The sequence below is a fragment of the Streptomyces lacrimifluminis genome, from assembly GCF_014646095.1.
GTDB lineage: Bacteria > Actinomycetota > Actinomycetes > Streptomycetales > Streptomycetaceae > Streptomyces > Streptomyces lacrimifluminis.
The window spans coordinates 57,222-112,499 of record NZ_BMMU01000011.1; the positions used below are offsets into that span (position 1 = coordinate 57,222).

A 55,278-nucleotide genomic window follows, 5' to 3' on the forward strand; every position below is an offset into this window, starting at 1 on the left:
GCAGTTCGGGGTCCGGTTGGGCGAGACCCAGCGCCCAGAAACCGCCGTCCACGGCCGGGCCGAAATACGCGTCGCAGTCGGCGAAGTCCACGGTGAGCAGCGCGGGCGTCACCTGTGGGGTGTCCATGCCGATGAGCAGCGCGGGTCCGTCGCAGCCGGCGAACGCGGCGGCCAGCCGCTCGTCGAGACCTCCGGCGCACTGCGGGACGACGTCGAAGCCGGGCGGCAGCCAGGGACCCGGAGCGCCGTCGAGCACCAGCACACGACGCCGGGCGGGGGTGGCCGCCACGGCCCGCAGAGTGTCCACGAGTGCCGCCTCGGCGAGCGCCGCCGCTTCCCGGGGCGTGAACGGCGGGGTGAGCCGGGTCTTGACCCGGCCCGGCCGCGGTTCCTTGGCGATGACGAGAAGTGTGGTCACTGAGCGGTTCCTCCTGGATGTACGGAGTGCGAGCCGGCGGCAGTCCCGTCCCGGGGCGCCGGTGGTTCGGACAGGACCCGGCCCATGTCCCGTACCGCCTGCCAGGTCCCGCGCCAGGTGCCGGTGACCTTGGAGGCACCGGTGCGCGGCAGGTACGGCACGTCGTGCTCGACGACACGCCAGCCGGAGTCGGCGGCCCGGACGACCATCTGCAACGGGTAGCCGCTGCGGCGGTCCGTGAGCGCGAGGTCGAGCAGTTGTTCGCGGCGGCCGGCGCGAAGCGGGCCGAGGTCGTGCAGGCGCAGCCCTGTGCGACGACGCAGCATCCGCGCCAGCACGAGGTTGCCCATCCGGGCGTGCGCGGGCCAGGCACCTCGGCCCTGCGGGCGGCGCCGCCCGAGCACGAGGTCTGCCGCACCCTCATGTACCTCGCGTACGAAGGGCTCGAGCAGAGAGGGGTCGAGTGAGGCGTCGCAGTCGCAGAAGCACACGATGTCCGCGGTGGCCGCGGTCAGCCCGGCATGGCAGGCGGCGCCGAAGCCGCGGCGGGTCTCGCGCACGACGGTCGCACCGAGGGCACGGGCCAGCTCAGGCGAGCCGTCCGTGGATCCGTTGTCCACCACCAGCGCGCGCCAGGTGGGAGGGATGCGCGCGAGCACCCAGGGCAGGGCCTCGGCCTCGTTCAGGCAGGGGAGGACGACGTCGACAGGCGCCGCGACCGTCGCCGCCCCCTGTTCTGACGCTGGTTTTGATTCTGATTCAGGAGAGGTCATCACGGCTTCCACCTTACGAAGACAAAAGGGAGATAGCGGACTCACGCTCCTTACGGAACGCGGACGTCGGGGCGGAGCCGGGGCACACGAGTGGGCCGAGAGCTACTCCCCACGCAGATTTGCACTCGCGAATTCCCGCATGCCCTCCGCGAACCCGACCTCGGCCTTCCAGCCCAGCTCGGCCCGCAGGCGGGACGAGTCCGCCGTGATGTGGCGTACGTCCCCCAGGCGGTACTCCCCGGTCACCACGGGCTCGGGCCCGCCGTACGCGGAGGCCAGCGCCTGGGCCATCTCCCCCACCGTGTGGGGCTCCCCACTGCCGGTGTTGTACGCGACCAGCGCCCCGGTCCGGGCCTCGGCCTCCAGCGCCGCCACGTTGGCCGTGGCCACGTCCCGCACATGTACGAAGTCCCGCCGCTGGCCACCGTCCTCGAAGACGCGCGGAGCCTCGCCCCGGGCGAGCGCGGACCGGAAGAAGGACGCGACCCCCGCGTACGGGGTGTCGCGCGGCATGCCCGGCCCGTACACGTTGTGGTAGCGCAGCGAAACCGCGGAGCCGCCCGTCGACCGGGCCCACGCCGCCGCCAGATGCTCCTGGGCCAGCTTGGTCGTCGCGTACACGTTGCGGGGGTCGGCCGGGGCGTCCTCACCGACCATTCCCGGTGTCAGACCTTCCTCGCACCACGGGCACCGGGGTTCGAACCGCCCCGCGTCCAGATCGGCCACGGTCCGGGGGCCGGGCCGTACCGCCCCGTGCGACTCGCAGGTGTACGAGCCCTCGCCGTACACGACCATCGACCCGGCCAGCACGAGGTGGCGTACCCCCGCGTCGGCCATGGCGGAGAGCAGCACGGCCGTACCGAGGTCGTTGTGCGACACGTACTCGGCCGCGTCACCGAAGTTCTTGCCGAGTCCCACCATCGCGGCCTGATGACAGACCGCGTCCACACCCGGCAGTACGGCGGCGACCGACACGGCGTCGCGCACGTCCGCGCCGTCACGCAGGTCGAACACGACCGCCTCGTGCCCCCGCGCGGTCAGTACCTCGACGACATGACTCCCGATGAACCCGGCTCCGCCGGTGACCAGTACTCGCATGACCGGAACGCTAGGAGCAGGGACGCACCGTACGGCAGCCCCACGCCCATGTCGTCACAGCTCCGTAAGACCTCGGCAGATTCGACAGCCCCGTCACCTCGCGCAACGGAAGCGGCACACCGCCGAACCGCTGTGCAGGAGACGTGCTCTTCTCCCGGGTCATGGTCCGGAGAGTGGCGACCGCTCGCCGTAGCACCGACGCACGCGCGTGACCTGCCCTTGTCCGTGCTGGCCGAAGGAAGTGGCCGTTCGGAGCGCCGGGGCGGGGAACCGGGTCGGCTGCCCAGGGCGGAGTCCCGGGGATCACGGCTCGTTCCCGCCCCTGGCGCCGTGCCGCGGCTTACCTGACGGGCAAATACCCCCAGGGGTATTTGACGGCCCCTCCCCGATCGCCGTACTCTCGGCACCAAGACACCCCCGGGGGTATTTGAGGAGGCAATCAAGTGGCTCGCGAAACAACCCAGGAGGCGTTCACCACGGCCTCAGCCGACGGTGGGTTCGTGATCGACGCATGGGAGCCGGACGAGTACGCGTCCGGGCATGTACCGGGCGCGCGGCTGATGCCGCTGCACTCCGTGTCGGCCCGATGCGGTGAACTGCCCACGGACAGGCCGGTGTTCGTGATCTGCGCCAGCGGAAACCGCAGCAGGACCGCCGCCGGCCGGATGAACTCCCGCGGCATCGACGCGTACTCCGTGTCCGGCGGCACCGGCGCCTGGGCCCGCGCGGGGGACCCGATCGAAGCCGGACACCACGAGCACGCGGCCTGAGCGACCCAGCCACAGTCTCGGCGTGGCCACCGACCACAGGCCCCACCCGCTGAAGTCCACCGCGAGCCACACCCCGGCAGCCAGGAAGGAGCACCGCCTTGGCCACCATCCCCTCGCCCTCCGACGCACCCATCGCCGGCCGACACCGCGTCGCCGTCGTCGGCGGCGGCAGCGCCGGCATCAGTGTCGCCGCCCGTCTGCGCCGCGCGGGCGTCACCGGCATCACCCTGATCGAACCGTCCGACACCCACTGGTACCAGCCACTGTGGACCCTGGTCGGCGGCGGCCAGGCACCCCTGCGCACGACCCACCGCCCCGAGGGGGCCGTCATCCCCGACGGGGTGCGGTGGATCCGCCGCCGCGCCCTGGCCGTCGACCCCGAGGCCCGCACGGTGACCCTGTCCGGCGGCGCCGAACTCACCTACGAGCACCTGGTCATGGCACCCGGTCTCCAGCTCGACTGGGACGGTGTGCCGGGCCTGGCCGAGGCCGTCGGCCACGACCGGGTGAGCAGCAACTACGCGCCCGAGTACGCCCCGCGCACCTGGGACCTGATCAAGGGGATGCGCTCCGGCACGGCCGTCTTCACCCATCCGGCGACCCCGCTGAAGTGCGGCGGCGCTCCGCAGAAGATCGCCTACCTGGCCGCCGACCACTGGCGCAGGCGGAAGGTCCTAGACGCCATCCGCGTCATCCTGGTGCTCCCCGACCCGGCGATGTTCAAGGTGCCCGCCTGGTCACAGGTCCTGGAGAAGGTGGCCGCCCGGTACGGCATCGAGGTACGACTGCGCTCGGAGATGACCGCCGTGGACGGCGGCGCCCGCGAGATCACCATCGCCGACCACACGAAGGGCACCACGGAGACCATCGGGTACGACCTCCTGCACGCCGTCCCGCCGCAGAGCGCGCCCGACTGGATCAAGGCGGGTCCGCTCGCCGATCGGGAAAGCCCCCAGGGGTTCGTCGCCGCCGACAGGCACACCCTCCAGCACCCGACGTACGGCGACGTCCTCGCACTCGGCGATGTGGCGAACCTGCCCACCTCGAAAACCGGTGCGGCCGTGCGCAAGCAGGCACCGGTCGTGGCCGGCAACCTGCTCGACGTCATGAGCGGCCGTTCACCGTCGCACCGGTACGACGGCTACACGTCCTGCCCGCTGGTGACCGCCCGCGACCGGATGCTGCTCGCCGAGTTCGACTACGACCTCGACCCCACGCCCTCGTTCCCGCTGCTCGACCCCTTCAAGGAGCGGCGCACGATGTGGCTGTTCAAGCGGTACGGGCTGCCGCCGCTGTACTGGCACGGCATGCTCACCGGCCGCCTCTGACCGGTCGGCCCGGGCATCCCCCGACCCGGGCCGACCACCCCACCCCACCCCTCGGACCGGGGTGGACCAGACCCTCCTGCATACCCCCAGGGGTATTAACCTTTCGCCCTTCCGACACGGAGGTCACCGACCATGTTCTTCGCCCAGTACTACCTCGACTGCCTCTCCCAGGCGTCGTACCTGATCGCCGACGAGACCACCGGAAAGGCCGTCGTCGTCGACCCCCGCCGTGACGTCACCGAGTACCTCACCGACGCCGCCGAACACGGTTTCACCATCGAGGCCGTCCTCAACACCCACTTCCACGCCGACTTCCTCGCCGGCCACCTGGAGCTCGCCGACCGCACCGGCGCCTGGATCGGCTACGGACAGCGCGCCGAGGCCGAGTACCCCATCCGCAAGCTGACCGACGGCGAGCGGATCAGCCTCGGCGACGTCACCCTGCAGATCCTCGAAACCCCGGGCCACACACCGGAGTCGATCAGCATCCTGGTCCACGAGCACGCCGCTGACACCGTCCCCTACGGCGTTCTCACGGGCGACGCGCTGTTCATCGGCGACGTCGGCCGGCCCGACCTGCTCGCCTCGATCGGCGTGACCGCCGACGAACTCGGACGCATGCTCTACGACACCATCCAGCACAAGCTGATGGCGCTGCCGGACGCGGTGCGGGTCTTCCCCGCCCACGGTGCCGGATCCGCCTGCGGCAAGAACCTCTCCACCCAGCGCCAGTCCACCATCGGCGAGCAGCGCGCCACCAACTACGCCTGCCGGCCCATGAGCGAGGAGAAGTTCGTCGAGCTGGTCACCGCGGGCCAGCCGTCCGTGCCCGCCTACTTCGTCTACGACGCCGTCCTCAACCGCAAGGAGCACGGCCTGTTCGACGCCACCGCCGCGCCGCGACCGCTGTCGGTCGAGGAGTTCATGGAGCGGCGCGCGGCGGGGGCCGTCGTGGTCGACGCCCGCTCGCCGCAGGACTTCGCCCCGGGGTATCTCCGCGGCTCGGTCAACGTGCCCGCGGACGGACGATTCGCCGAACAGGCGGGCATGGTCATCACTCCCGAACAGGACGTCGTCGTCATCGCGCCGCAGGACCGCGAGGAGGAGGTCGTCACCCGGCTCGCCCGGATCGGCTTCGACAAGGTCGGCGGTTACCTGCGCGAACCAGAGGGCGCCTTCCCCTCGCTGGCCGCAGAGATGGAACAGGCGAGCCGCCTGACCGCCGACGAACTGCGCCGCCTGCTGGACAGCGACGAACCCCCGCTGGTCCTGGACGTGCGCAACACCGCCGAACGTGAGGAGGGCTTCATCGAGGGCGCCCTGAACATCCCGCTGACCGAACTCTCCCGCCGCATCGGCGAGACCCCGGCCGGCCGGCCCCTCGTCGTCCACTGCGCGGGCGGCCACCGCTCCTCCATCGCCGCCAGCCTGCTGCGCCACCAGGGCCGAACCGACGTCTCCGACCTGCTCGGCGGCTACGGCGCATGGCTCGCCCTGCCCGCGTCGGCCGACGTCTGATCCCCCGTACCGGCGGCGGCCCTGGCCGCACCCATCGTCCGCCGCCGACCCCGCCGGCTCCGCCAGTGACAGCAAGGACCCCCCATGACCACCAGTGCCGACAAACCCCGACTCGACCCCGCAACCCTGCGCGACCTGACGCAGGACGGTGAAGGCCCGCGCCTGCTGGACGTGCGCACGCCCGGTGAGTTCCGCACCGCCCACATCCCAGGCTCCTACAACGTGCCCCTCGACACCCTGCGCGAGCATCGCGCCGAACTCCTCCACCACCTCGACGAGGACGTCGTACTGATCTGCCGCTCCGGCGCCCGGGCCGCCCAGGCCGAACAGTCCCTGGCCGAGGCCGGACTGCCCAACCTGCGCGTCCTCGACGGCGGGGTCATGGCGTGGGAGACCGCCTCCGGCCCGCTCACCCGTGGCCCGGAGCGCTGGGACCTGGAGCGCCAGATACGCCTGGTCGCCGGCACCCTCGTCCTGGTGAGCGGCATCGCGGGCCTGTTCCTGCCCGGACTGCACCTGATCGGCACGGCGGTCGGGGCCGGGCTGGCCGTCGCCGCGCTCACCAACACCTGCGCCATGGGCATGCTGCTGGCGAAGCTGCCCTACAACCGCGGCCCCCGCGCCGGCATCGACACCGTCGTCGCCGCCCTGCGGGACGCGTCGTGATCGCCGTCATCATCGTCGCGTCCCTGCTCATCGGGGTCAGCCTTGGCATCCTGGGCGGCGGCGGGTCCATCCTGACCGTGCCCGTCCTCATCTACCTGGCCGGAATGGAGACCAAGGAGGCCATCGCCACCTCGCTCTTCGTCGTCGGCGTCACGAGTGCCGCCGGGGTCGTCTCGCACGCCCGTGCCGGACGCGTCCGCTGGCGTACGGGGCTGCTGTTCGGTCTGGCCGGCATGACCGGCGCCTACGCGGGCGGACGGCTGGCCGAGTTCGTCCCGGGCACCGTCCTGCTGCTCACGTTCGCCCTCATGATGATCGCCACCGCCGTGGCCATGATCCGGGGACGCAGACACCGGCCGCAGAAGGCCCACCACGAACTCCCCGTGCTCCATGTCCTGCTGGAAGGCATCGTGGTGGGCCTGGTGACCGGTCTGGTCGGCGCGGGCGGCGGCTTCCTGGTCGTGCCGGCCCTGGCCCTGCTGGGCGGACTGCCGATGACCGTGGCCGTCGGCACCTCGCTGCTGGTCATCTCCATGAAGTCCTTCGCGGGCCTGGCCGGTTACCTCACCAGCGTGCACATCGACTGGGGGTTCGCCGCTCTCGTCACGGCGATCGCCGTCGTCGGCGGCCTGATCGGCGGCCTTCTGGCCGGACGCATCCCGCAGGACGCGCTGCGCAAGTCGTTCGGCTGGTTCGTCGCCGTCATGGGGGTGTTCGTCCTCGGCCGGCAGATCAGCTCCGACCTGCGCCACACCCTGCTGACCAGCCCCTGGGCGGGGGCCTCGGTGGCCACGGCGGCGGGAATCGCCTTCAGCTGGTCCATGCTCAGGCGCTCCGGACGGACACCGGAGCAGACGGGTGGCGCCTCGACGCCGTCGGAGGACGCAAGCGGACGGACCGCCCCGCGCCCCGTCCCTGCCGACACCGTGCGGAGCCATGGCACCACCGCGTCACCGCTCGACACGTAGCGACGCGCCGGGCACTCCGGGCACCCGGTCCCACTGGGCTCCTCCCTCCGGCCCTGCGGTTCCCTCGGGCAGCGGCCGGGCGCCGGTGGCTACCACGGGAACGTCGCAGGACAGCCGGATGCCGCCAGCCAGGCACACCGTCCGCTCGTTCAGGGTGAGCGGACATGGGCCACCGGTCCCCGCCCTAGTACCCACCGGGGTATGCCCCTTACTCGGCCTCCTCGTCCCCTCAGCCAACTTGGTCCGCCGCGAACCGGCCGATAAAATACCCAGCAGGGTATACCGTCACGACAGCTCGTACGAGGGCCGCAAGGCCCCCGCCGCACCCGTCGGCCTCTCGATCCGCCGCGTCGTCCGTGATCGACTGGAATCCGGCAGCAGTCGGCACCAGCGAGAAGGGCCCGGCCATGACCGCAAGCACGCAGCAGCCTCCCGGCACGAACCCGCCGTGGTCCACGGACGTGCACCGCATCGAGGTCACCCACACCGAGCACGACGCCTGCACCGTGGACATCCGCGGCCACCGCCTCCAGGTCGACCAGCCCGTCGACGCGGGCGGCACGGACACCGCGCCCACTCCCACCGAACTGTTCGCGGCCTCCCTGACCACCTGCGTCGCGTTCCGCGCGGGCCGCCACCTGCACCGCGACCACCTGCCCCGCACCGGTCCGCGGGTCCGTACGGAGTTCACCATGGCCACCGACCGCCCCGCCCGCGTCGCCTCCCTGCGCGTAGTGGTCGTCCCGCCCCCCGAACTCCCCGAACAGCGCCGGGCGGCCCTGCTGGCCGTCGCCTCGCACTGCACGGTCCACAACATCCTCGATCAGCCGCCCGAGGCCACGATCGGACTGGAGCCATGAGCACGTCCCTGGCCCCGGCCGCGTCGGCGCTGCTGGAGCGCATCCGCAACGGACTCATCGGCGACGACGAGGTACTCGACGGCCCGTACGGCCCGAATCGGATCGTCTACGCCGACTACACCGCCTCCGGCCGCTCCCTGGACTTCGTCGAGGACTTCGTCCGCGAGCAGGTGCTGCCCCGCTACGGCAACACGCACTCGGAGAGCTCCAGCACCGGTCTGCAGACGACCCGCCTGCGCGAGGACGCCCGCCGGATCATCCGTGACGCGGTCGGAGGCACCGAGAACGACCTCGTGATCTTCTGCGGCTCCGGCGCCACCGCGGCGGTGAACAAACTGGTCGGCATACTGGAGCTGCGCCGCCCCGACCAGCCGCCCGAGGCCGAGCGCCCGGTGGTCTTCCTCGGGCCGTACGAGCACCACTCCAACGAACTGCCCTGGCGTGAGTCGGTCGCCGACGTCGTCGTCATCGACGAGGACCCGGACGGCCACATCGATCTCGCCCGGCTCGAAGCGGGACTGCGGCGGTACGCCGACCGGCCGCTGCGTATCGGCAGTTTCTCCGCCGCGTCGAACGTCACCGGCATCCTCACCGACGCCGACCGCATCGCCCGGCTGCTGCACACCCACGACGCTCTCTCCTTCTGGGACTACGCTGCCGCCGCCCCGTACGTCCCGATCCGGATCGCGGAGAGCGGACCCGGTGCGGGCGACCACAAAGACGCTGTCTTCCTGTCCCCGCACAAGTTCGTCGGCGGCCCGCAGACCCCGGGCGTGCTCGTCGTGCGCCGTGATCTGGTCCGCAACCCGGTGCCCACCGCACCCGGCGGCGGCACCGTCGCGTTCGTCGACCCGCTCGGCCACCGGTACCTCGACGACCGGGTCGCCCGTGAAGAAGGCGGCACCCCGGCCATCGTCGAGTCCATCCGCGCCGGGCTGGTCTTCGCCCTCAAACAGGCCGTCGGAACCGACACCATCCAGGCCGCCGAGGAGCGCCACTGGCGGCAGGTGCTGACCGGCTGGGGCGCCGACTCGCGGATCGAGATCCTCGGCGACCACCACGCCCGCCGCCTATCCATCGTCTCGTTCCGTATCCGCTACGGCGAGCACTCCCACCTGCACCACAACTACGTCGTCGCCCTGCTCAACGACCTGCTCGGCATCCAGGCCCGCGGCGGCTGCTCGTGCGCCGGACCGTACGGCCACCGCCTGCTCGGCATCGACGCGGCCACCTCCCACGCCCTGCTCGACGAGGTCGTCCACGGCTGCGACGGCATCAAACCCGGCTGGACCCGCATCAACTTCAACTACTTCATCAGCGACACCGTCCGCGACTACCTCATCGACGCCGTCGGCCTGATCGCCGCGCACGGACACCGGCTCCTGCCCGACTACCGCTTCGACCCGCACACGGGGCGGTGGCACCATCACGCCGGTGCCGCCGGTCCTCCCCTGCGACTGACCGGCGTGCGGTTCGCCGACGACGGACGCCTCACTGTGGCGGACGCCGGCCACGACCGACTGGGAGAGGAGGCGCTGCCCGGCCAACTCGACCGCGCCCGCCAGTTGTTCGCCTCCCGCTCCGACCGTCTGGACGACGGCCCCACCGGACTCCCGGCCGACTTCGAGCGCATGCGCTGGTTCCCGCTGCCGCCCGCCTGCCTGGAACAAAGCAGGACCGGTACCGGTTGAACACCCCTCGGCGGCCCCGGGACCGGTACCGCCGATGAGGGTGACGGTGCCGACGCCCCGCCCGGTCGGCCGACTGCCGCCAGGCGGATGTTCACCGGGGACGCAAGCCTGGTCGGCACCGAGGGACCGACGTGGTGGTGTTGGTCATGGCGGGTGTGATCCTTACTCGTCGACGCCGTTCCGAACCGGGACGTACAGTACCCCTAGGGGTATTTTTGGAGGAGTGATCGTGGAACTGCAGCTTGAGGGTTCGGACCTGAAGGCCGTGCTGAACCGGCTGCGCCGGGCGCAGGGTCAGATCTCCGGTGTCATCCGGATGATCGAGGAGGGGCGTGACTGCGAGGAGGTCGTCACACAGCTCGCCGCAGCCTCCCGCGCGCTCGACCGGGCCGGTTTCGCGATCATCGCCACCGGGCTGCAGCAGTGCGTGGCCGACATCGAGTCCGGCCGCAGGAACGGCGAGGACACGGACGCCATGCGCGCCCGGCTGGAGAAACTCTTCCTGTCGCTGGCCTGAGAGCCCGCCCCGCACCGGCCGCCCCAGTACGGCAAATCGGCGGGGTCCGTACGGCGCATCGCGGCGTCGGCGGTATCGGACAGCAAGCCGCACCTTCGCCGCCCCGCCCGCACAGGACCGGTCCCCCGTCCGGCCCCCACGACGACGAGAAAGGCCGACGCCATGCGCTACGACCGGACCGTTCAGCTCGAAACCGACTTCGTCACCGCCGTCGCCCGCACCCGCGACGCCCTCGCGGAGCAGGGGTTCGGCATCCTCACCGAGATCGACGTCACCGCCACCCTCAAGGCGAAGCTCGACCACGACATGGAGGACTACGTCATCCTCGGCGCCTGCAACCCGTCCCTGGCCCACCGCGCCCTGGACACCGACCGTTCGATCGGCCTGCTCCTGCCGTGCAACGTGGTCGTCCGCCGCGACGGCGACCGCACCGCCGTGCAGGTCCTCGACCCGAACACGATGATCGCGCTCACGGAACTGGACATGCTGCGCCCGGTCGCCGAAGAGGCCACCCGGCGCCTCGACGCCGCCCTCGCCTCACTCACCACACCCGGCACGATCAGCTGACTCCCCGCCCGGGCAACGACACGGGGCCGCCGACAGATCCGGGCCCGCCGGGACCGCCGGCGCACCCTGGTACCAAGGCAGACGTCCGCTACCAAAGGCGAGGCGAACGCGCGGGAGACCTCGCGGAGCTGCTCTGGGGGCTGGGCACGGTATCCGCTGTCGTACCCGCGGTGGGGTGGGTGCTGCACGCGCTGCGCCAGGGGCGCACGGGTGCGGACCTGATCGCCGCGCTGGCGCTGGGCGGCACCCTGGCCGTGGGCGAATACCTTGCCGGGGCCCTGATCGCGCTGATGCTCGCCACCGGAGCATCCGCCACAGACCGGAAAGGTGACTCGGCAGCTGCTCATCGCGCAATCGGGATCCGCGACAAGCGGGTACCTCCTTCGCGCCGTTCACTCAACGGCCTTCCACCCCCGCCGGGGAGGGACAACGGCAGCTGATCAACGTCGCGCCGGTACCCGCCACGCCAGCGCGGTGCCGCCGCCCTCGGGCTGCCCCAGTTCGAGTCGGCCGCCCAGTTGCTCGGCGCGCTCCGCCATGTTGCGCAGCCCGCTGCGGCGGCCGTCGGCGGGGATACCCACTCCGTTGTCGGTGACCGACAGCCGTACCTCGCGCCCGTCCGTGGCCAGGAGTACGTCGGCGCGGTTGGCCCGGGCATGGCGGGCGATGTTGGTCAGGGCCTCGGAGAGCACCGCCACCACGTGGTCGGCGATGTCCTTCGGTACGTCGGTGTCCAGCAGGCCTTCCATCCGGACGCTGGGGGCGAAGCCGAGGACCGGGGCCGCCTCTCCGACGACCCGTACGGCACGGGCCCGCAGGCCGGCCTCACCCGCACCCTCGCGGCTGCGCAGGCCGAAGATCGTCGACCTGATGATCTTGATGGTCTCGTCGAGGTCGTCGACCGCGCGCACCACGCGTTCGGCGGCCTCCTCGTGCTCGATGAAGCGACCGGCGCTCTGCAGCGTCATGCCGGTGGCGAACAAGCGCTGGATGGCCAGATCGTGCAGGTCGCGCGCGATCCGGTCCCGGTCCATGAGGACCGCGACCGCCTCGGCGTCCTTGCGGCGTTCGGCCAGCTCCATCGCGACGGCGGCCTGTCCGGCGAAGGACTGCAGGGTCTCGGTCTCCGTCGCCGAGAACACCGGCTGTCCGGCCTTTCGCGCCAGCAGGACCACGCCTCGTGGACCCGCGTCGCCCGTGCCGATGGGCACGGCCACGGCGGGGCCGAGTCCGCCGAACCGCGGCGGTTCCAGGGAGATGCGGTCGTCCTGGCCGACGTCCGCACTGGCGACGGGGGCGGCGCCGGAGAACGCCAGCCCCATCAGGCTCTTGTCCATGGCCAGTACGAGACCCCGGTGTGCCTCGGCGTCCATCCCGACGGCGATCTCCACGGCGAGTGACCCGGTGTCCTCCATGGGCAGCGCGACCGCCGCCAAGGCGGATCCGGTGATCTCGCCGGCCCGCTCGGCGATCAGCGCGAGGACCTCGGTGCGCTCAGCGCCGGACATCAGGCTGTGGGTGACCTCAGCGGTCGCCCGCAGCCACCGTTCCCGCAGCCGGGACTCCTCGTACAGCCGGGCGTTGTCGATCGCGACTCCGGCTGCCACGGCGAGTGTCAGCGTGACCGAGACGTCGTCCTCGTCGAACTGGGCGCCGCCCCGCTTCTCGGTCAGGTAAAGGTTGCCGAAGACCTGGTCGCGCACCCGGATCGGGACGCCCAGGAAGGTGTTCATCGGTGGGTGGTGCGCCGGGAAGCCGTACGAGGCCGCATGGTCGGAGATCTTCGCCAGGCGCAGCGGCTCGGGATGGCGGATCAGCTCCCCCAGGATGCCGTGCCCCTCGGGGTACGGGCCGATCTGCGCGATCTGCTCCTCGTCGACCCCCACGGTGTGGAAAGCGGACAGACGCCTGCCGTCCGGGCCGATCACGCCGAGCGCGGCGTACTCCGCGTCGACCAGTACCGCGGCGGCCTCCACGATGCGGCGCAGGGCCTGCTCCAGATCCAGCTCCCGGCCGACCGACAGCACCGCCTCCAGCAGGCTGTGCACCCGGTCCCGAGTGCCGCGGGCCGCGTCCAACCGCGACTGCAGCTCCTCCAGCAGCTCGTCCAGCCGCAACTGAGGCAGCCGCACACGAGCCTCCTCGGGGGTGTCCACCCTGTACTCCTCCAGGTCCCCTCGACGCACGGACGCCCGATGGTCCGGTCCTGGGCCACCGTAGTGGTCAGCCGCCGGGCGCGGTAGTGAATCAAGCCGCGTCTGCGACGAGCACGACGGAGACCTCCGCTGGCGATGCGTCCGGCGTACCGGGTTGACGGCGTGGTGGGCTTCGTCAACAAGGCCGACCGGTCCGCGTCATCTCAGGGCCGGTCGGCCCCACGAAGGTGCCGACAGGACCTGGGACGGAGCCACCGCCGACGGGAGAGGCTGTGCTGAGAGCGGTCCCCGGCCCATCTCCCGCAGCGCTGCCTGTCCCGGTGGCCTGAGACGGACCGACCGATCCCGCCTGCCTTCGCTCTCCTCAGCCCCTGCGCCCCTCGTCTCTGCCCTGCTCTGCTCTGTCACGGACCTGTGCTTCGCCCCGGGCGCGGCACGGTCGACACCATCTGTCTGAGCCGGGGCGGACTCGACGAGAAGATCACCGTCGTGCCCGAGGACCTGGTCTTCAGGAGCCGGGCCACCGCCGTCCAGGCGGTGCGTACGGAGTACTCGACGGCGAGACTCCTTGACGTGCCTGTCGAAGAGGGCGGGATCACCGAAGTCGTCTCGTCCACGCGCCAGCGGGGCCACAGCAGCCAGGCGTCCGAACGATGCGGGGCCGGCGGCGGCGCAGAGGTGTGCGAGCCGAGGCTGAGGCATCGGTCATGGAACCGTTGGTGACGAGGGGCCACCACGACCCCCACGTCCTGGCCGCCGCGCTGGAAACCATGCACCGCCGGTAGGCGACGGGCGAGACGTGGGCCGTCCGGCCCGCGGTGGGGACCATCGGCACCTGTGGGAACGGCGGGGCCCGAGAGACACTGGATGCAGGAGCGGCACCGATCCCCCGCGGTGTCGCTCCGTTGCACGTGTTCACCCGGTCATCCGGGCAATGAAGAGATTTCTGGTCCACACGTGGCTGCGGGAGAGGAGAAGCGTGAGCGACCCGACGATACGGAAACCTGCCATGGCCGACGACGTCCCGTCGAATGCCTCAGAAACACACAGGAGTGTCGAGTTGGAAGGCGCCGAGGCGCTGCGGCTCCTGGGAAGCGTGTCCCTGGGGCGGATCGTTTTCACCCGGCTCGCGCTGCCGGCCATCCGCCCGGTCAACCACGTCCTGGTAGACGGCGAGATCGTCATCCGCACCCATGGTGACGCCACCCTGACCCGGTACACCCAGCAGAACGGGGACGAGGGGGCCGTCGTCGCGTACGAGGCCGACGCCATCGACCCCGCCACCCACCTCGGCTGGAGTGTCGTCGTCACGGGCTATGCGCGGCTGGTCACCGACCCACGGGAACTGGCCCGTTACCGGACCCTGCTGCGTCCGTGGGTGTCGAAGAGGATGGATCACGCCGTCCGTATCAGCCCCGAACTGGTCACCGGGGTTCGCCTCACAGCCGTCGGTCCTTCCCCGTCTGCCTGAACGGTGTCAGTGGTGCGGGACCACGGCGACCGCTACGACCGCGTGTTGCAGGACGGTGTGCGTCACCGGGCCGATGTGCGGGCCGATCGAGCCCTCTCGGGCCCGGCGTCCGACGACGACCAGTGACGCGTCACGTGAGGCGTCCACCAGGTGAGCGCCCGCGTCACCGATCACAGCTTCCTCCGTCACTTCGACCCCCGGGTACTTGTCCTGCCAGGGGCGGAGTACGTCGGCCGCCCTCTGCCGTGCGTGTGCGGCGAGTTCGCCACCGTGGACCACACGCAGACCGGTGGCCCGTCTGGACGCGGCCTCGAACGCGAATTCCAGCACACGGCCGTCGGGGGCGCGCAGATCCAGTCCCAGCACCGCATCGCGGTACGGCATCGTGTCCCCGAACCCGTCGCCGGCCCTTGTGCGGCGCTCCTGCCCTCGTTCCTCGTCGGCACGGACCAGCACGACCGGCCGCTCCGCCCGAGCCACCACAGCCAGTGCCACGGAGCCCAGCAGGACCCCCGCCATCCTGCCGAGGCCCCTCGATCCGAGCACCAGGAGTTCGGCCTCCCTCGCAACGGCAAGGATCACCGGCACCTGATGGCCCGCGATCTGTTCGGCACTCACCCGCACCCCGGCGTGGCGATGTGCCAACCGGGCCTTCGTCTCGGTCAGCAGCCGGGCGGACCTGTCCGCTCCCGGCAGGGGAACAGGATGACCGGCGAACGGCACGTAGTCGTGGGGCTGTTGCTCCCCCGCGTGCACAATCCGGAGAGGAATCCCCCACAACTCGGCCTCATGAGCGGCCCACTCCACCGCGGCCAGACTTTCGTGCGAACCGTCCAGACCGACAGCGACGGTACGGGGCATGAGCGGGCCTCCTCCGGCAATGCGCTCGGCAGCGGGCCGGTCATTTGTGAGGGACGACGACCACAGCGCAGTGCGCCCGGTGCAGCAGTGTGTGGGCGACCGGGCCCAGCCGTGGGCCGAGCACGCTCGTACGGCGGTGGGCGCCGATGACGACCACGGCCGCCTCCCAGGTCGCCGCCAGCAGTTCGTCGGCGGGGGCGGCTCGGACCGTGCGCGCCTCCACCGTCACGTCGGAGTGCTGGTCCCGCAGACGGGTGAGAGCGTAACGGGGAACGGCGTCCTCCGCCCGGGCCTCCCTGGCCAGACGTTCCTGGCCCGGGCTGCGGGCCGGCACGAGGGACGGCAGTTCGGGGGTGAGGTGCCGATGATTCCAGGAATGCAGGACACGGAGGTTCGCGCCGCGACGCTCGGCCTCCTGGAAAGCGTACGCCGCCGCCTCCGCGTCCGTGTCGTCCGCCAGGCCGAGCAGCACGTCCCGCCCGTCGCCGCACGGGTGGTCCCCGCGGACGACCAGGAGCGGTCCTTGCGTGAGCGCCGCCAGCCTCAGACTCACCGATCCGAACGCCAGGCCGGTCAACGCACCCAGGCCGCGTGTTCCCACGACGGTGAGCTCCGCGTCCGCGCTCTCGCGTGCCAGCGCACGCACCGCACCGCCTTCCATCGCGACGGTCTCCACGAGCAGTTCCGGATGCCGCGCATGTGTGCGCGACCTGGCGTAGCGCAGGACCGGTGCGGCCTCGTCACGGTCGGGAACCGCGTACAGCACGCGCAGGCCGGTGCCGCGGCGTACGGCCTCGGCCTCGGCCCAGTCCAAGGCCCTTACGGAGTTCAGAGAGCCGTCCACTCCGACGACTATGTGACGCGAGGTCATGGCCGTACCCGTCCTTCCTTCGAGTGACCGTTCGGCGGAAGCGGCGCGCGACGAACTCACCGGCCTCCTCGAACGATGCTCCTCGTGGTCGGTCACCTCGGGCAGGGTCCGGGAGAACCCGTAGAAACGCCGAACGGCCCTTGTTTCCAGGGCCGTTCGGTCCGGAACAGGGCAGTGCGACGAGGCCTTTGAGGACATGGCGCCGGCGTTCAGGAGGGAAGGTGTACGCCGTACAGGGAGCGTCCGCCGACGAGTTCGCGTCCGGTGACCAACTCCGGGGCGATGCGCACGAAGACCTCCTGCGGCGCCGGCGCCGGCGCCCAGGACAGCGGCCCGGTCCGCAGCAGCCGTGCGTGCTCGGCGGGGTCGGTCACGAGGGTGGCCGGCCCCATGACCACGACGCTCCAGCCGGAGTGTGTGCCGGCGTCGACCGCGTCGGCCTCGAAGGCCACCACGGCTCCGACGATCGCGCCCACCAGTTCCGACGAGGCCGAGGTGCGCACCAGCACCGCGGCGTCGCGGTCAAGGCAGAAGTTGACCGGCAGGACGGCGGGCAACGCCTGTCGCGTGTACACGATGCGGCCGACCGGCACCTTGGCCATGAGGCGCAGGCACTCCTGCCGGTCGAGTTCGCGGAATCCGTCGTTGGCGTCCATCTGCCTTCTCGTCTCTCACCTGGTCTTCGCGGAATGTGGCACTGCCCATCGTCAAGTGGCGGTGGCGTCCCCAGCCAGGGGCCATCGGTCCCGGCTTCCTGAGAACGACCCTGTTCAGACCACGATGCGGCGTCCCGTGAGGGCGAACGGTTCGATGCGCACCCACACATCGCGCCGGCCACCGGCCCATGGCTCGCTGTACGTCCGCTCAGCGAGCCGACGCTCTTCACCGATGTCCGTCACGGTGCGCGCGTACCCGCGCACCAGCACGCTCCAGCCCTGGCTGAAGGCGTCGTCAATACGGTCGACCTCGAAGGCGACCGGGCCGCCGGACGCGAGCGACGGCGTCGCGCCGTGGGCGGTTCGGAAGACGACCGTGCCTTCGACGACGCTGTAGTTGACAGGGACGATCATCGGCCCGAGCGCTGTGGTCACCGCGAGCCGTCCGACACCGTGCGTCGACAGCAGCTCTGTGCACTCCGCCGTGCTCAACTCGGTGAATTCGGGGGCGTACCCGGCCCGTCCAGGACCGGGTGGCAGGTCGGCATCGCCGCCGGTGAGCGCCGAGACCGTGGTCTCCAGGGCTGTCGCCAGCGCGAACATGGCCCCTCGGCCGGGCGCGGCGTCGGGGTGCTGCTCCAGGTGCGTCACGTAGCTGGTGGCCATGCCCGCCCGGGCGGCCGTCTCCTCTCGTGTCAGCCCGAGTTGAACGCGGCGTGCGGCAAGTCGGCGGCCCAGGTCGCCCGAGGGCGGACCCTGCGTCCCGTTCGCCTGTGTCTGTTCGGTCATGGCCCGTCAGGTCCTCTCGTCAGGCCGCGCGGACGGCGACCTCTTCGTGCGACGGCCCGCCGAGCACCACTTTGAGGGCGCCGGTGTCGGCGGCTCGGGCGAAGACGTCGTACGCCTCCTCCATGTGCTCCAGCGGGAAGGTGTGGGTGACCAACTGCGCTGTGGGCAGTCGGCCGGCGGTGGCCATGCGCAGCAAGGTGGGCGTGGAATAGGTGTCCACGAGACCGGTGGTGATGGTCACGTTCTTGATCCACAGGTCTTCCAGGTGCAGCGTGGCGGGCTTGCCGTGGACGCCGACGTTCGCCACGTGACCGCCGGGCCGCACCATGCGCGTGCACAGCTCGAAGGTCTCCGGCACGCCCACCGCCTCGATGACCACGTCCGCGCCGAGCCCGTCGGTGAGATCGGCGATCAGTTGTTCGGGGTCCTCGCAGGCGTCGGCCACAGCGTCGGCGCCGAGCCGCCCGGCGGCGTCCAACCGGGACGCGGCGAGGTCGACGGCGATGATCCGCTCGGGCGCGAACAGACGCGCCGTGGCGATCGCCGCGAGTCCGATGGGACCGGCACCGACGACGGCGACGGTGTCGCCGGGACGTACCCGCCCGTTGAGGACGCCCACTTCGTAGGAGGTCGGGAAGATGTCCGCGAGCAGGACGGCGTCCTTGCTCTCGACCGCGCCGGGCAGAGCGTGCACGGACAGGTCGGCGTAGGGGACGCGCACGTACTCGGCCTGGGTGCCGTCGATCAGGTGGCCGAGGATCCAGCCCCCACCACCCCGGCACTGGCCGTAGCTGCCCTCGCGGCAGTAGCGGCAGCGCCCGCAGGCGCTGATGCAGGAGACCAGCACGCGGTCGCCCGGGCGTACGGTCCGCACATCGCTGCCGACGTCGACGATCTCGCCGACGGCCTCGTGCCCCAGGACCGTGCCCGGGCGTACCTCGGGGACGTCGCCCTTGAGGATGTGCAGGTCCGTGCCACAGATGGTGACGGCGCCGACCCTCACGACGGCGTCAGTGGGTTCCTTGATGACAGGGTCCGGAACCTCTTCCCAGGCGCACTGCCCGGGGCCGTGGAAGACGAAGCCCTTCATGACGCTCCTCCCCATCCTTTTCGAGCACCGAGAGTGCCCCACACATCCAGCTTGTCTGTTCAACGCCTGCTCCGCTTGGGCCGTCCGGCCCCACCACCCGCCGGACGGCCTTGCCGTCGGTGCGGTGGAACAGAGAAGGGCTGACCGACCCGACCGAACAGGGACCGAACAGCTCTTCCAGGCACCCGGACGGCCCCGCTTTTCTGTCCTCATGGCCACTAACCACACGATTTCCACGCCGTACCGCACTCATCGCGCACCCGGTGGCACGACCGTCGTGGCCGTGCAGGGCGAGATCGACATCCTGACGGTGCCCGCGCTCGCCGCACACCTGGACACCCTGACCGCCGGTCCATGCCCTGACCTGGTACTCGACCTGCGCACCATGACCTTCATCGACTGCGCCGGGCTGGGGGTGCTGTGCCGGGCGCGGAATCGCGCGCGGGCTCGGCACGGTCGGCTGCGGCTGGTCACGGACAGCGCCCGGTTCCTGCGGATTCTCCACCGAACGGGCCTGACCGGTGTCTTCGACATTCATCCCCGGTGGCCCGAGGACCTGGCTGGTACACCGACCGTGTAGCCCCTCTTCCGCTGCGCCGTGAAGTCGCGCGGCCCCTGGGCCGAACGGCCCTCTCTGGCCCAGGAGCTGGTCCCGGGCGGCCCTGCTGTGGCGCCTGGTTGGCCCCTGTCATGGCGCGGCCTCGGCTGTCACCTTCGGGAGTGTCACAACGGCGAAGAGGAAGTGCGGACCGATGGCCGGTGCCAAGTACGCGAAGAAGCGGTTGTGGCGGTGGCGCAGCAACCCACTGCGACGGCGCGATGACATCGTCGAGGCCTGGCTCGTGCTGGTCGTATGGCTGGTCTTCGCCGTGGGCGGCACCGTCGCCGGTCTGGTGACTTCTCATGCCGCGGACGAGGTGTTCGCACGGCAGCGAGCCGAGCGTCAGTCGGTCCGCGCCGTACTCCTGACCGACGTCCCCACCAGCGCCACCGCCACGGGTGGTACCTCCGACCGCCGGATGACAAGCGTGCGCTGGACGGCACCCGACGGTTCGGCCCGCACGGACCAAACGCTGGTGGAAACCGGCCTCAAGGCCGGATCCAGGATCACGGTGTGGCAGGACGGCCAGGGCCGTCTCACCGCCGCACCGCGGAACACCACCGAGGCGGCAATCGAATCGGGCTTCCTGGGTACCGCTGCCGCAGCCGGGCTCGCCGGCCTGGTGTTCGGTGCCGGAGCCGGCGCCCGGTGGGGGCTGAACCAGCACCGCGTCAACGAGTGGGGCAGGGAATGGGACCGAGTGGGACCGCAGTGGGGCCACAAGACCGGCTGAGCGATCGACGGCTCCGAGCTCCAGGCCGAAGAACGGCCTGGAGCTTTCCTGTGCCCTGGGCGCGGGTCGGCCCGGATGCACGGGTCCGCCGGCCGTGCGGCCCCTGCCCGACGCTCAGATAGCCGGCGGCTGGCCAGTGCGCCTCCAGGGTGCGCAGCTCGTCGTCGGAAAGTACGGTGGCGTCCTGGTGTTCGACCTCGGACATGAGGAAGACTCCGGAAGACGTCGGCGTAGGGGGCATCGGGCGGTGGAGGCGGCATGGCCGGCAAGAAGGCGGCGGCACTGCCGCGCAAGTCGTACGAGCAGGAACTGCTGCGTCTGCAGACCGAGTTGGTGAAGCTGCAGGAGTGGGTGCGGGCGACGGGCACCCGCCTGGTGGTGGTCTTCGAGGGGCGGGACGCCGCGGGCAAGGGCGGGACGATCAAGCGAGTCGCCGAGCACCTCAACCCGCGCGTGGCCCGGATCGCGGCGCTCCCCAAGCCGACCGAGCGTGAACGCACCCAGTGGTACTTCCAGCGGTACATCGAGCAGTTGCCGGCGGCCGGGGAGATCGTGCTGTTCGACCGGTCCTGGTACAACCGGGCCGGGGTCGAGCACGTGATGGGTTTCTGCACGAAGGAGGAGCATCAGCTCTTCCTCCGTCAGTGCCCGATCTTCGAACGTATGCTGGTCGAGGCCGGGGTCCTGCTGCGCAAGTACTGGTTCTCGGTGAGCGACACCGAGCAGCAGGAGCGGTTCCGCAAGCGGCTGGAGGATCCGCTGCGGCGCTGGAAGCTCTCGCCGATGGATCTGGAGTCGATCACCCACTGGGAGGCGTACTCCCGGGCCAAGGACGAGATGCTGGTGCACACCGACATCTCCGAGGCGCCCTGGTACGTGGTGGAGAGCGACGACAAGCGCCGGGCGCGGCTGAACATGATCGCCCACCTGCTGTCGTCCGTGCCCTACCACGAGGTGCCGCCGCCGGTGCTGGAGCTGCCGGAGCGGCCGCCGTCGACCGGCTACCAGCGCTCGCCGCGGGATCTGCAGACCTACGTCCCCGACCACGCGGCGAGCCTCTGAACAGCCGGTCCCTCTCACACCTGCTCGGGTACGACCGCGACGGCGCAGGCGGAATGGTGCAGCACCGCGTGGGCGACACGCCCCAGCTGGAGTCCGACGTGTCCCGGGTTGCGCCGGGCCCCGACCACCAGCAGGTCGGCGTCGCGGGATGCGTCCGGCAGAACCCGGCGGGCGGGACCCTCGACCGTGCGCCGGCGCAGGCCCACCTGCTCGGGTACGTCCTTGAGAGCCTGCTCCAGGACCTCGGCGGCATGCTGCTCGTGCAGCCGCGCGGGTTCACCGGCGAGCAGGGGATGCTCGGTACTCTCGTGCGCGGGGCACCGCCAGGCCCGTACGGCGTCCAGCGTCGCGTGCCGCAGCTCCGCCTCCTGGACGGCGAAGCGCAGGGCAGCGGAGTCCGTCGCCTGCTCGCCGATGCCCACGACGACGCGGCCCTGCGTCCCGGCGCGGACCTGGTTGTCGTGGCTGCCGCGCAGCACGATCACCGGGCAGTCGGCGTGGGCCGCGACGGCAAGGCTGACCGACCCGAGCAGCATCTCGACGACGCCGCTGCGGCCTCGGCTGCCGACGACCAGCGCGGCGGCTGTGTGTCCCTCGCGGACCAGCGCGTACTCGGGCTCCTCCGGCAGCACGTCGGTGGCGATCCTGACGTCGGACTGGCGCAGGCGGGCGCGCTGTGCGGCGGTCCGCACGATGTCCTCGGCCATCACCTGCTCGGACGGCTTGCCGAAGTCCTGTGCGAGAGCGGCACCTTCGTAACGCTCCCAGAGGGAGGCGTACACCAGTCGCAGCGGGGCCCCGCGCAGGGCGGCCTCGTCGGCCGCCCAGTCGACGGCCCGCAGGCTGGGTTCGGAGCCGTCCACGCCGACGACGATCGGGAGGTTCATCGTGCTCACCGTCCTGTGCCGAGATCGAAGACGATCCGGGCCTTGACCTCACCGCGCAGCACCTCGTCGATGCAGTCGTTGACGGAGGCGAGGGGACGGGTCTCGTAGATGACCTTGGTGCGGCCGGCCGCGTGCAGTTGGAAGACCTCGGCGAGGTCCTGCCGGGTCCCGACGATCGAGCCGATCACCGAGGTGCCGTTCAGGACGGTGTCGAAGATGGGCACCCGGACCGTTCCGTGCGCCGGCAGGGCGACCATCACCAGCTTGCCGCCGCGTCGCAGACCGGAGTTGACGGCCTCGAAGGCAGCGTCGTTCACCGCGAGCGCGATGGCGGCGTGGGCACCGCCGTGCTGCTTGAGCACCTCACCGACGTTCTCCTTGCGGGCGTCGATGACGATGTCCGCGCCGAGTTCGGCGGCCAGTTGGAGCTTCTCGTCGGTGACGTCGATCGCGGCGACCGTGGCGCCGGCGATCTTCGCGTACTGCACGGCGAGGTGCCCGAGCCCGCCGACACCGGAGATGGCCACGAGCTGCGCGGGCCTGACGTCGGCGACCTTGAGCGCCTTGTACGTGGTGACGCCGGCGCAGGTCAGCGGGGCGGCCTCCAGGGCACTGATCCCGTCGGGCACCGGCTGGGCGAAGTCGGCCCACGCGAGCATCTTCTCGGCGTACCCGCCGTCACATCCGTACCCGGTGTTGATCTGCCGCTCGCACAGCGTCTCCCAGCCGGACAGGCAGTGCTCGCACCGCCCGCAGGCCTTGCCCAGCCAGGGCACGGCGACGCGCTGCCCGACGGCCAGGTGGCGGACACCGTCGCCGAGTGCTTCCACCAGGCCCACGCCCTCGTGCCCGGGTACGAACGGCGGGTTGGGCTTGACCGGCCAGTCGCCGTGGGCGGCGTGGATGTCTGTGTGGCACAGCCCCGAGGCCTCGACGCGCACGCGAACCTGGCCGGGGCCGGGCTCCGGGTCGGGGCGCTCCTCGATGACCAGGGGTTCGCCGAACGCTCGTACGACCGCTGCCTTCATGGGTCTCTTCTCCTCGGGTGGTACGGGTCAGCTGTGGGGGACGACGGCGACGGGGGCGGTGGAGTGGTGCAGGACGGCATGCGTGACGTGGCCGATGTGGGCGCCGAAGGGGTTGCGGCGGATGCGTCGGCCCACGACGACGAGGGAGGCCTCGTGGGAGGCGTCCACCACGTGGACGGCCGGGCTGCCGTAGCGGGACGTCCCGACGACCTTCACGTCCGGGAACTTCTTGCGCCAGGGGCGCAGCACCTCGGCCACGGCCTCGGACGCGCTCAGGGCGAGGGCCTCGTGCAGGGCCGGGTTGGCGGGAGTGCCGTAGGCGTAGTAGGGCGGCGGGTTCCAGCCGTGGACGACGTGCAGGGAGGTGGCACGTCGCTGGGCGGCGTCGAAGGCGAACTCGATCAGTGTCTCGTCGGGGTGCGCGACGTCGAGTCCGAGGACCACGGGCCGGAACGGGGTCGCGGCGGACGGAATACCCGCCGGGTCCGTCTCGTGTTCGTCGGCGGCCGCTTCCAGCGCGCGGACCAGCACGACGGGGCGGTCCGTGTGCGCTACGGCGGACAGGCCGACCGAGCCGACCATGAACCCGCCGATCCCGCCGAGCCCGCGGGAGCCCAGGACGAGCAGTTCGGCGCTCTTCGCCGCCTCGGCCAGTGCGTCACCCGGGTAGCCGGAGACCTGCTCCGTGAACACCTCGACGCCGGGGTGGCGCAGCCGGATGCCCTGGGCGGCCTCCCGGGGAATCCGCTCGGTCCAGTGCTGCTGAGTCTCCGCTCCCAGGAGCGGGGCCTGCGCCATGGGCTCCGGCACCGGCTCCCACACGTGCACGATCTTCAGCGGCAGGCCGCGCAGCTTCGCCTCGCGAGCCGCCCATTCTGCGGCGGCCCGGCTCTCCTGCGAGCCGTCGAGACCTACGGTGATGGTGCGGAGCATGATCTCCACCTCCTGGAGTGATGGATCCGATTCCAGCGTCTTCTTGTTGCGGTTCGGCGTGCAGGGGCCACTGGTCCCGATTCGGGGCCGATCGACCCTCCGCACGGCGCGGCGCGGTGGGCCGAGAGACGGGCTCACCGCGCCGTCGGTACTCAGCGCAGCCAGCTGTGGTCACGGACGAAGGGCAGCCTGGCCCAGAGTCGGCCCGCGCCCAGGGCGTCGCCGGCGGCGACAGCGGCCAGGACGATCAGGGCGACGGCGTAGATCAAGTGGTAGTCGACGAACGGGTTCGTCGACATGCTCGCCGAGCCGTCCGAGAGGTGTTTGGCCGGCGGCCACTCGGCGATCCACATCAGCGCCATCATCGCGGTGCCGGCGACAGCGGCGAGCCGCAACGCGACACCCGCGGCCAGCGCCAGGCCGATCCCGAACAGACCGAGCATGAACAGCCAGTTCGCCCACGGGTCGCCGGCCCAGGAGTGGAAGGTGGACTCCATCGGTCCGACCGCGACGGAGCCGAGAAAGCCCTTCGTCGGCGAGCCGCCGTCGATCCAGCCCTTGCCCGACGGGGTCGCGTAGCCGAACCCGAACGTCTTGTCGAGGAACGCCCACAGGAAGACGAACCCGGTGAACAGACGCAGTGAGGCGAAGGCGTAGGCCCGCGCGGTATGCGTGTCGGTGCGTGCCGACACGTCCGACTCGGAGGTGGAAGCGGTCCTGTTCCTGCGGAACGACGGCAGGTGGAAGCCGGAGCTCCGGTGAGAGTGATCGTGCACGGCCATGGTCGTGGTTCCCTTCGAGGGCGGTCGGGGCGGCGCCTGACACCACTCACTCTGGCCGCGCACGCCGGTTGGCGACGGATGCCGAAGGTCCGCGGTCGCGGGGCCGAACGGCCCTGTTGCCAGGGGCCGTTGGCCTGGGTGGGGCACGCCCGGCACGCGGGCTGTCGCCGTAGTTCCCGCGCCGGTGGATCATGGGGGCAGACGACGGAAGGCGGCACATGTCTCAGGGCTCGGCCAGACACCTCCCCCAGTGGCGCCGACTGGTGCCGGGGCTGGTGACGCTTCTCGGCTACCGGCGGGCGTGGCTCCCGGGTGACCTGCTCGCCGGGCTGACCGTGGCCGCGTACCTGATTCCGCAGGTCATGGCCTACGCAGGAGTGGCCGGGCTGCCGCCGGTCACCGCGCTGTGGGCGATCCTGCCTGCCCTCGCGATGTACGCCCTGCTCGGCTCCTCACGGCTGCTGTCGGTCGGTCCCGAGTCCACGACCGCCCTCATGACGGCCGCCGTGGTCGCACCGCTCGCCGCCGGGGACGCCGGACGCTACGCGTCGCTGGCGGCGGCCCTCGCGATCACGGTCGGGCTGCTCTGCCTGGCCGCGCGGGCAATGCGGTTCGGCTTCCTCGCGGACCTGCTGTCCCGCCCGGTGCTGATCGGCTATCTGGCGGGCGTGGCCCTCATCATGATGGTGGACCAGCTGCCCAAACTCACCGGGGTGCGGACGGCCGGGGCGGCGTTCTTCCCCCAACTATGGTCCCTCCTCAGCCACTTGACCGACGCACACCTGGCCACTGCCGTCTTCTCGGCCGTCGTCCTCGGGCTCCTGTTCACGCTGGCCCGCCACGTCCCCGCCGTGCCGGGCCCCCTGGTGGCCTTCGTCCTCGCCACCGCCACCGTCGCGGTTTTCGACCTCGACGACCGGTACGGGCTCAAGGTGATCGGCGAGGTCCCCTCCGGCCTGCCGAGCCTCGCCGTTCCTGACCTGAGCGAGCTGCCGCACCTGGTGCTGCCCGCGCTCGGTGTGCTCCTGGTCGCCTACACCGACTTCATCCTCACCGCGAGGGCGTTCGCCGACCACGACGACAAAGGTCCAGGGCTCGACGCCAACCAGGAGTTCCTCGCCCTCGGCGCGGCAAACCTGAGCGCCGGGGCGCTGCACGGCTTCCCGGTGAGCAGCAGTGCCAGCCGCACCGCGCTGGCCGCCTCCGCGGGGGCCCGCAGCCAGGCGTACTCACTGGTGGCCGGGGCGGTGGTACTCGCCGTCCTGCTCTTCCTGAGCCCGCTGCTGACGCGCACACCGTCCGCCGTGCTCGGCGCGCTCGTCGTCTACGCCGCGGTCCGCATGATCGACCTCGCCGGCTTCCGTCGGCTGGCCTCGTTCCGCCGCCGGGAGTTGCTCCTGGCACTCGGCTGTCTCGCCGGGGTGCTCGCCCTGGACATCCTGTACGGGGTGATCGTGGCCGTCGGTCTGTCGGTGGCCGAGTTGCTGACACGGGTGGCGCGACCGCACGATGCCGTCCAGGGGTTGGTTCCCGGCGTGGCGGGCATGCACGACATCGACGACTACCCGCAGGCCCGTACGATCCCCGGCCTGGTCGTCTACCGCTACGACTCGCCCCTGTTCTTCGCCAACGCGGAGGACTTCCGCCGCCGCGCTCTGGCCGCCGTCGACGAACAGGTCGATCCCGTCCGCTGGTTCGTCCTCAACGCCGAGGCCAATGTGGAGGTCGACATCACCGCCCTTGACGCGGTCGACGAACTGCGCCGCGAACTGACCGGCCGGGGCCTTGTGTTCGCCCTCGCCCGGGTGAAACAGGATCTGCGGGACGACCTGGAGGCGTACGGCCTGGTGGACTCGGTCGGCGAGGACCGGATGTTCCCGACGCTGCCGACGACCGTGGCCGCATACCGTGCGTGGCTCGCCCGTCAGTAGCCGGGTACGCCCCGCCCCCTGAAGCACTCGCGGACGCATCCGATCAGGGACCCGGTCAGGTACCGGTGTGTCACGCAGCGGGGTCGGGATGCCGAGGTCCTCGCACATCGGAGCGCCCAGTTCACGGCTCGCGGATCGTCGTTCCAGCCGGGAACCAAGAGGTAGCGGATCCGGTATCGGACGCCGAGGCGGACCAGGCGGGTCACGAAACCGAGCGTGGGGGCGAGGCACCGGCCGGTCGTTCCCGGTAGATACCGGTATCGAAGGCCTTGATGTCGAACTGGACCGGTTCGGTGTCGGCGAGGAGTGCGTCGGTGGCCCGTACGAACAGCGAGGCTCGTACAGCCCCAACTCGTCATGGCGCACACGAGATGGTGACTCCCCGGACCTCCGCCCACGCCCGGCCTTCCGACGGACCGGAAGCGCGGTGGCAGGACACGATCAGCCGATGTCCCCAACGCTGTCACACACTGTTCTCACCGCAGCACCCGAAACCTCGCCCGGTGCCGTCTGGCGCAAGGTCGGACCAGGTGGCCCATGGTCCTGCCCGTTGCGCCTGGCACAAGGTGGCCCCAGAAGTCCGTACACCTCGTTGCGGAGGCACACCATGAACGCTTCCCTCACTCCCAGCCCCAACATGCTGCGCGCGCTGTCCGCCGAACACCGCAAGCGGCTCATGTTCGCCGCCCGGGAGGTGTCCATCCCCCAGGGAGCACGCTTGTTCGACGAGGGGGGCCGCGCCGACCGTTTCTGGATCATCCGCAGCGGCAGGATCGAGCTCGACATGCACGTGCCGGGCCGTCGGGCGGCCGTCATCGAGAGTCTCGGGCACAACGAGCTGATCGGCTGGTCCTGGCTCTTCACCCCGCACGTCTGGCATCTGGGCGCCGAGGCGACCACTCCGGTCCGGGCCTACGAGTTCGACGCCACGGCCGTCCGGTCCATGTGCCGGGACGACGCGGCCCTGGGCAATGACGTCGCCCAGTGGGTCGGTGAGGTAGTCGCCCACCGTCTCCGTAGGGCCAGGACCCGTCTGCTGGACCTGTACGCCCCTTACGGCGCCGGAAACACCTTCTGACCCAACCGAACACATGCCAAAGGAGTGACCATGCACGGCAGCCCGCACACCGTCAGCGATGTCATGACCCACACGGTCGCCGCAGTCGGTCCCGGAGCGGCCTTCAAGGAGATCGTGCGGCTGATGCAGGACTGGAAGGTCAGCGCCCTGCCCGTCGTCGAGGGCGAGGGCCGGGTCGTCGGCATCGTCTCCGAGGCGGATCTCCTGCCCAAGGAGGAGTTCCGGGACAGCGACCCCGACCGGTACACCCAGCTCCGCCGTCTGTCGGACCTGGAGAAGGCCGGCGCAGTCACCGCGGAGGAACTCATGACCTCCCCCGCTCTCACCGTCCGCCCGGACGCCACGCTCGCCCAGGCCGCCCGCACGATGGCCCGGGCGAAGGTCAAGCGGCTGCCCGTGGTCGACGCTGTAGGCATGCTCGAAGGTGTCGTCAGCCGTGCCGACCTGCTCAAGGTCTTCCTGCGTACCGACGAGGAGGTCGCCGAGGAGGTACAGCGCGAGATCGTGTCCTACCTTTTCCCCAAGCCGGACTCGAACGTACGTATTGATGTGCGGGACGGGGTCGTCAGGCTCGTCGGCCGGGTCCGGGACACTGCGCTGGTGCCGGTGGCCGCACGACTGGTCCGTGCGGTCGAGGGGGTCGTGGACGTGGAGTTCGACCTCACCCCACCCGGAGAACCGAAGGAGGTGCCCGCAGACGGCACCGAGAACGTCGACTCCGCGTGAACCTGCCGGGACCAGGTGGCCATGGCCGGTCCCGGCAGTCATCGTGGCTCTGTGGCCCTCGCCGACATAGGCGCAGATCTGGCTGCCCGCGTGCGGTCCACTGGCCCGCGGGTTGGGCCTGTCGGGGCGGTTTCTTCCGACTCAGTGGGGCCGGTCGGCCCTGGTGCATCCGGTCCCGGCACGTGATGATCGGCATCAGGGACAGCCCACAGGCTGTCCTCCGACGGGGAACCAGGGGTCACCATGTCAGAGGCACGCGCTTTCACCGAGCAGAACCCGATCCGGGTGTTCCTGCTGGACGACCACGAGGTCGTCCGCCGCGGCCTTGCCGACCTGCTCGACTCCGAACCCGACATCTCGGTGATCGGTGACGCCGGCACCGTCGACCACGCGCTCGCCCGAGGCCCCGCGCTGCGCCCCGACGTCGCCGTCCTCGACGTGCGCCTGCCGGACGGCGACGGCATCTCGGTCTGCCGGGAACTGCGCAGCCAGATGCCGGAACTGGCCTGCCTGATGCTGACCTCGTTCGACGACGAGGAGGCTCTGCTCGACGCGATCATGGCCGGCGCCTCCGGCTACGTCCTCAAGCAGATCAAGGGCTCCGACCTCGTCTCGGCGGTACGCACGGTGGCCTCGGGCCAGTCGATGCTGGACCCCGCGACAACCGCCCGCCTGATGCGCTCCCTGCGGGCCGACCCGGCCCAGAGCCCTGCCGTGCCGTCCGAGCTGGAGAGCCTGTCGCCGCGTGAGAGGGACATCCTGGCGCTGATCGGCGACGGCCTGACCAACCGCGAGATCGGCAAGAAGCTCTATCTGTCGGAGAAGACCGTCAAGAACCACATCTCCCGTCTGCTGGCCAAGCTGGGCGTGCAGCGCCGGGTCCAGGCCGCCGTCCTCGCCTCCCACCTGGGGCAGCCCGAGGCGGGCGAACACCGGCTGAAGTGAGGACGAGTGGACCCATCGGTACCGTGCGACGGGCCGGACGGCCGCTGTCGAACGTGACGCTGCTCTGTGCTCAACCGCAGCTCGACGGTGGACAGAACCTGCTCGGCCTCTTTCAATTCCAGCAGCCCGTCATGGTGCCTGACGGTCGCGGGCGTGAGGACCGTACGCCATGCCTCCGCGCTCTCGACGCGCAGTTCAGCACATGTGACCTGAGTGTCGTGTCCTGCAAGGAGCATCACCTCAGCCACCAGCGCCGGCTGCCCCTCTGAGGACATGACGACGTGCTCGTGGCTCGCACGTTCAGATCATTGCCGTTAGCGCCCCGCTTCCAGTCGACTGGCGGAAGAGCTACGCCACGACGCCCGAAGAGCCTGGCGAGCACACCGGTCAACGAGCCGCGGGGCAATGCCGCGGCCAAATCCCTGTGCCGCTCCGGGGTGATTTCCAGACCACTGTGTTCCGCCCGCGGAAGGGTCGCTGCAACACGAAGCGGCAACTGCGGCTTTTCGACGGTCGGCCGTCCAGTAGTCGGCGGTCCTTGTCCGCTCGCAGGTCTTCGTCGGTACCGGCTTCCGACGCCAGGCATCCCCTGTGCGTCGCGGCGGATACGCCCTGGCTCCCTGCGCCACCGCCGACCACCACATCACACGTCTGCTCACGGACACGGGTGAAGGTGAGGGTGATGGTGAGGGTGAAGACCAGTGCCGCATCAGCCACGATTGCGAGCAGGACGAGACCCGCAGCGTACGTCCCGTACTCGCCGTAGAGAGAGCCCATGACGAACTGCGGCAGGAAGCCGCCCCATCCGCCCACGGCACCGACCACGCCGGTGACGGAGCCGACCTGGTCGACCGTAGTCCTCAGCGCCACCAGGGCGAAGGCCTCGCCGCTTGTCGCGCCGAGTATGCCAGCCGCAGGGAAACCAATGACCGAGCGATCCTCACACTCCCGCTGGCGTCCACACACATGCCCCCCGCTCGCTCAGCGTCGATAATTCCGGGAGAAGGCTTCCAGGACCGCCCAACCGCACGCCAGCCATACCTGACGAACCATCATCAAAGCCAGCGCCGAGTCAGCATCAGTACCGCCAGAGCCCGCCTCCGACCGCCATGGACCGCCAAGATCGACAACGGACAACCCCAGATCTGACCTGCAAAGACATAGGCCATAGGCCCATCTGTTAATCTCACAGGAGGTACCCATGAAGATGCTCATCAACGTTCCGGAGACCGTGGTCGCGGACGCGCTGCGGGGCATGGCGGCGGCCCATCCCGAGCTGACCGTCGACGTGGAGAACCGGGTGATCGTACGGCGGGACGCGCCCGTTGCCGGGAAAGTGGCCCTCGTCTCCGGTGGCGGGTCGGGGCACGAGCCGCTGCACGGCGGGTTCGTGGGCCCGGGGATGTTGTCGGCGGCCTGCCCGGGTGAGGTGTTCACGTCTCCCGTGCCCGATCAGATGGTGCGGGCCGCGGCTGCCGTGGACAGCGGGGCGGGCGTCCTGTTCGTGGTGAAGAACTACACCGGTGACGTCCTCAACTTCGACATGGCGGCCGAACTCGCCGCGGACGAGGGCATCCAGGTCGCGAAGGTCCTCGTCAACGACGACGTCGCCGTGACCGACAGCCTCTACACGGCCGGGCGGCGCGGTACGGGCGGCACGTTGTTCGTGGAGAAGATCGCCGGCGCGGCGGCGGACGAGGGACGTTCGTTGGAGCAGGTGCGTTCCGTCGCCCAGCAGGTCAACGACAGTTCCCGCAGCTTCGGCGTCGCACTCGGCGCCTGCACCACCCCGGCGAAGGGCAGCCCCACCTTCGATCTGCCGCCGGGCGAACTGGAGTTGGGCGTCGGCATCCACGGCGAACCGGGCCGGGAGCGGCGGCCGATGATGACCTCGGGCGAGATCGCCGACTTCGCGGTGGAAGCCGTGCTGGAGGATCTCGACCCGCGCAATCCCGTGCTGGTCCTGGTCAACGGAATGGGCGCGACACCGCTGCTGGAGCTGTACGGGTTCAACGCCGAGGTGCAGCGAGTGCTGACCGCGCGCGGGGTCTCCGTGGCCCGCACACTCGTCGGCAACTACGTCACCTCGCTCGACATGGCCGGCGCCTCGGTGACCCTGTGCGAGATCGACGAGGAACTGCTGCGACTGTGGGACGCGCCGGTGCGGACGGCGGGTCTGCGCTGGGGCGTGTGAACCCCGCCGGACTCGCAGGGCAGTCATCACCCGGGGCGGCGGCCCGCCCTCCGGGAGAGACAGCGACCAACGTATCTACCATGCAAGGAGATCTAGTGCTCGACGCCGACTTCTTCCGCCGCTGGATGACGGCGACGGCCGTGTCCGTCGGCCACGAGGCGGAGCGGCTCACCGCCCTGGACTCGCCGATCGGCGACGCCGACCACGGCAGCAATCTGCGACGCGGCTTCAACGCCGTGGCCACCGCGGTGGAGGAGGAGGCGCCGGCCACTCCCGGTACCGTCCTCGTACTCGCCGGAAGCCGGCTCATCTCGACGGTCGGCGGGGCCTCGGGACCCCTGTACGGAACGTTGCTGCGCCGGACGGGCAAGGCGCTCGGCGAGGCGGCCGAGGTGAGCGCCGAACAGTTCACTGACGCGCTGCGCATCGGGGTGGACGCGGTGAGGGCGCTCGGCGGGGCGGCGCCCGGAGACAAGACGATGATCGACGCTCTCGTGCCCGCCGTGGACGCCCTCGCCGAGTCGTTCGCCGCCGCACGCACGGCCGCCGAACAGGGCGCTCTCGCGACCACGCCCCTGCAGGCCCGGAAGGGCAGAGCGAGCTATCTCGGCGAGCGCAGCATCGGTCACCAGGACCCGGGTGCCACCTCGGCGGCCCTGCTGATCGCGACTCTCGCGGAGACCGCCGGTGAGTGACGAGACCGGCCTGAGCGGCGAGAAGGGTGAGCGACTGGTCGGGGTCGTGCTCGTGTCGCACAGCGCGGCGGTGGCCGCGGCGGTGGCGGACCTGGCCCAAGGGCTTGTGGGTTGCGGGGCGACCGTTCCCGTCGCCGCGGCGGGCGGCACCGATTCCGGCGGGCTGGGCACGAGCGCCGAGCTGATCAGCGCGGCGGCCCGTTCCGTGGACCGGGGTGCGGGGGTCGCCGTCCTGACGGATCTGGGCAGCGCCGTCCTCACGGTGAAGGCGCTCCTGGCGGAGGGCGACGAACTCCCGGACGGCACCCGCCTGGTGGACGCCCCGTTCGTCGAGGGTGCGGTGGCCGCGGTCGTCACGGCGTCGACGGGAGCCGACCTCGCGGCGGTCGAGGCGGCGGCTGCGGAGGCGTACACGTACCGCAAGGTGTGAGCGAGCGAAGGGAGGGAAGGGCGGCGGGGAGCGGTTCACGAACCGGCCCGCCGCCCCTCCCCTCACTGCCCGTCACTTTCCGTCGCTTCCCGTCTATTCAGCTCTTCATCTATTCAGCCTCGATGTCCTCGCCGATCTCGGCGTTCTCGGCGTTCTCGGCGTTCTCGGCGTTCTCGGCGTTCTGGCCGACGAACTGCTTCGCCAGCCGCTCCCCCGTCTCCACCGCCGCCGCGTGGTTCTCGATCGGCGACACCTTGGAGTTCTTGAAGACGATGTACGTGACGCCGGAGGCCGTTCCGCCGCCGTGCGGGTCGGGGTTGATGCCCAGCGCAGCGGCGGCGGCGTAGGACGCCTCACCGATGATGTCGTGCGGGCCGGTGTCGCCGACGACCGCGTACTGCACGCGGTCCTTGTAGATGACGGCCGCCACCGAGCCGCCCCGGATGCCGTGGTCGCGGTAGTTCCAGATGCTGCTGGCCATCGGGACGACGATGAACGGCAGGCGTTCGGCGTCCAGATAGCGGCCGTCGGACTGCTGGAAGGCGGTGGTGTCGGCGAAGTACGGGTCGGTGCGCCCGTTGCACCGCGGACCGGGCCGACCGTCGCAGTCGATGTCCATGTCGGCCTTCCAGAAGACAACGTCCTCGGTGCCGCAGACGGGGATGTCCGCTCGGGCTCCGGCGTCGCTGCGGTAGTGGCCGTTGGACACAGGAGCGCAGTCACGCACCTGGGCCAGCAGGTCGGAGGCCCTGACGCTGCCCTCGTACCGCACCGGCTCGTTCGGGTGGTCGGCGGCGGGCAGCGTGGTCGGGGCGAGCAGGGCGGCGCCGGCCACGGCGAGCGTCAGCGTCTGGACACGCACGATAGGGGGCCTCTCCTGGGGGATCTGACGGACACTCGGTCCAATCTGGTGCCGGTCCGCTCACGCGTCCACCGATAGAGGGCCGTACGGTGCATGCCCCGAACTCCCGACAGGGGCCGGGCGCCTGAGCCCATGTCGGCTCCGGCCGCCCGGCCGCCCGCGCCGGCGCGGGTCCTGCGACGACAGCGGTTCCGCGCCACTGACATGAACTTCCCTGACAGCTGGGCCAGTTCAGCCTTGACGGTCTTCAGCATACGGCGGCGCGGCAGACACCCGGCAGCCGCACCCCTCTTGATGCGCATGCCTCGCCGGGTCCATATTGGTCCGGACCAATACCGTGCAGGAGGGACGGAGGGGGGAGCAGCTGTGCGACGCGTCGCCCGGTACGGCACGTCCGTCTGCGGGGCACTGCTGCTCACCGTCTCCTGCGCCTGGAGCGGGGACGGGAGCGGCACTGCGAGCCGGCTCCCGCCCGCCCCGGCCGGGGTCACGGCCACCGCGGGCAGCGCGACCAGCGTGCACGTGATGTGGAACCGGACGCCGGAGGGGTCCGAGGTCGCCGCCTACGAGGTGTACCGCGGCACGGTGATGGCGAAGGAGGTGCCCGGCTCGGAGCACATGGTGAACGTCGTCGGCCTTTCTCCGTCCACCCCGTATGTCTTCACCGTGCGGGCCCGGAACGCCGACGGGCGCTCCGGGCCACGCAGTGAGGGCGTCCGCGCGACGACCCCCGCCGCGTCCGCCTCGGACACCACCGCTCCGACCCGCCCTGGTCACACGCGGGGCAGGCCCACCGGGAGCCGGTCGGTCCAGCTGTCCTGGGGCGCGTCGACGGACGACCGGGATGTGGTCTCGTACGACATCCACCAGGGCACGTCGAGAATCCACACCGTCAGCGGGGAACGGACGACGGCCGTGGTCACCGGGCTGCGGCCGAACACCCGCTACACCTTCACCGTCCGCGCCCGCGACGCAGCCGACAACGTCTCCCCCGCCGGCACCCCCCTACGGCTCACCACCGCACCCGGCACCGACGACGGCCGCGCCACCGCCCCCACCGGCTTCCGTACGGCGACCCATCACACGGACGGGGCGTACTACCTCGACCTGTCCTGGATTCCGCCCCGTGCGGACGGGCTGATCACGGAGTACGAGATCCAGCTCGACCGGCGGCCGGCCACGTCCCTCGTGTGGGGCGGGCCCCCTCCGCGCGAGCGGGCGTCGTACAGCTTCTACGTGGGCCGGGACACGGGGGTCACGTACCGGGTGCGGATCAGGGCGCGGCTGCCGGACGGGACGTGGGGCGGGTTCTCGGCGGAGCGGACCCTGGTGACGGCGCCGTAGATGCGACGCGGTCGGGATCTGGCCCGGACCGCCTGACAGCCCATCGGCGGTCCGCCGTACGAACGAATCCGTCACCTGCCCGGTGGCTGTCCGGATGCGGGCCGGGACGGGAGCACTTTGGCTGGCTCCGAGGCAGCACGGGCGATCCCCGACCCTCGGCGGCGCATGGGACGTACCGCCAACCGTGCCGCCGAAGGGCAGTCCACATGCGAACCGTTCCCCTCCTCCTCCGATCCGGCCCGACCGTGGCAGCCGTCGCCGTGCTCGCGCTCGCCCTGACCGCCCCGACGGCTTCGGCGGCCGGGATCTCCGTGAGCACCAGCGGATCCACCGTGTCGGTGACCACCAGCGCGTGCCCCACCAGCAGCGGCAGCGGCTACGGCAGCGCCTCGCTCCTCAACAGCAGCCAACGGTCCTTCGCCGACGGGCGTGTGGTCACGCTCTCGGGGACGAGTACCGGCCAGTCCGCCGTCTGGTCCAACGTCGGCACCGGCACCTACACGGTCACCGTCCGGTGCGCGAACGGCGACACCGCCGGTTCCCAGGCCGTCATCGTCAGCACCGCCTCGACGCCCACCATCTCCGCCACGGCGTCCCCCACCCGGGGTGTCATGGGCGGACTCGGCGGCGCCACCAAGGACTACGGCACCCTCACCTTCGCGGCGGGCGGCGCCCTGGTCGCGTGCGGTGCCGTGGCCACGGTCTGGGCTCTGCGCCGACGTTCGAAGCCCTACCGCCTCTGAGCCGGGACCGCACACGGGCGGTGGCCGTCCACGCGAGCACCCTCGCGCGGACGGCCACCGCCCGTTGCGCGCGTCTAGGACCGGACTCCGGCCACCACATGCGCGTACAACTCGTCGGACACCGCGAGCCGTGTCACCAGACCGGCGGCCTCGAACGCCTCGACCGCCGTTGGTGCCTGGCGTTCACTCGTCTCGACCAGGAGGCAACCGCCCGGGGCCAGCCACTCCGGCGCCCCGGCAACGACCCGGCGCAGCACGTCGAGACCGTCGCCGCCGCCGTCCAGGGCGACCAGGGGTTCGTGGTCGCGCGCTTCCGGCGGCAACAGGCCGACCTCCTCGGTGGGCACGTAGGGCACGTTGGCGGCGAGGATGCCGACCCGGCCGCGCAAGTCGGCGGGCAGGGCGTCGAACAGGTCGCCCTGGTGGGCGTGACCGCCGTACGTGGCGACATTGTGGTGGGCGCAGCGCACGGCCACGGGGTCGATGTCGGCGGCGTGCAGTTCGACTCCGCTGAGTACGGCGGCCAGCGCCGCGCCGACCGCGCCCGAGCCGCAGCACAGGTCCACGACGACGGACGCGTCCGGGGCCTGGGCGAGTGCCTCGGAGACCAGGAACTCGGTGCGTCTGCGCGGCACGAAGACACCGTGCTCGACGGCGATGCGCAGACCGCTGAACTCGGCCCAGCCGAGGACGTGTTCGAGCGGCAGGCCCGAGGCGCGGCGGGTGACCATGGCGGCCAGCTCCTCCGGGCCGGGGGCGGCGGAGAGTATCAACCGTGCCTCGTCCTCGGCGAAGACACAGCCGGCCGCGCGCAGGGCGGCGACGACGGAGACCGGGGAGGAGTCGAACGAAGAAGAGCCTGAAGAACTGGGGGGCATGGAGCCGAGAGCCTTTCGGAAGCCGAAGGGCGCTCTCGCGGTCGCCTAGTGGAGGCGGGCCGTACGACCTTGAGGTGAGAGCACCCGAGCTGACACAGCGGTAATGGGTCTCACCTCCCAGGTGATGTCCGGCCGGGGCGTTCCACAGCCGGACGGAACACTACCCGAACAGACGGGCGCAGGTCCTCTCGACTCCAATCCCTTTTTGCGCGACACCCCGGCTACGGCACTGCCAACTCCCGCTCGTCGCCCAGGCGTTCGGGCACGCGGGCCGCCAGGAACGCGGTCCTGCGGCGCAGCCGGAAGCCGAGGGACTCGTAGAGCCGGATGGCGTTGGTGTTCCCGGCGGCGGTGTGCAGGAACGGGGTCTCGCCGCGGGTGCGGATGCCGTGGGCTACGGCGAGGATCAACCGGGTCGCCAGGCCCTCGCCACGGGCGGCCGGGTCGGTGCAGACCGCGCTGATCTCGGTCCAGCCGGGCGGGTGCAGCCGCTCCCCCGCCATGGCGGCGAGGGCTCCGTCCCGCCGGATGCCCAGATAGGTGCCCATCTCGACGGTGCGCGGCAGGAACGGGCCGGGCTGGGTCCGTTCGACGAGGTCGAGCATCTCGGGCACGTCCGCGGGGCCGAGGCGGACCGCTTCCGGGTCCGGCGCGGCGGCGAGGCCGTCGTCCACGAACTGCACGCCTTCGAGCTCGAACGTGATCTCCCAGCCCGCCGGTATCTGTCCCGCGAAGCCCGCCAGCGGCACTTCGGCGCCCGGGCCCGCGAGGGCGGCGACATCGGCCCAGTCGTCGGCGTCCGGCTCGTGGGGCAGCGCCAGCCACGGCGACACGTCGACGGGGTAGCGCAGCACCCGACCGCGCCGCTCGGCGAAGTGTGCGTGCGGGCCGGTCAGCGCGGCAAGGGCGGGGTTGTCGAGGACGTGGGGCGCACCGCCGCTCATCGGGCGACCTCGATCACGATCTTGCCGCGCGCGTGGCCCTCCTCGACCGTGCGCAGGGCCTCGCCCGCCCGGTCGAGCGGGAAAGTGCGGGTCACGTGCGGGGTCAGGTCACCGCGTACGACGAGGTCCGCGACCGCTTCGAGGACGGCGGCGTTGCGGGCGCGGGCGACCCGGGCACCGCCGAGCCGCTCGGCGACGTCCGCGGGTGCGCCCGCCGTGATCAGCTTCGTGCGGTCGGTCAGCAGGGTCGCGGCCTCGGCGAGCACCTCGCCGCCGACCAGGTCGTAGACGCCGTCGACACCGTCAGGTGCCGCCGCCCGCACTCGTGCGGCCAGGTCGGGACCGGACGGGACGTGCACCGCGCCCAGCGACTCGACGAAGTCCTTCTTGCCGTCGCTCGCGACCCCGACGACCCGCAGTCCCCGGGTGCGGGCGATCTGGAGGATCGCGGCACCGACCCCGCCGCCCGCGCCGGTGACCACCAGGGTCGCGCCCTCCGGCAGGGCGAGCTGGTCGACGCCGTCGTACGCGGTGGCCGCCGCGACCGGCAGGGCCGCCGCGTCCGTGAAGGACAGCGAGGCCGGCTTGGGGGCGGCCACCGTGGCGGGCAGCAGCGCGTACTCGGCGTAGCCACCGGCGACCGGGTTGCCGAAGACCGCGTCCCCGACGGCGAAGCCGGTGACGTCCTCGCCGACCTCCGCGACCACCCCGGAGACCTCGTTGCCGAAGACGGCGGGCAGCTCGCGCGCAGCGCCGCCCGCACGCGCGTAGCCGGTGCGCTGCTTCCAGTCGACGGGGTTCACACCGGCCGCGCGCACCGCCACGAGCAGTTGTCCGGGGCCGGGGCGCGGCCGGTCCACGTCGACGAACGCCTCGGTCTCCGGACCGCCGAACCCTGTGAAGACGTACGCCTTGGGCATCTGCTCCCACTCTCCATAGCCAACAGCCAACAGCCAACGGACCGGCCTGCGCCGATCACCAGAACCCGCACTCCTCGGCAAGGTCGGACGCGAGGGGGCTATTCCCGGGGTCGCGAAGGCCTGGGGAGAGTTCACACGCCCGCAATGATCACGGCGGGCCCGAGGTCAGGGGCAGGCGCGGCGACCCCGTACGGTGGTACGCGTACCGACTGACCAGGCCTGACCGTGAGGCATCCACCCTATGAACGTCACCCGAGGCTTCACCGGACGCCCGCGTGTCCAGAACGCCGGGTTGCCGCCCGGCCAGTACGACGCGGGCGACGACTGGCCCGTCCTGTCCGCCGAGGTCACCCCCGATCTGACGCCCGCGGACTGGTCCTTCCGGATCGACGGCCTGGTGGCCGAGCCGCACACCTGGGACTGGGCCGAGGCCCACGCGCTGCCCACGTCGGCGTACGAGGGTGACATCCACTGTGTGACGAGCTGGTCGAAGTTCGGGGTGCGGTTCGGCGGTGTGTCCCTGGACGCGTTCCTCGACACCGTGCGCCCAGACGCGTCCGCCACCCACGCGGTCGCCTACTCGCACACCGGGTACACCACGAACCTCCCGCTCGCCGACCTGACCGGCGGCCGGGCGTGGATCGCCTGGGAGTACGAGGGCCGGCCGCTCCCCGCCGAGCACGGTGGCCCCGCGCGGCTGCTGGTGCCGCACCTGTACTTCTGGAAGAGCGCCAAGTGGATCGCCGGCCTGCGGCTCCTCGACCACGACGAGCCGGGGTTCTGGGAGCAGAACGGCTATCACGCGCGCGGGAACCCCTGGGAGGAGCAGAGGTACTCCGGTGACTAGGACCACCTCCGACACCACGGCGACCGGCCCCTTCGTGCCCCCGACCCGGTTCGCCGTGCCCGGTCGCATCGCCGTCAGCAACCGGGCGGCGGCCCTCTGGCAGACGGCCACGCTCACCGAGGTCCGGCGGGAGACGCCTCACGCGTCCACCTTCCGGTTCGCGGTGCCCGGCTGGGCGGGTCATCTGCCGGGCCAGCACCTGATGCTGCGGCTGACCGCCGACGACGGTTACACGGCCCAGCGCCACTACTCGATCGCCTCTCCCCCGGACGACGCCGGGCACATCGAACTGACCCTGGACCATGTCGAGGGCGGCGAGGTCTCCGGCTGGTTCCACACACTGGCCAAGCCCGGCGACGAGGTCGAGGTGCGCGGTCCGCTCAGCGGCTTCTTCGCCTGGCCCGGCGACCGGCCCGCGCTGCTGATCGGCGCCGGTTCCGGGGTCGTACCGCTGATGTCGATGGTCCGGCACCACCGAGCGCGCGGCCTGACCGTGCCGCTGCGGCTGCTGGTGTCCGCGCGCGGCCCCGAGGACCTGATCTACGCGCGGGAGTACGGGGCCGAGACCACGCCCGTCTTCACCCGCAGGGCGCCCGAGGGCGTGCCGGTCGGCCGGCTGGCGGCCTCCCAGGTGGCGCCGTTGCTTGCCGCCGAGCAGCCGCCGGGCGGGTGGGAGGCGTACGTGTGCGGTTCCAACGCGTTCGCCGAGCACGCTTCGCGGTTGCTGGTGGCGGCGGGCCAGCCCGTGGACCGGATCCGGATCGAACGCTTCGGCTGAGGACGCTGAGGGACGCTGAGGACACGGCCCGCGGTGGGACGCCGGGCCCCCCGGGGGCCCGGGCGGGGCGTGCGCGTCTCCCGTCGGGTCGGTGTCGCGCGCGGCGACGGACGGGTGGGGATCCTCGGACGAACGCGGGTGACGGCTGACGCCGTCGACGCCACTCCCTGCGCCGCCGGTCGGACGTGGTGGAGACGTGGGCGGTGCTCGTCATCGCCGTGGCGCTGTGCGTCGGCACGCCTCTCGTCGTAGGGTCACGGCCCGACAGCCAGCGTTCAGCGTGCCGAGCGTCATCGCGGTGCCGTGCACGGAACCGGGTGCGGGGTCGCGTACGGATCCCGTCGGCACGGCGCCATCGGCACGGCGTCACCGTGGAGGCGAGCGGTCCTCGTACGGGTCCTGCCCAGGGCTTGAGGCCTGGCGGGGCGGCGGCCCTCCCCCGTACGGTGTGATCATCCGCAAGCGCTTGCCACTACCCGCAAAGGCGGTCCTACATGGCCCGGTTCGACCTCCCCCTGGACGAACTACAGGAGTACCGCAGCGCGTCCGTCGCGCCCGAGGACTTCGACGCCTTCTGGTCGAAGACCCTCCAGGAGACCCGGGAGCACGGTCTGGACGCCCGTTTCGAGCCGGTGGAGACAGGGCTGACCACGGTCGACGTGTACGACGTGACGTTCGCCGGATTCGGCGGTCACCCGGTGAAGGGCTGGCTGCGGCTGCCCGCCGGCGCCTCGGAGCCGCTGCCGGTGGTCGTGGAGTTCATCGGGTACGGCGGTGGGCGCGGCCTGCCGCACGAGGACCTGCTCTGGGCGTCGACCGGCCGCGCCCACTTCGCCATGGACACGCGCGGCCAGGGCAGTGCCTGGGGCGGCGGTGGCGGTACGGCGGACCCGGTGGGCAACGCGCCCTCGTACCCCGGATTCATGACCCGTGGCATCGACACCCCCGAGAACTACTACTACCGGCGGGTGTACACGGACGCGGTGCGCGCGGTGGAGGCGGCCCGCTCGCATCCGCTGGTCGACCCGGCGCGCACGGTGGCCGTCGGTTCCAGTCAGGGCGGCGGGATCACCCTCGCGGTCGGCGGACTGGTCCCCGACCTGGTCGCCATCGCACCGGACGTGCCGTTCCTGTGCGACTTCCCGCGCGCGGCCACCCTCACGGACCGCAACCCCTACCGCGAGATCGGCAACTACCTCAAGACCCACCGGGGCCGCACCACCGACGCGCTGGACACGCTCTCCTACTTCGACGGCGTGCACTTCGCGGCCCGCGGCCGGGCCCCGGCGCTCTTCTCGACGGCCCTTGAGGACCAGACGTGCCCGCCGTCCACGGTCTTCGCGGCCTTCAACGCCTGGGCGCACGACGACAAGAAGATCGAGGTCTACGACTTCAACGACCATGAGGGCGGGGGCCCGTTCCAGGAGGCGACGAAGCTGGGCTGGCTGCGCTCGTACGCATGACGGCCGGTACGCGGAACTGGCCGATTCCGACACCTTCCGCGCGATCCGACCAGTCGGTATGTTCACGGTGCCGGGCCACAGCGTCGTGACCCGGTGTCCCGGCGGACCACGGAGGGCCCATGTCCGAGCACGTGCCACACGTTCACGGCGACTGCGACGCACGCTTCTCGGCGGTGCGCACGGCGTTCGAGGAGAACTTCCGCGACCGCCAGGAGCTGGGCGCGGCGGTGAGCGTCACGGTCGGCGGCGAGACGGTGGTCGACCTGTGGGGCGGCTGGGCCGACGCGGGGCGCACGCGCGTGTGGGAGCGCGACACGCTCGTGAACGTGTGGTCGACGTCGAAGGGCCCGGTGGCACTGTGCGCGCACATCCTCGCCGACCGGGGCCTGCTCGACCTCGACGCCCCGGTGGCCTCGTACTGGCCGGAGTTCGCGGCGGCCGGCAAGGAGGGCGTGCTCGTCCGGCATCTGCTGTCGCACCGGTCGGGACTGTCCGGCCTGCGGGAACCGCATGCGCTCGCCGACCTCTACGACTGGGAGTTGACGACCTGCCGGCTGGCGGCGACGGAGCCCTGGTGGGAGCCGGGGACTCGGTCCGGCTATCACGCGCTGACGTACGGCTTCCTGGTCGGTGAGGTGGTCCGCCGGGTGTCGGGGCTGCTGCCGGGCGCCTTCCTGGAGCGGGAGGTGACCGGACCGCTGGGCATCGATTTCACCATCGGGCTGCCGGAGAAGGAGGCCGGGCGGGCCGCCGAGCTGGTGCAGCCACCGGCCGCCCCGACCAGCGAACAGGCCGCGATCTACGCCCAGTTGACACCCACGGCGATCGCCGCCCTGGCCAACCCCCTCATGGGCCCCGCGGAGGCGAACAGCCCCGAGTGGCGGGCCGCCGAGATACCGGCGGCCAACGGCCACGGCACGGCACGCGCGATCGCCGCGCTGTACGGCGTCTTCGCCGGCCAGGGCTCGTACGGCGGACAGCGCGTCCTCTCCACCGAGGCAGCCGAACGGGTGCGCGAGGGACAGGGTCGCTGCCGGGACCTGGTGCTGGGCGCCGGTTTCGACCACGAGACGGAGATCGGGCTCGGGCTGTGGCTGAGCGGCCCGAACGGCTCGTACGGGCCCAACCCGAAGGCGTACGGCCATGACGGGTTCGGCGGCTCCTGCGGACTGGCCGACCCCGAGGGCGGCGCGTCCATGGGGTATGTCATGAACCGCATGGGCCCACACATCGCCGACGACCCACGGAAAATGGCGCTGATCGACGCCTTGTACAGCGCACTCTGAACACAACGTCCAGAAAGGCACACATGAGCACGTTCACCACCTCCGACGGCACCGAGATCTTCTTCAAGGACTGGGGTACGGGACAGCCGGTGGTGTTCAGCCACGGCTGGCCGCTGAACGCGGACACGTGGGACGGCCAGTCCCGTCTGGTCGCCGAGGACGGCTTCCGGGCCATCGCGCACGACCGGCGCGGGCACGGCCGTTCCGCGCAGCCGTGGCAGGGCAACCACATGGACCAGTACGCCGACGACCTGGCCGAACTGATCGAGTCGCTCGACCTCGACAACGTCATCCTCGTCGGCCACTCGACCGGCGGCGGCGAGGTGACCCGCTACATCGGCCGGCACGGGACGGGACGCGTCGCCAAGGTCGTACTGCTGGGTGCGGTGCCGCCGCTGATGCTGAAGACCGACGCCAACCCCGAGGGCACTCCCGTCGAGGCCTTCGACGGTATCCGGGCGGGCGTGGAGGCGGACCGTTCGCAGTTCTACTGGGACCTCAGCGAGGCCTTCTTCGGTTTCAACAGGCCGGACGCGACCCCGTCCGAGGGCATGCGCCGCGCGTTCTGGCTGTGGAGCATGCAGGTCGGGCTCAAGGCCGCCTACGACTGCGTCAAGCAGTTCTCGGAGTCCGACTTCACCGAGGACCTGGGCCGCATCGACGTACCGACGCTGATCGCGCACGGAGCCGACGACCAGATCGTGCCGATCGCCGCGTCGGCGGAGAAGACGGCGCAACTCGTCAAGGACTCGATCTTGAAGGTCTACCCGGGCGCCCCGCACGGCCTGGTGGGCGACTTCGAGAAGGCGTTCAACGCGGACCTGCTGGAGTTCATCAAGAGCTGACGGGTCGTCACCCGACGGGTGTCCGCGTCGCCACCACCATCCGGCAGCGCGGACTGCCGTCCGGCCTGCACCCGAACTCGGGCAGGGCCCGGGTCTCCACGTCGAAGCCGACGTGCGTCAACTCCCGTCGCACGTCGGCCAGTCGGAAGGACCGGTAGTACATGACGAACGGCGGCTTCCACACGGCGTTGCGCACCCTCATCACCGCGTCGAAGCCGAGCAGCGCCCAGTAGGCGGGCGTTCCCGGGCGGGCCGGGGCCGCGACGGGGAACGCGAAGCGACCGCCCGGCCGCAGTACGGAGTGGACCTGGGCGAACAGCCCCGGCAACTCGCCCGGCAGGAAATGGCCGAACGCCCCGAAGCTGACGACCAGATCGAAGGCGGGGGCGGACGCCGGGGCGAAGGGCAGGGCTCGCGCGTCGCCGCGTACCAGGGCGACGCGCGGTCCGCCGGGGCGCTCGTCCGCCCCCGCCCGCCGCCAGGCCACCTCCAGCATGCCCGTGCTGATGTCGATCCCGGTGACACTCCCTCGGCACACCTCCTCCAGCACCGCCAGACCGGCGCCGGTGCCGCAGCACAGGTCGAGACCGTCACCGAAGGGCCCGAGCGTGCCGAGCGCCGACGCCACCGCGTCGAGGATCGTGTCCGGCGTACGGAACGGGGTGTGGTCGAACTTCGGTGCGAGCAGGTCGTAGCCGTGCTCGACGGACGACAGCGCCTGCACGGCGAGTTCACGGAGGGTAGGACCTTCGGGGCTGAACATCGGCCCAGCTTAGGGCGCGTGGGCGGGTCGGCACCTGGGACGCCGGCTCGGGCGGTTCACCCCTTAGGGTGAGCGGATGCGTGCGTTTCGTGAGGCAGTGGAGGCCGGGGATCTCGACGCCGTCGAGATACTGCTGGCGGAGAACGTCGTGTTCACCAGCCCGGTCGCGTTCCGGCCGTACCCCGGCAAGGCGATCACCGCGGCGATCCTGCGCGGTGTGTCCCGGGTCTTCGAGGACTTCCGGTACGAGCGGGAGATCGGCGCGCCCGACAGCCGCGACCACGCGCTGGTGTTCACGGCGCGGGTCGGCGAGCGCGAGATTCAGGGCTGCGACTTCCTGCACGTCGACGAGGACGGTCTGATCGACGAGCTGACGGTCATGGTCCGTCCACTGTCGGCCGCGCAGGCGCTGTCGGCGGCCATGGGCGCCCAGTTCGAGCGGATCGCGCAGGAGGCACAGGCCGCGGGGTCCGCCTGAGCGGGCGCGTTTTGGTTGGATGACCCCATGACCACCGACGAGCACGCGCGGATGATGCGGGCCAACGAGGCCAACTGGGACGCCCGAACCCCCGTCCATCTCGCCAGCCGTTTCTACGGGCTGTCCGAGAACCTCGACCCGTCGCGCTGGTTCGCCTCCTGGGAGTGGGAGGACCTCGGCGAACTGACCGACCGCGATGTGCTTCACCTCCAGTGCCACCTCGGCACGGAGACCCTGGCCTTCGCCCAGCGCGGGGCGCGGGCCGTCGGCCTCGACATTTCCGAGGCGTCCGTTACGGCCGCGCGCGACATCGCGGCGAAGGCCGGCCTCGACGTGACGTACGTACGGGCGAACGTGTACGACGCCGTGGAGGCCCTGGAGCAACGGCGGTTCGACGTCGTGTACACCGGCAAGGGCGCCCTGTGCTATCTGCCCGACCTGGAGCGCTGGGCGGAGACGATCGCCCAACTCCTGCTTCCCGGCGGCCTGTTGTTCGTCGTTGAGTTCCATCCACTGCTCAACTCGCTGGGCCCGAAGCCCGCTCCGGGCGACACCGGTGAACTCCTGCTGCGGCACGACTACTTGGGCACGCGGGGTGCCGTGCACCGTGATGCGACGTTCACGTACACCGACGGCCCGGCCGTGGCGGGGGCCACCGAGAGCTTCGAGTGGATGCACGGAATGGACGAGGCCGTCAACGCGTTGATCGGGGCGGGACTGACCATCCGGCGGTTGCGCGAGAGCGATGAACTGCCCTGGCCACGCTGGCCCCGTATGGAACGTACGGAGTCGGGCTGGTGGCGGTTGCCCGAGCCGCGCGTCCCGCTCCTGTACGGGCTCCTCGCGAGCCGCTGAACCCCAACCCCCAGCCGCAACTCACAGCCACACCCGCAGCACCGTGTGGTACGGTACTGCCGAGCACTTGTGTACGCCCCGTTCCGGGCGCCGGTGCAGTTCCTCCTCAGTTCGCCGAACTGCCCGTCGGATTCCGATCGGCACATCGGCTCTCCCAGTGCCACCTCCCCAGCTGCGACGTAGTTCTGTCGTACCCGAGGTGTTGCTGTCTCCCGCCGCCCGTAGCGCGCCCGGCGCGCTCAGTTCTCGCGGCCTCCCCTTCCTCCTTCTTCCGCGTGCCTCATGCGGCATGCGTCTCCGTCCTCGAAAGGACTCCCCGACCATGACCACCACACTCGAACATCGCCCTGGACAGAACACGGAACAACTGCCCCCGGCCCGGATCGCGACCGGTGTCCTCGACATCGACGGCAACGGGAAGGGGCACCTGCGGGCCGCCGACAGCTGCCTGCCCGCACCCACCGACCTTCAGGTCTCCCCGGCCCTGATCCGCCGCCACGGCCTGCGCAAGGGCGACCTCGTCGCCGGCGCCCAAGGCACCCAGCGCGCTCTCACCGAGGTCGGGCTGGTCAACGGCCGTACGCCCGAAGAGCTGCGCGACCGTCGTCACTTCCGCGACCTCACCCCGCTGCACCCGCGCGACCGGCTCCGTCTGGAACATCCGGCGGCCGGACTCACCGGACGCGTCACCGACCTGATCGCACCCGTCGGCAAGGGCCAGCGCGGGCTGATCGTGGCACCGCCCAAGACCGGCAAGACCGTGCTGCTCCAGCAGATCGCGGCGGCCGTCGCCGGCAACCACCCCGAATGCCGCCTGATGGTGGTGCTGCTCGACGAGCGGCCCGAAGAGGTCACCGACATGCGGCGCTCCGTGCGCGGAGAGGTGTACGCCTCGACCTTCGACAAGGCACCAAAGCAGCACATCGCGCTCGCCGAACTCGCCATCGAGCGGGCCAAGCGGCTCGTCGAGACGGGCGAGGACGTCGTCATCCTCCTGGACTCCCTCACCCGGCTGTGCAGGGCCCACAACAACGCGGCGGCCTCCGGTGGCCGCACCCTCAGCGGCGGGGTCGACGCCGCCGCGCTGCTCGGGCCGAAGCGGCTCTTCGGCTCCGCACGCCTGGCCGAGGAGGGCGGTTCGCTCACGATCCTCGCCACCGCCCTGGTGGAGACCGGCTCCCGCGCCGACGACTTCTTCTTCGAGGAGCTGAAGGGCACGGGCAACATGGAGCTGCGGCTGAGCCGCGAGCTCGCCTCCCGGCGCGTCTACCCGGCCGTCGACATCAATCCGTCCGGCACCCGCCGAGAGGAACTCCTGCTGAACCCGGCCGAGTTGACGACCGTTCAAGGGCTGCGGCGGGTCCTGCAGACGCGGGACGGCCAGGCGAGCCTGGAAACCCTCCTGGAGCGGCTTCGCAGCACTCCCGACAACGCGGCCTTCATGCGGCGGATCCAGCCGACACTGCCGGCCGAGTAGCCACACCTTTGGGTGCCCATGTGCTCCCGGGTGTGGCATCCGGGTGTTCGGGCCCGCTTCTCGGCCCCGGCAGCGCAGCGATCGGCACGTCCATTCTTACGTTTGCGGTATGACCATCAGATTCCCTTCCCGGATCGCCGCCTCCTGCTGTGCGCTGTGCGTGACGGGCGTGCTGGCGCTCACGCCCGCCCCGGCGTCCGCCCGCACCGGTGCCGACCCGGTCACACCGACGACGGCGGACGCGCGGCTGCTGTACCGCTCCGGTACCCAGGCCCGGCTCCGCCCCGGCGCACCCCGCCTCCCCCGGGACGTGTCCGCGCTGTCGTGGCTGGTGGCCGACGCCGCCACCGGTGAGGTGCTCGCCGCGCACAACGCGCACCGCAAACTGCCCCCGGCCAGCACCCTCAAGACGCTCTTCGCCCTCACCGTGCTGCCCAAGCTGCCCGCGGGCCTGCGGCACAAGGTCACCGAGGCCGAGTTGGCGGGCATCGGGGCCGGCAGCAGTCTCGTCGGAGTCGCGGCCGGTCGTACGTACCGTGTCTCCGACCTGTGGCGGGGGGTGTTCCTCAACTCCGGGAACGACGCCGTGCACGTCCTGGCCGCCATGAGCGGGGGCTGGCGCGACACCGCCGTCCGGATGCAGGCCAAGGCCCGCTCCCTGGGCGCCCGCGACACCCATGTGCGCTCGCCCGACGGCTACGACGCGTCGGGGCAGGTGTCGTCGGCGTACGACCTCGCGGTGTTCGGACGGGCCGGGCTGCACAACGAGGACTTCGCCGACTACTGCGGCACGGCCCGGGCGAAGTTCCCCGGCGGGGACGGCTGGTCGTACGAGATCCAGAACACCAACCGGCTGCTGACCGGCGCCAACGGCGTCGCCCGCTACCGGGGGGTGATCGGCGTCAAGAACGGCTACACCAGCAATGCGGGCAACACGCTGGTCGCCGCCGCGCGCCGGGGCGGGCGCACCCTGGTCGTCACGGTGATGAACCCTCAGGAGGGCGGCGGACACGCCGTCTACGAGGAGGCCCGCTCGCTGCTCGACTGGGGCTTCGGGGCCGCCGGACGCGTCGATCCCGTCGGCTCGCTGGTCGCCGCGCGGCCCGTACCGCAGGCGGGCCCGGAAGCACCGGCGTCGGGGGCGGTGCCGGTCCCGGTGGCCGCCACCGTGGCGTCCGACGCCGGGCCGGGCTGGCCGGAGACCTGGACGATCCTCGGAGCGGCCGTGCTCGGCGCCGGCGCGGTGTCGCTGGCGTTGCGGATCGTGAGCGCGAAACGGGTCTGACCGGCAGCGTCCACCGGCAGCCACAGCAGCAGTCCGAGTGTGACCCAGACGTACGCGCTGCCGCCGACGAAGCCGTCCACGCCGGACGCGTCGTCGAACCACAGCCACACCACGCTCGTACACAGCACCGCGTACAGAGCGCCCGCCACGCGCGTGTGCCCGGTGCGCAGCAGGAGAGCGAACGACGGCAGCAGCCAGACGAGATGGTGCACCCAGGTGATCGGGCTGACCAGACACGCGGTCAGCCCGGTGAGCGCGAACGCGGCCCACCAGTCCCCCACGGCGACGGCCCGGCGAGCCCGCCACGCCCAGACCCCGAGGACGACCAGGACCAGCACCAGCCACACGGCACGGCTGGGCTCGCCCGGCTCGGCCAGCCGCGCCAGTACGCCCTGGAGCGACTGGTTGGAGACGTACGCCGTCTTCCCGATGCGCTGGGTGTCCCACAGCGCCTCGCTCCAGTAGAAACGTGAGGCCTCCGGCGCGACCCACACCGCGAGCGCGGTGGCGGCACCGGCGACAGCCGTCGCGAGCCCGGCTGCCCGTCGCCGCCCGGCGAGCAGCAGCAGGCCGATGAACAGGGCGGGGGTCAGCTTGATGGCGGCGGCAAGCCCGATCCCGATGCCCGCCCAGCGGGTCCGGCCGGTCGTCAGCAGCCAGGCGTCGGTGAGGACGAGGGCCAGCAGTACGAGGTTCACCTGGCCGAAGCTGACGGTGTCGCGGACGGGTTCGAACAGCGCCAGCACACAGGCGGACAGGGCCCAGCCGTACCAGCCGTACCGGCACAGCACGGGTCCGGCGGTCATCCACACCACCGCGCCGAGCGCCGCCAGGTTGAGGAGCAGCGCGGCGGTGATCGCGGCGTGCAGCCCGAGGAGGGCCATCGGCAGCATGCTGACGGCCGCGAACGGCGGATAGGTGAAGCCGTACGTCGTGCCGGGCACCCGGTAGTCGTAGATCCGGCCGCCGTGGTGGACCCAGGTGTCGACGGTTCCGTAGTAGACGCGCAGGTCGAACCAGCCCCGCAGCAGAGGCACGGTCGCGGTGAACACGGTCACCGTGAGGGCGAGGGCGAGCACCAGGATCAGCCGTTCCCGGTCGGTGCGGGGCAGTCTCACAGGGCTCATACCGTGCTCTCCCGCAGGGGTGTCCGGGCCGCCTGGTAGGCCTGCCAGAGGACGACGACGGCCAGCGCGCCGCCGGAGACGGCCAGGACCAGTTCCTCGGTCCCGGCGGGCGCGCCGCTCGGCAGGGCCAGGAGCGCGACGACCCCGGTGACGGCGGCGAGGCGGTGGCGTACGGACGCGCTGGGCGCCGCGGCGGCGATGAGGAACAGGGCCCACAGGGCGTACCAGGGCCGGATCGCCGGGCCGAGGACGACCACGACGGCCAGGCTGAGACCGAGTGCGTAGACCGGGCTGAGGCGTGGGCGGCGCAGCCATATGAAGGCGATGGCGAGGACGGTGACGGCGATGCCGAGCAGATGCCAGGCAGGGACGGCGAGCGGTGCCAGATCGCTGCCGACCTTCGTGAGCGCGGCGGCCGTCGCGCGGCCGAGAAGGCTGGTGAGGGCCCAGTTCTGGGGGGACACCGGGGTTCTCAGGGCGCCTATCCAGCCGTAGCCGGTGCCGGCCAGCGCGGTGACGCCGACGGTGGTGGCGACGGCCGCGCCCGCGGTCGTCAGTACCGCCCGCACCGGGCTGCGGCCCGCGCGGATCTGGAGGGCCACGACCGCGGCGAGGCCGAGGACGGCGGGCGCCTTGACGAGGGCGGCGAGCGTGACCAGTACGGCGCCGAGGACCGGCCACCGGCCCAGCGCCGCCACCAGGCCGACGCCGAGCAGCCCGAGCATGATCGCGTCGTTGTGGGCGCCCGCCACCAGGTGCAGCAGGACCAGCGGGTTGAGGGCGCCGAGCCACAGCGCGGCGGCCGGGTCGGCACCGCTGTGCCGGGCGAGGCGGGGCAGGGCCGCCGCCATCAGGGCCACGCCGAGCAGCGCCACCAGCCGCAGGCCGAACAGGCCGGCGGGGATCTCACCCCGGGTCAGTCCGGAGAGTCCGGACGCGACGGCGAGGAACACGGGGCCGTACGGGGCGCCGGTCTGCTGCCACACGGGGGCGACCTCGGCGGCGAGCGGGCCGCCGAGCAGGGCGGGGCCGTGCGCGTACACGTCCATGTGCGCGTCGACCATCGCACCCTGGGCGAGGTAGCTGTAGACGTCGCGGCTGAAAAGGGGTGGGGCGAGGAGGAGCGGGGCTGCCCAGACGACGAGGACGAGCATCAGGGAGCGTACGGTGGGCGGCTCCGGGCCCCGGACCAGTCTGCCGAGCAGGGCCCAGGCCGCTATCAGCAGCACGACGCCGAAGTAGACGCCGACCAGGCCCAGCGCGGCGCGGCCGGTGGAGGGGGCGATGAGTTCCCGTACGGGGAGGGCTCCGGCGGTCTCGCCTCCCAGCGCGAGACATACGGTGCCGATCAGGCCTATGGCCTGGCAGCGGGGGAGGGTTGTCGGGGGAGCCTTCACTTGTGCAGCCTGACAAGGGTTGGTGGACGCGGGGCTACGGGGCGCCTTCCGGGCGGGGGCCTACGCGTTACCGGTGAGTGGTCGGTGGGGTCGCCTTGTCGGCTGCCCGCCGGTGGGGGCTTGTCGCGCCCACGCGGCGGAGCCGCACAATGTCACAGCCCCGCGCCCCTATAAGGGCGCCCCCCACGCACAGGACGTTGAGAAGGTCGTCAGAACACTCGAAGATCAGAAGACCGACACTCCCGTCAGTGTCGTGAAGCGGTCCAGGGCCGCCACCCCCGCCACCGAGTTGCCGCGCTCGTCGAGCCCAGGGCTCCAGACGCACAGGGTGCAGCGGCCCGGGACTATCGCGATGATGCCGCCGCCCACTCCGCTCTTGCCGGGGAGGCCCACGCGGTAGGCGAAGTCGCCCGCCGCGTCGTAGGTGCCGCAGGTCAGCATGATGGCGTTGATCTGTTTGGACTGGCTGCGGGTCAGGAGGCGGGTGCCGTCGGCCCGGACGCCGTGGCGGGCCAGGAAGGCCGAAGCGAGGGCGAGGTCGGCGCAGGACGCCTCGACCGAGCACTGGCGGAAGTACTGCTCCAGCAGGTCCGGAACCGGGTTGTCGATGTTGCCGTACGAGGCCATGAAGTGGGCGAGCGCGGCGTTGCGGTGGCCGCGTCCGGCCTCGGAGGCGGCCACCTCCTTGTCGAAGGTGAGCCCGGGATTGCCGGACTCCGTGCGCAGCAAGTCGAGGAGCGCTCCGGCCGCGTCCCCGGTACGGGTGTGCAGGCGGTCGGTGACGACGAGCGCGCCCGCGTTGATGAACGGGTTGCGCGGGATGCCGTTCTCGTACTCCAGCTGGATCAGGGAGTTGAAGGGATTGCCGGAGGGTTCGCGGCCGACGTGCTCCCAGAGTTCGTCACCCTCGCGGGCCAGGTCGAGGGCGAGGGTGAAGACCTTGGTGACGGACTGCGCGGAGAACGGCTCCCGCCACTCCCCCACCCCGTACACCGTGCCGTCCAGTTCGGCGACGGCCATGCCGAAGCTGCGCGGGTCGCGGGCGGCGAGCGCCGGGATGTAGTCGGCGGGACGCCCGCGACCGGGTGTGCGTTCGATCTCCTCGGCGATGCGTTCCAGGACCGGCAGGAAGGTCGGGGGCGAGGGCGACGGAGCTGGATCCATGATCGTCATTGTCCCTCCGGAGACCGGTCTTGGCGCGCGTTCGTGTGTCCGAGCGATCCTGGTGAAATCGGGTGCGCGACAGTGCCCCGACAGGGGCGCGGGGCTGTGTCAACAATGCGGCTCCGGCGCGCGGACGCGGCCAGCCCCCACCGGCCCGCGGCAAAGAACCCGCCGATTCAGCGGAGCGCTACGCGCCGTTGCCCGCCAGGATCTCGGGGCGCAGCAGGTCGGCGAGTCGTTCGGCGGGCAACAGTCCCTTCTCCAGGACGAGTTCGGCGACGCCCCGGCCGCTGACAAGGGCCTCCTTGGCGATGTCGGTGGCGGCCGTGTACCCGATGTACGGGTTGAGGGCCGTGACCAGGCCTATGGAGTTCTCCACACTCGCGCGCAGGGCCTCGGTGTTGGCGGTGATGCCGTCGACGCAGCGCTCGGCGAGCGTGAGGCAGGCGGCGCGCAGGTGGGTGATGGACTCCGAGAGGGAGTGCAGGATGATCGGCTCGAAGGCGTTGAGCTGGAGCTGTCCGGCCTCGGCGGCCATGGTGATGGTGACGTCGTTGCCGATCACCTCGAAGGCGACCTGGTTGACGACCTCGGGGATCACCGGGTTCACCTTGCCGGGCATGATCGACGAACCCGCCTGCACCGGCGGCAGGTTGATCTCGCCGAGCCCGGCGCGCGGCCCGGAGGACAGCAGGCGCAGGTCGTTGCAGCTCTTGGAGAGCTTGACGGCGACCCGCTTGAGTACGCCGGACATCTGGACGAACGCCCCGCAGTCCTGGGTCGCTTCGACCAGGTTGGCGGCCGTGACGAGCGGCAGTCCGGTGATCGCGGAGAGATGGCGGCGGGCCGACTCGGCGTATCCGGCGGGGGCGTTGAGACCCGTACCGATCGCGGTGGCGCCGAGGTTGATCTCGTGGATCAGCTCGACCGCCTCCGCGAGGCGGCTGCGGTCCTCCTCGATCATCACGGCGTACGCCGAGAACTCCTGCCCGAGCGTCATCGGTACCGCGTCCTGGAGCTGCGTACGCCCCATCTTCAGGACGTCGTGGAACTCGACCGCCTTACGGGCGAAGGCGTCCTGCAGCACGGTCATCGCCTTGAGCAGTTCCCGCACCGCGAAGACGGTCGCGACCTTGACGGCGGTCGGGTAGACGTCGTTGGTGGACTGGCCGAGGTTGACGTCCTCGTTGGGGTGCAGGTGCTGGTACTGGCCCTTCTCGTGGCCCAGCAGCTCCAACGCCCGGTTCGCCACCACCTCGTTGGCGTTCATGTTCGTCGAGGTGCCCGCCCCGCCCTGCACGACGTCCACCACGAACTGGTCGTGCAGCCTGCCGCCCCGGATCTCCCGGCACGCCTCGACGATCGCGGCGGCCTTCTTCGGCTCCAGCAGCCCGAGTTCCTCGTTGGCGAGGGCGGCGGCCTCCTTGACGGCGGCGAGGGCGTCGATGAGGTGCGGGTAGGCGGAGATGGTCATGCCGGTGATGGGGAAGTTCTCCGTGGCACGCAGGGTGTGGACACCCCAGTACGCCTCGGCGGGAACATCACGGTCGCCGAGCAGGTCGTGTTCGCTGCGAGTGGCTGCGCCGGTCATGACTGGGTGGGCCTGCTTTCGTGAAGGGGGCTGGCAATCCAGCCTGTCTGGGGGTCCCCCCTCTGGGGGAGTTTGAGGACGAGGCCCGTTCAGGGCCGAAGCGGGGGTCTGGGGGCGGCGGCCCTCAGGAACGGGACGGGACGGGTAGGGGCGACGGGGGCGAGGAAAACCGTGCGGATCCCCCTACCGCCGCGCTACCGGATCGAGCGCGCGGGCCGGTCGGACCCGTCCGACCTCACGGCCGCCGCCCAGCAGAGCCTCGCCCGCAAACTCGGTGAGCAGCTCCGGCTCCACGCCGGCCCGGACGAGTGCCGCCGCCGTCACCGGGACGCGGGCCCGGTTCGCGCCGTCGGCGATCTTGACCGCGACGGCCCGGCCGTCCGGGAGGGCCGCGACCTGGACGCCCTCGAAGCCGTCCTTGCTGAGCAGCCCGGGCACGGCCCGCATCAGCGCGGCCACGTCCCGGCCGGAGCCGGAGGCCATCTCGGCGTGGTCACGCATCGCGTCGGCGACCAGGGCCTCCGGGGTGTCGGGGGCGGCGGTGGTGATCCGGGCCGCAGCGCGGGCGAGACCGTGCAGGGAGATGGAGAAGAGGGGCGCTCCACAGCCGTCGACGGTCACCTGGGCGATGCACTGCCCGGTGAGGTCCTCGACGATCTCGGCGATCGCCTGCTGAAGGGGGTGGCCGGCGTCGAGGTAGCTGTCGAGGGGCCAGCCGTTGAGCTCGCAGGTGTAGAGCATGGCCGCGTGCTTGCCTGAGCAGTTCTGGGCGAGGCGGGAGGGCAGGCGGCCCTCGCGTATCCAGCCGTCCCGGACGACCGGGTCGAACGGCAGGTCCGGCACGTTGCGCAGGTCGTCCTCGGCGAGGCCGGCCAACTCCAGGATGCGGCGGGATCCGGCCAGGTGGCGTTCCTCGCCGGAGTGGCTGGCGGCGGCCAGGGAGAGCAGCTCGCCGTCGAGGGGCAGGCCGGCCCTGAGCATGGCCACCGCCTGGACCGGTTTCAGGGCCGAGCGCGGATAGAAGGCCGCCTCGATGTCGCCCACCTGCAACTCCACCTGGCCGTCGGCGCCGAGGACGACGACGGAACCGTAGTGGATGCCCTCGATGACCCCGCCGCGCACAAGCTGCGCGACGGGC

General features: G+C 71.4%; 55 protein-coding genes and 2 pseudogenes (2 of these 57 running past the window's edge). 33 read left to right on the forward strand and 24 right to left on the reverse strand.

Annotation, left to right across the window (positions count from 1 at the left end):
* The 3 genes from IEY89_RS18120 to IEY89_RS18130 all read right to left on the reverse strand — a co-directional run.
* Positions 1-418: the 5' portion of a TIGR04282 family arsenosugar biosynthesis glycosyltransferase gene (locus tag IEY89_RS18120; RefSeq protein ID WP_189148462.1), read on the reverse strand. 200 nt of this gene lie to the left of the window's left edge; the window shows 418 of its 618 coding nt (coding positions 1-418); its start codon is at positions 416-418; the stop codon falls past the left edge of the window.
* A complete protein-coding gene (locus IEY89_RS18125) occupies positions 415-1,191 on the reverse strand; it encodes a glycosyltransferase family 2 protein (protein ID WP_189148463.1) in 777 nt (258 codons plus the stop codon). Before IEY89_RS18125 ends, IEY89_RS18120 begins: the two co-directional genes overlap by 4 nt.
* A gap of 102 nt (positions 1,192-1,293) precedes the next feature.
* Entirely contained in the window at positions 1,294-2,289 is a 996-nt protein-coding gene (locus tag IEY89_RS18130; RefSeq protein ID WP_189148464.1) for an NAD-dependent epimerase/dehydratase family protein, read from the reverse strand.
* 443 nt (positions 2,290-2,732) lie between these two features.
* Here IEY89_RS18130 and IEY89_RS18135 point away from each other — a divergent pair, with 443 nt between their 5' ends.
* From IEY89_RS18135 to IEY89_RS41920, 10 genes and pseudogenes are all read left to right on the forward strand, one after another.
* Positions 2,733-3,059, forward strand: a complete 327-nt coding sequence (locus IEY89_RS18135; RefSeq protein WP_189148465.1) for a rhodanese-like domain-containing protein — start codon at positions 2,733-2,735, stop codon at positions 3,057-3,059.
* Positions 3,060-3,157: 98 nt separating this feature from the next.
* Entirely contained in the window at positions 3,158-4,387 is a 1,230-nt protein-coding gene (locus tag IEY89_RS18140; protein WP_189148466.1) for an NAD(P)/FAD-dependent oxidoreductase, read from the forward strand.
* A 132-nt stretch (positions 4,388-4,519) separates the two neighbouring features.
* Positions 4,520-5,905 carry an MBL fold metallo-hydrolase gene (locus IEY89_RS18145; protein WP_189148467.1) on the forward strand — a complete coding sequence of 462 codons (1,386 nt, stop codon included), beginning with the start codon at positions 4,520-4,522 and terminating at the stop codon, positions 5,903-5,905.
* 84 nt (positions 5,906-5,989) lie between these two features.
* Complete coding sequence (locus IEY89_RS18150) at positions 5,990-6,571, forward strand: rhodanese-like domain-containing protein (protein ID WP_189148468.1); 582 nt, start codon at positions 5,990-5,992, stop codon at positions 6,569-6,571.
* Positions 6,568-7,539 (forward strand): sulfite exporter TauE/SafE family protein, encoded by a 972-nt coding sequence (locus IEY89_RS18155; RefSeq protein ID WP_189148469.1) that lies wholly within the window; start codon positions 6,568-6,570, stop codon positions 7,537-7,539. The genes IEY89_RS18150 and IEY89_RS18155 overlap by 4 nt, the downstream gene beginning before the upstream one ends.
* Positions 7,540-7,946: 407 nt before the next feature.
* The gene (locus tag IEY89_RS18160) at positions 7,947-8,399 is read left to right on the forward strand and encodes an OsmC family protein (RefSeq protein ID WP_189148470.1); all 453 of its coding nucleotides are present in this window, start codon (positions 7,947-7,949) and stop codon (positions 8,397-8,399) included.
* A complete protein-coding gene (locus IEY89_RS18165; RefSeq protein WP_189148471.1) occupies positions 8,396-10,090 on the forward strand; it encodes an aminotransferase class V-fold PLP-dependent enzyme in 1,695 nt (564 codons plus the stop codon). The genes IEY89_RS18160 and IEY89_RS18165 overlap by 4 nt, the downstream gene beginning before the upstream one ends.
* A 229-nt stretch (positions 10,091-10,319) precedes the next feature.
* The gene (locus IEY89_RS18170; protein WP_189148472.1) at positions 10,320-10,607 is read left to right on the forward strand and encodes a metal-sensitive transcriptional regulator; all 288 of its coding nucleotides are present in this window, start codon (positions 10,320-10,322) and stop codon (positions 10,605-10,607) included.
* Positions 10,608-10,769: 162 nt separating this feature from the next.
* On the forward strand, positions 10,770-11,174 hold the full coding sequence (locus IEY89_RS18175) for a DUF302 domain-containing protein (protein ID WP_189148473.1): 405 nt from the start codon (positions 10,770-10,772) through the stop codon (positions 11,172-11,174).
* 110 nt (positions 11,175-11,284) lie between these two features.
* Positions 11,285-11,527: pseudogene (locus tag IEY89_RS41920) on the forward strand (hypothetical protein); the annotation flags it as partial.
* 87 nt (positions 11,528-11,614) lie between these two features.
* Here the strand turns inward: IEY89_RS41920 and IEY89_RS18185 are convergent.
* The gene (locus tag IEY89_RS18185) at positions 11,615-13,330 is read right to left on the reverse strand and encodes a sensor histidine kinase (protein WP_189148474.1); all 1,716 of its coding nucleotides are present in this window, start codon (positions 13,328-13,330) and stop codon (positions 11,615-11,617) included.
* A gap of 414 nt (positions 13,331-13,744) precedes the next feature.
* On the opposite strand from IEY89_RS18185, the gene IEY89_RS18190 reads away from it, so the two are divergent.
* Both IEY89_RS18190 and IEY89_RS18195 read left to right on the forward strand, forming a co-directional pair.
* Positions 13,745-14,053: a hypothetical protein gene (locus IEY89_RS18190; RefSeq protein WP_189148652.1), complete on the forward strand. Its 309-nt coding sequence runs from the start codon at positions 13,745-13,747 to the stop codon at positions 14,051-14,053.
* A 286-nt stretch (positions 14,054-14,339) separates the two neighbouring features.
* Positions 14,340-14,801, forward strand: a complete 462-nt coding sequence (locus tag IEY89_RS18195; RefSeq protein WP_189148475.1) for a pyridoxamine 5'-phosphate oxidase family protein — start codon at positions 14,340-14,342, stop codon at positions 14,799-14,801.
* 6 nt (positions 14,802-14,807) lie between these two features.
* On the opposite strand, the gene IEY89_RS18200 is transcribed toward IEY89_RS18195, so the two are convergent.
* The 5 genes from IEY89_RS18200 to IEY89_RS18220 all read right to left on the reverse strand — a co-directional run bounded on the left by IEY89_RS18200 (position 14,808) and on the right by IEY89_RS18220 (position 19,068).
* On the reverse strand, positions 14,808-15,662 hold the full coding sequence (locus IEY89_RS18200; protein WP_189148476.1) for a universal stress protein: 855 nt from the start codon (positions 15,660-15,662) through the stop codon (positions 14,808-14,810).
* Between the two features lie 40 nt (positions 15,663-15,702).
* The gene (locus IEY89_RS18205) at positions 15,703-16,533 is read right to left on the reverse strand and encodes a universal stress protein (protein ID WP_189148477.1); all 831 of its coding nucleotides are present in this window, start codon (positions 16,531-16,533) and stop codon (positions 15,703-15,705) included.
* A gap of 209 nt (positions 16,534-16,742) precedes the next feature.
* The gene (locus tag IEY89_RS18210) at positions 16,743-17,189 is read right to left on the reverse strand and encodes a pyridoxamine 5'-phosphate oxidase family protein (protein WP_189148478.1); all 447 of its coding nucleotides are present in this window, start codon (positions 17,187-17,189) and stop codon (positions 16,743-16,745) included.
* Between the two features lie 114 nt (positions 17,190-17,303).
* Complete coding sequence (locus IEY89_RS18215) at positions 17,304-17,978, reverse strand: helix-turn-helix domain-containing protein (protein ID WP_189148479.1); 675 nt, start codon at positions 17,976-17,978, stop codon at positions 17,304-17,306.
* A 19-nt stretch (positions 17,979-17,997) separates the two neighbouring features.
* Entirely contained in the window at positions 17,998-19,068 is a 1,071-nt protein-coding gene (locus tag IEY89_RS18220; RefSeq protein ID WP_189148480.1) for a zinc-dependent alcohol dehydrogenase family protein, read from the reverse strand.
* 211 nt (positions 19,069-19,279) lie between these two features.
* Between IEY89_RS18220 and IEY89_RS18225 the strand changes: the two genes are divergently transcribed.
* The 3 genes from IEY89_RS18225 to ppk2 all read left to right on the forward strand — a co-directional run bounded on the left by IEY89_RS18225 (position 19,280) and on the right by ppk2 (position 21,464).
* A complete protein-coding gene (locus IEY89_RS18225; protein ID WP_189148481.1) occupies positions 19,280-19,648 on the forward strand; it encodes an STAS domain-containing protein in 369 nt (122 codons plus the stop codon).
* Positions 19,649-19,820: 172 nt separating this feature from the next.
* The gene (locus IEY89_RS18230) at positions 19,821-20,402 is read left to right on the forward strand and encodes an Rv1733c family protein (protein ID WP_189148482.1); all 582 of its coding nucleotides are present in this window, start codon (positions 19,821-19,823) and stop codon (positions 20,400-20,402) included.
* A gap of 258 nt (positions 20,403-20,660) precedes the next feature.
* A complete protein-coding gene (gene ppk2 / locus IEY89_RS18235; RefSeq protein ID WP_189148483.1) occupies positions 20,661-21,464 on the forward strand; it encodes a polyphosphate kinase 2 in 804 nt (267 codons plus the stop codon).
* Positions 21,465-21,478: 14 nt separating this feature from the next.
* Here the strand turns inward: ppk2 and IEY89_RS18240 are convergent, their stop codons facing one another.
* From IEY89_RS18240 to IEY89_RS18255, 4 genes are all read right to left on the reverse strand, one after another.
* A complete protein-coding gene (locus IEY89_RS18240; protein ID WP_189148484.1) occupies positions 21,479-22,351 on the reverse strand; it encodes a universal stress protein in 873 nt (290 codons plus the stop codon).
* A gap of 5 nt (positions 22,352-22,356) precedes the next feature.
* Complete coding sequence (adhP, locus tag IEY89_RS18245; RefSeq protein WP_189148485.1) at positions 22,357-23,379, reverse strand: alcohol dehydrogenase AdhP; 1,023 nt, start codon at positions 23,377-23,379, stop codon at positions 22,357-22,359.
* A gap of 27 nt (positions 23,380-23,406) precedes the next feature.
* Positions 23,407-24,312, reverse strand: coding sequence for a universal stress protein (locus tag IEY89_RS18250; protein WP_189148486.1), 906 nt, complete (start codon positions 24,310-24,312; stop codon positions 23,407-23,409).
* Between the two features lie 152 nt (positions 24,313-24,464).
* Positions 24,465-25,094, reverse strand: coding sequence for a DoxX family membrane protein (locus tag IEY89_RS18255; protein ID WP_189148487.1), 630 nt, complete (start codon positions 25,092-25,094; stop codon positions 24,465-24,467).
* 218 nt (positions 25,095-25,312) lie between these two features.
* Here IEY89_RS18255 and IEY89_RS18260 point away from each other — a divergent pair, with 218 nt between their 5' ends.
* The 4 genes from IEY89_RS18260 to IEY89_RS18275 all read left to right on the forward strand — a co-directional run bounded on the left by IEY89_RS18260 (position 25,313) and on the right by IEY89_RS18275 (position 29,774).
* Entirely contained in the window at positions 25,313-27,025 is a 1,713-nt protein-coding gene (locus tag IEY89_RS18260; protein ID WP_189148488.1) for a SulP family inorganic anion transporter, read from the forward strand.
* Between the two features lie 607 nt (positions 27,026-27,632).
* Positions 27,633-28,103 (forward strand): cyclic nucleotide-binding domain-containing protein, encoded by a 471-nt coding sequence (locus tag IEY89_RS18265; protein ID WP_189148489.1) that lies wholly within the window; start codon positions 27,633-27,635, stop codon positions 28,101-28,103.
* Positions 28,104-28,133: 30 nt separating this feature from the next.
* On the forward strand, positions 28,134-28,829 hold the full coding sequence (locus tag IEY89_RS18270; protein WP_189148490.1) for a CBS domain-containing protein: 696 nt from the start codon (positions 28,134-28,136) through the stop codon (positions 28,827-28,829).
* Positions 28,830-29,072: 243 nt separating this feature from the next.
* On the forward strand, positions 29,073-29,774 hold the full coding sequence (locus IEY89_RS18275; protein ID WP_189148491.1) for a response regulator: 702 nt from the start codon (positions 29,073-29,075) through the stop codon (positions 29,772-29,774).
* Between the two features lie 387 nt (positions 29,775-30,161).
* Here the strand turns inward: IEY89_RS18275 and IEY89_RS41500 are convergent, their stop codons facing one another.
* On the reverse strand, positions 30,162-30,740 hold the full coding sequence (locus IEY89_RS41500; protein ID WP_189148492.1) for a hypothetical protein: 579 nt from the start codon (positions 30,738-30,740) through the stop codon (positions 30,162-30,164).
* 235 nt (positions 30,741-30,975) lie between these two features.
* Here IEY89_RS41500 and dhaK point away from each other — a divergent pair, with 235 nt between their 5' ends.
* The 3 genes from dhaK to IEY89_RS18295 all read left to right on the forward strand — a co-directional run bounded on the left by dhaK (position 30,976) and on the right by IEY89_RS18295 (position 33,093).
* Positions 30,976-31,968, forward strand: a complete 993-nt coding sequence (gene dhaK / locus IEY89_RS18285; protein ID WP_189148493.1) for a dihydroxyacetone kinase subunit DhaK — start codon at positions 30,976-30,978, stop codon at positions 31,966-31,968.
* 95 nt (positions 31,969-32,063) lie between these two features.
* Positions 32,064-32,663 carry a dihydroxyacetone kinase subunit DhaL gene (dhaL, locus tag IEY89_RS18290; RefSeq protein WP_189148631.1) on the forward strand — a complete coding sequence of 200 codons (600 nt, stop codon included), beginning with the start codon at positions 32,064-32,066 and terminating at the stop codon, positions 32,661-32,663.
* Positions 32,656-33,093, forward strand: coding sequence for a PTS-dependent dihydroxyacetone kinase phosphotransferase subunit DhaM (locus IEY89_RS18295; protein WP_229695296.1), 438 nt, complete (start codon positions 32,656-32,658; stop codon positions 33,091-33,093). Before dhaL ends, IEY89_RS18295 begins: the two co-directional genes overlap by 8 nt.
* Before the next feature lie 109 nt (positions 33,094-33,202).
* Here the strand turns inward: IEY89_RS18295 and IEY89_RS18300 are convergent, their stop codons facing one another.
* On the reverse strand, positions 33,203-33,955 hold the full coding sequence (locus tag IEY89_RS18300; protein WP_189148494.1) for a glycoside hydrolase family 75 protein: 753 nt from the start codon (positions 33,953-33,955) through the stop codon (positions 33,203-33,205).
* Between the two features lie 366 nt (positions 33,956-34,321).
* Between IEY89_RS18300 and IEY89_RS18305 the strand changes: the two genes are divergently transcribed.
* Positions 34,322-35,299 (forward strand): fibronectin type III domain-containing protein, encoded by a 978-nt coding sequence (locus tag IEY89_RS18305; protein WP_229695297.1) that lies wholly within the window; start codon positions 34,322-34,324, stop codon positions 35,297-35,299.
* Between the two features lie 206 nt (positions 35,300-35,505).
* On the forward strand, positions 35,506-36,042 hold the full coding sequence (locus IEY89_RS18310; RefSeq protein WP_189148496.1) for a hypothetical protein: 537 nt from the start codon (positions 35,506-35,508) through the stop codon (positions 36,040-36,042).
* 74 nt (positions 36,043-36,116) lie between these two features.
* Here IEY89_RS18310 and IEY89_RS18315 read toward each other — a convergent pair whose 3' ends face one another.
* From IEY89_RS18315 to IEY89_RS18325, 3 genes are all read right to left on the reverse strand, one after another.
* Positions 36,117-36,920 (reverse strand): putative protein N(5)-glutamine methyltransferase, encoded by an 804-nt coding sequence (locus IEY89_RS18315; protein ID WP_189148497.1) that lies wholly within the window; start codon positions 36,918-36,920, stop codon positions 36,117-36,119.
* A gap of 221 nt (positions 36,921-37,141) precedes the next feature.
* The gene (locus IEY89_RS18320) at positions 37,142-37,864 is read right to left on the reverse strand and encodes a GNAT family N-acetyltransferase (RefSeq protein WP_189148498.1); all 723 of its coding nucleotides are present in this window, start codon (positions 37,862-37,864) and stop codon (positions 37,142-37,144) included.
* Positions 37,861-38,784, reverse strand: coding sequence for an NADP-dependent oxidoreductase (locus IEY89_RS18325; protein ID WP_189148499.1), 924 nt, complete (start codon positions 38,782-38,784; stop codon positions 37,861-37,863). The genes IEY89_RS18320 and IEY89_RS18325 overlap by 4 nt, the downstream gene beginning before the upstream one ends.
* A gap of 241 nt (positions 38,785-39,025) precedes the next feature.
* Between IEY89_RS18325 and IEY89_RS18330 the strand changes: the two genes are divergently transcribed.
* The 5 genes from IEY89_RS18330 (at position 39,026) to IEY89_RS18350 (ending at position 44,003) form a co-directional block, all read left to right on the forward strand.
* Positions 39,026-39,631: a sulfite oxidase-like oxidoreductase gene (locus tag IEY89_RS18330; protein WP_189148500.1), complete on the forward strand. Its 606-nt coding sequence runs from the start codon at positions 39,026-39,028 to the stop codon at positions 39,629-39,631.
* Positions 39,624-40,409 (forward strand): ferredoxin reductase, encoded by a 786-nt coding sequence (locus IEY89_RS18335; protein ID WP_229695298.1) that lies wholly within the window; start codon positions 39,624-39,626, stop codon positions 40,407-40,409. Before IEY89_RS18330 ends, IEY89_RS18335 begins: the two co-directional genes overlap by 8 nt.
* A 494-nt stretch (positions 40,410-40,903) precedes the next feature.
* On the forward strand, positions 40,904-41,872 hold the full coding sequence (locus tag IEY89_RS18340; protein WP_189148501.1) for an acetylxylan esterase: 969 nt from the start codon (positions 40,904-40,906) through the stop codon (positions 41,870-41,872).
* Between the two features lie 119 nt (positions 41,873-41,991).
* Positions 41,992-43,158: a serine hydrolase domain-containing protein gene (locus IEY89_RS18345; RefSeq protein WP_189148502.1), complete on the forward strand. Its 1,167-nt coding sequence runs from the start codon at positions 41,992-41,994 to the stop codon at positions 43,156-43,158.
* A gap of 23 nt (positions 43,159-43,181) precedes the next feature.
* Positions 43,182-44,003 (forward strand): alpha/beta fold hydrolase, encoded by an 822-nt coding sequence (locus tag IEY89_RS18350; RefSeq protein ID WP_189148503.1) that lies wholly within the window; start codon positions 43,182-43,184, stop codon positions 44,001-44,003.
* Between the two features lie 7 nt (positions 44,004-44,010).
* Here IEY89_RS18350 and IEY89_RS18355 read toward each other — a convergent pair whose 3' ends face one another.
* A complete protein-coding gene (locus IEY89_RS18355; protein WP_189148504.1) occupies positions 44,011-44,766 on the reverse strand; it encodes a class I SAM-dependent methyltransferase in 756 nt (251 codons plus the stop codon).
* Positions 44,767-44,842: 76 nt separating this feature from the next.
* On the opposite strand from IEY89_RS18355, the gene IEY89_RS18360 reads away from it, so the two are divergent.
* The 4 genes and pseudogenes from IEY89_RS18360 to IEY89_RS18375 form a co-directional block, all read left to right on the forward strand.
* On the forward strand, positions 44,843-45,244 hold the full coding sequence (locus IEY89_RS18360; protein ID WP_189148505.1) for a nuclear transport factor 2 family protein: 402 nt from the start codon (positions 44,843-44,845) through the stop codon (positions 45,242-45,244).
* Positions 45,245-45,271: 27 nt separating this feature from the next.
* Positions 45,272-46,099, forward strand: a complete 828-nt coding sequence (locus IEY89_RS18365; RefSeq protein WP_189148506.1) for a class I SAM-dependent methyltransferase — start codon at positions 45,272-45,274, stop codon at positions 46,097-46,099.
* Between the two features lie 322 nt (positions 46,100-46,421).
* A complete protein-coding gene (gene rho, locus IEY89_RS18370; protein WP_189148507.1) occupies positions 46,422-47,576 on the forward strand; it encodes a transcription termination factor Rho in 1,155 nt (384 codons plus the stop codon).
* A gap of 109 nt (positions 47,577-47,685) precedes the next feature.
* A pseudogene (locus IEY89_RS18375) lies at positions 47,686-48,510 on the forward strand (D-alanyl-D-alanine carboxypeptidase family protein); the annotation flags it as partial.
* A gap of 83 nt (positions 48,511-48,593) precedes the next feature.
* Here IEY89_RS18375 and IEY89_RS40710 read toward each other — a convergent pair.
* From IEY89_RS40710 to IEY89_RS18395, 5 genes are all read right to left on the reverse strand, one after another.
* A complete protein-coding gene (locus tag IEY89_RS40710) occupies positions 48,594-49,988 on the reverse strand; it encodes a glycosyltransferase 87 family protein (RefSeq protein ID WP_229695299.1) in 1,395 nt (464 codons plus the stop codon).
* Complete coding sequence (mptB, locus tag IEY89_RS18380) at positions 49,985-51,385, reverse strand: polyprenol phosphomannose-dependent alpha 1,6 mannosyltransferase MptB (protein WP_189148509.1); 1,401 nt, start codon at positions 51,383-51,385, stop codon at positions 49,985-49,987. Before mptB ends, IEY89_RS40710 begins: the two co-directional genes overlap by 4 nt.
* A 225-nt stretch (positions 51,386-51,610) precedes the next feature.
* Complete coding sequence (locus tag IEY89_RS18385) at positions 51,611-52,549, reverse strand: glutaminase (RefSeq protein ID WP_189148510.1); 939 nt, start codon at positions 52,547-52,549, stop codon at positions 51,611-51,613.
* Positions 52,550-52,736: 187 nt separating this feature from the next.
* On the reverse strand, positions 52,737-54,140 hold the full coding sequence (gene aspA / locus IEY89_RS18390) for an aspartate ammonia-lyase (RefSeq protein WP_189148511.1): 1,404 nt from the start codon (positions 54,138-54,140) through the stop codon (positions 52,737-52,739).
* A 183-nt stretch (positions 54,141-54,323) separates the two neighbouring features.
* On the reverse strand, positions 54,324-55,278 hold the 3' portion of the coding sequence (locus IEY89_RS18395; RefSeq protein WP_189148634.1) for an asparaginase. It continues 53 nt past the right edge of the window; 955 of the gene's 1,008 nt are visible here — the last part of the coding sequence; the start codon falls outside the window, past its right edge; it ends in the stop codon at positions 54,324-54,326.

Coding starts and splice junctions, on each gene's coding strand:
- IEY89_RS18315 (WP_189148497.1), bottom strand. CDS start 36,920: ATGCCCCCCAGTTCTTCAGGCTCTTCTTCGTTCGACTCCTCCCCGGTC.
- IEY89_RS18205 (WP_189148477.1), bottom strand. CDS start 16,533: ATGACCTCGCGTCACATAGTCGTCGGAGTGGACGGCTCTCTGAACTCC.
- IEY89_RS18130 (WP_189148464.1), bottom strand. CDS start 2,289: ATGCGAGTACTGGTCACCGGCGGAGCCGGGTTCATCGGGAGTCATGTC.
- ppk2 (WP_189148483.1), top strand. CDS start 20,661: ATGGCCGGCAAGAAGGCGGCGGCACTGCCGCGCAAGTCGTACGAGCAG.
- IEY89_RS18125 (WP_189148463.1), bottom strand. CDS start 1,191: ATGACCTCTCCTGAATCAGAATCAAAACCAGCGTCAGAACAGGGGGCG.
- dhaK (WP_189148493.1), top strand. CDS start 30,976: ATGAAGATGCTCATCAACGTTCCGGAGACCGTGGTCGCGGACGCGCTG.
- rho (WP_189148507.1), top strand. CDS start 46,422: ATGACCACCACACTCGAACATCGCCCTGGACAGAACACGGAACAACTG.
- IEY89_RS18275 (WP_189148491.1), top strand. CDS start 29,073: ATGTCAGAGGCACGCGCTTTCACCGAGCAGAACCCGATCCGGGTGTTC.
- IEY89_RS18175 (WP_189148473.1), top strand. CDS start 10,770: ATGCGCTACGACCGGACCGTTCAGCTCGAAACCGACTTCGTCACCGCC.
- IEY89_RS18230 (WP_189148482.1), top strand. CDS start 19,821: ATGGCCGGTGCCAAGTACGCGAAGAAGCGGTTGTGGCGGTGGCGCAGC.
- IEY89_RS18365 (WP_189148506.1), top strand. CDS start 45,272: ATGACCACCGACGAGCACGCGCGGATGATGCGGGCCAACGAGGCCAAC.
- aspA (WP_189148511.1), bottom strand. CDS start 54,140: ATGACCGGCGCAGCCACTCGCAGCGAACACGACCTGCTCGGCGACCGT.
- IEY89_RS18320 (WP_189148498.1), bottom strand. CDS start 37,864: ATGAGCGGCGGTGCGCCCCACGTCCTCGACAACCCCGCCCTTGCCGCG.
- IEY89_RS18260 (WP_189148488.1), top strand. CDS start 25,313: ATGTCTCAGGGCTCGGCCAGACACCTCCCCCAGTGGCGCCGACTGGTG.
- IEY89_RS18270 (WP_189148490.1), top strand. CDS start 28,134: ATGCACGGCAGCCCGCACACCGTCAGCGATGTCATGACCCACACGGTC.
- IEY89_RS18215 (WP_189148479.1), bottom strand. CDS start 17,978: ATGACCGAACAGACACAGGCGAACGGGACGCAGGGTCCGCCCTCGGGC.
- IEY89_RS18225 (WP_189148481.1), top strand. CDS start 19,280: ATGGCCACTAACCACACGATTTCCACGCCGTACCGCACTCATCGCGCA.
- IEY89_RS18250 (WP_189148486.1), bottom strand. CDS start 24,312: ATGCTCCGCACCATCACCGTAGGTCTCGACGGCTCGCAGGAGAGCCGG.
- IEY89_RS18340 (WP_189148501.1), top strand. CDS start 40,904: ATGGCCCGGTTCGACCTCCCCCTGGACGAACTACAGGAGTACCGCAGC.
- IEY89_RS18355 (WP_189148504.1), bottom strand. CDS start 44,766: ATGTTCAGCCCCGAAGGTCCTACCCTCCGTGAACTCGCCGTGCAGGCG.
- IEY89_RS18165 (WP_189148471.1), top strand. CDS start 8,396: ATGAGCACGTCCCTGGCCCCGGCCGCGTCGGCGCTGCTGGAGCGCATC.
- IEY89_RS18220 (WP_189148480.1), bottom strand. CDS start 19,068: ATGAAGGGCTTCGTCTTCCACGGCCCCGGGCAGTGCGCCTGGGAAGAG.
- IEY89_RS18200 (WP_189148476.1), bottom strand. CDS start 15,662: ATGCCCCGTACCGTCGCTGTCGGTCTGGACGGTTCGCACGAAAGTCTG.
- IEY89_RS18210 (WP_189148478.1), bottom strand. CDS start 17,189: ATGGACGCCAACGACGGATTCCGCGAACTCGACCGGCAGGAGTGCCTG.
- IEY89_RS18350 (WP_189148503.1), top strand. CDS start 43,182: ATGAGCACGTTCACCACCTCCGACGGCACCGAGATCTTCTTCAAGGAC.
- IEY89_RS18310 (WP_189148496.1), top strand. CDS start 35,506: ATGCGAACCGTTCCCCTCCTCCTCCGATCCGGCCCGACCGTGGCAGCC.
- IEY89_RS18255 (WP_189148487.1), bottom strand. CDS start 25,094: ATGGCCGTGCACGATCACTCTCACCGGAGCTCCGGCTTCCACCTGCCG.
- IEY89_RS18325 (WP_189148499.1), bottom strand. CDS start 38,784: ATGCCCAAGGCGTACGTCTTCACAGGGTTCGGCGGTCCGGAGACCGAG.
- IEY89_RS18150 (WP_189148468.1), top strand. CDS start 5,990: ATGACCACCAGTGCCGACAAACCCCGACTCGACCCCGCAACCCTGCGC.
- IEY89_RS18360 (WP_189148505.1), top strand. CDS start 44,843: ATGCGTGCGTTTCGTGAGGCAGTGGAGGCCGGGGATCTCGACGCCGTC.
- IEY89_RS18330 (WP_189148500.1), top strand. CDS start 39,026: ATGAACGTCACCCGAGGCTTCACCGGACGCCCGCGTGTCCAGAACGCC.
- IEY89_RS18240 (WP_189148484.1), bottom strand. CDS start 22,351: ATGAACCTCCCGATCGTCGTCGGCGTGGACGGCTCCGAACCCAGCCTG.
- IEY89_RS18145 (WP_189148467.1), top strand. CDS start 4,520: ATGTTCTTCGCCCAGTACTACCTCGACTGCCTCTCCCAGGCGTCGTAC.
- IEY89_RS18160 (WP_189148470.1), top strand. CDS start 7,947: ATGACCGCAAGCACGCAGCAGCCTCCCGGCACGAACCCGCCGTGGTCC.
- adhP (WP_189148485.1), bottom strand. CDS start 23,379: ATGAAGGCAGCGGTCGTACGAGCGTTCGGCGAACCCCTGGTCATCGAG.
- IEY89_RS18345 (WP_189148502.1), top strand. CDS start 41,992: ATGTCCGAGCACGTGCCACACGTTCACGGCGACTGCGACGCACGCTTC.
- IEY89_RS18385 (WP_189148510.1), bottom strand. CDS start 52,549: ATGGATCCAGCTCCGTCGCCCTCGCCCCCGACCTTCCTGCCGGTCCTG.
- IEY89_RS18265 (WP_189148489.1), top strand. CDS start 27,633: ATGAACGCTTCCCTCACTCCCAGCCCCAACATGCTGCGCGCGCTGTCC.
- IEY89_RS40710 (WP_229695299.1), bottom strand. CDS start 49,988: ATGAGCCCTGTGAGACTGCCCCGCACCGACCGGGAACGGCTGATCCTG.
- IEY89_RS18195 (WP_189148475.1), top strand. CDS start 14,340: ATGGCCGACGACGTCCCGTCGAATGCCTCAGAAACACACAGGAGTGTC.